Source organism: Komagataeibacter sp. NFXK3 (genome assembly GCF_054182245.1).
In genome coordinates this window covers 55,931-113,601 of record NZ_JAPIVJ010000004.1, presented here as the reverse complement: position 1 = coordinate 113,601, position 57,671 = coordinate 55,931, and the positions used below count along the sequence as shown (strand labels likewise).

General features: G+C 64.8%; 45 protein-coding genes and 2 tRNA genes (2 of these 47 running past the window's edge). 38 read left to right on the top strand and 9 right to left on the bottom strand.

Translation table 11 applies throughout. The annotated features are described in order from the left end of the window. Positions 1 to 909 carry the 3' portion of a type I pantothenate kinase gene (coaA, locus tag OQZ28_RS06085; protein WP_130730255.1) on the top strand. The gene continues 69 nt to the left of window position 1, outside the view, so 909 of the gene's 978 nt are visible here — the last part of the coding sequence; its start codon lies off the left edge, out of view; it ends in the stop codon at positions 907 to 909. Between the two features lie 177 nt (positions 910 to 1,086). On the opposite strand, the gene aldA is transcribed toward coaA, so the two are convergent. Beyond that, the gene (gene aldA / locus OQZ28_RS06080) at positions 1,087 to 2,547 is read right to left on the bottom strand and encodes an aldehyde dehydrogenase (protein ID WP_458135485.1); all 1,461 of its coding nucleotides are present in this window, start codon (positions 2,545 to 2,547) and stop codon (positions 1,087 to 1,089) included. A gap of 111 nt (positions 2,548 to 2,658) precedes the next feature. Next, positions 2,659 to 3,225: a ferritin-like domain-containing protein gene (locus OQZ28_RS06075; RefSeq protein WP_078526450.1), complete on the bottom strand. Its 567-nt coding sequence runs from the start codon at positions 3,223 to 3,225 to the stop codon at positions 2,659 to 2,661. 247 nt (positions 3,226 to 3,472) lie between these two features. Here OQZ28_RS06075 and OQZ28_RS06070 point away from each other — a divergent pair, with 247 nt between their 5' ends. Further along, the gene (locus tag OQZ28_RS06070; RefSeq protein WP_458135484.1) at positions 3,473 to 4,147 is read left to right on the top strand and encodes a GntR family transcriptional regulator; all 675 of its coding nucleotides are present in this window, start codon (positions 3,473 to 3,475) and stop codon (positions 4,145 to 4,147) included. Between the two features lie 24 nt (positions 4,148 to 4,171). Here OQZ28_RS06070 and minE read toward each other — a convergent pair whose 3' ends face one another. The 3 genes from minE to minC all read right to left on the bottom strand — a co-directional run bounded on the left by minE (position 4,172) and on the right by minC (position 6,106). Continuing rightward, positions 4,172 to 4,447 carry a cell division topological specificity factor MinE gene (gene minE / locus OQZ28_RS06065; protein ID WP_130730166.1) on the bottom strand — a complete coding sequence of 92 codons (276 nt, stop codon included), beginning with the start codon at positions 4,445 to 4,447 and terminating at the stop codon, positions 4,172 to 4,174. After that, positions 4,447 to 5,259 carry a septum site-determining protein MinD gene (minD, locus tag OQZ28_RS06060; RefSeq protein ID WP_172155997.1) on the bottom strand — a complete coding sequence of 271 codons (813 nt, stop codon included), beginning with the start codon at positions 5,257 to 5,259 and terminating at the stop codon, positions 4,447 to 4,449. Before minD ends, minE begins: the two co-directional genes overlap by 1 nt. A 112-nt stretch (positions 5,260 to 5,371) precedes the next feature. Next, the gene (gene minC, locus OQZ28_RS06055) at positions 5,372 to 6,106 is read right to left on the bottom strand and encodes a septum site-determining protein MinC (RefSeq protein ID WP_458135483.1); all 735 of its coding nucleotides are present in this window, start codon (positions 6,104 to 6,106) and stop codon (positions 5,372 to 5,374) included. Positions 6,107 to 6,285: 179 nt separating this feature from the next. Here minC and fzlA point away from each other — a divergent pair, with 179 nt between their 5' ends. From fzlA to OQZ28_RS06020, 7 genes are all read left to right on the top strand, one after another. After that, positions 6,286 to 6,954, top strand: a complete 669-nt coding sequence (fzlA, locus tag OQZ28_RS06050) for an FtsZ-binding protein FzlA (RefSeq protein ID WP_130730163.1) — start codon at positions 6,286 to 6,288, stop codon at positions 6,952 to 6,954. 3 nt (positions 6,955 to 6,957) lie between these two features. Then, a complete protein-coding gene (locus OQZ28_RS06045) occupies positions 6,958 to 8,190 on the top strand; it encodes an NAD(P)/FAD-dependent oxidoreductase (protein ID WP_458135482.1) in 1,233 nt (410 codons plus the stop codon). Further along, positions 8,191 to 9,567, top strand: a complete 1,377-nt coding sequence (locus tag OQZ28_RS06040) for an MBOAT family O-acyltransferase (protein ID WP_458135481.1) — start codon at positions 8,191 to 8,193, stop codon at positions 9,565 to 9,567. It begins immediately after the preceding gene. A gap of 312 nt (positions 9,568 to 9,879) precedes the next feature. Then, complete coding sequence (locus OQZ28_RS06035) at positions 9,880 to 11,268, top strand: replication-associated recombination protein A (RefSeq protein WP_458135480.1); 1,389 nt, start codon at positions 9,880 to 9,882, stop codon at positions 11,266 to 11,268. Further along, the gene (locus OQZ28_RS06030) at positions 11,265 to 12,242 is read left to right on the top strand and encodes an RluA family pseudouridine synthase (protein WP_458135479.1); all 978 of its coding nucleotides are present in this window, start codon (positions 11,265 to 11,267) and stop codon (positions 12,240 to 12,242) included. Before OQZ28_RS06035 ends, OQZ28_RS06030 begins: the two co-directional genes overlap by 4 nt. A gap of 31 nt (positions 12,243 to 12,273) precedes the next feature. Then, the gene (locus OQZ28_RS06025; protein ID WP_458135478.1) at positions 12,274 to 14,760 is read left to right on the top strand and encodes an AsmA family protein; all 2,487 of its coding nucleotides are present in this window, start codon (positions 12,274 to 12,276) and stop codon (positions 14,758 to 14,760) included. After that, on the top strand, positions 14,757 to 15,518 hold the full coding sequence (locus OQZ28_RS06020; RefSeq protein WP_458135477.1) for an ATP12 family chaperone protein: 762 nt from the start codon (positions 14,757 to 14,759) through the stop codon (positions 15,516 to 15,518). Before OQZ28_RS06025 ends, OQZ28_RS06020 begins: the two co-directional genes overlap by 4 nt. A 286-nt stretch (positions 15,519 to 15,804) precedes the next feature. Here OQZ28_RS06020 and ispF read toward each other — a convergent pair whose 3' ends face one another. After that, positions 15,805 to 16,974 carry a 2-C-methyl-D-erythritol 2,4-cyclodiphosphate synthase gene (gene ispF, locus OQZ28_RS06015; protein WP_458135573.1) on the bottom strand — a complete coding sequence of 390 codons (1,170 nt, stop codon included), beginning with the start codon at positions 16,972 to 16,974 and terminating at the stop codon, positions 15,805 to 15,807. 257 nt (positions 16,975 to 17,231) lie between these two features. Here ispF and dusB point away from each other — a divergent pair, with 257 nt between their 5' ends. From dusB to OQZ28_RS05975, 8 genes are all read left to right on the top strand, one after another. Next, positions 17,232 to 18,293, top strand: coding sequence for a tRNA dihydrouridine synthase DusB (gene dusB / locus OQZ28_RS06010; RefSeq protein ID WP_130730156.1), 1,062 nt, complete (start codon positions 17,232 to 17,234; stop codon positions 18,291 to 18,293). Next, entirely contained in the window at positions 18,290 to 19,435 is a 1,146-nt protein-coding gene (locus tag OQZ28_RS06005) for a two-component system sensor histidine kinase NtrB (RefSeq protein WP_130730155.1), read from the top strand. Before dusB ends, OQZ28_RS06005 begins: the two co-directional genes overlap by 4 nt. Before the next feature lie 31 nt (positions 19,436 to 19,466). Next, a complete protein-coding gene (ntrC, locus tag OQZ28_RS06000) occupies positions 19,467 to 20,921 on the top strand; it encodes a nitrogen regulation protein NR(I) (RefSeq protein WP_130730154.1) in 1,455 nt (484 codons plus the stop codon). Between the two features lie 50 nt (positions 20,922 to 20,971). Then, positions 20,972 to 23,185 (top strand): sensor histidine kinase NtrY-like, encoded by a 2,214-nt coding sequence (locus tag OQZ28_RS05995; RefSeq protein WP_242621690.1) that lies wholly within the window; start codon positions 20,972 to 20,974, stop codon positions 23,183 to 23,185. Next, complete coding sequence (ntrX, locus tag OQZ28_RS05990) at positions 23,175 to 24,566, top strand: nitrogen assimilation response regulator NtrX (RefSeq protein ID WP_110566806.1); 1,392 nt, start codon at positions 23,175 to 23,177, stop codon at positions 24,564 to 24,566. The genes OQZ28_RS05995 and ntrX overlap by 11 nt, the downstream gene beginning before the upstream one ends. A gap of 127 nt (positions 24,567 to 24,693) precedes the next feature. Further along, a complete protein-coding gene (gene hfq / locus OQZ28_RS05985) occupies positions 24,694 to 24,972 on the top strand; it encodes an RNA chaperone Hfq (protein ID WP_078526480.1) in 279 nt (92 codons plus the stop codon). After that, the gene (gene hflX, locus OQZ28_RS05980) at positions 24,969 to 26,279 is read left to right on the top strand and encodes a GTPase HflX (protein WP_458135476.1); all 1,311 of its coding nucleotides are present in this window, start codon (positions 24,969 to 24,971) and stop codon (positions 26,277 to 26,279) included. The genes hfq and hflX overlap by 4 nt, the downstream gene beginning before the upstream one ends. 238 nt (positions 26,280 to 26,517) lie before the next feature. After that, positions 26,518 to 27,354 (top strand): inositol monophosphatase family protein, encoded by an 837-nt coding sequence (locus OQZ28_RS05975; RefSeq protein WP_458135475.1) that lies wholly within the window; start codon positions 26,518 to 26,520, stop codon positions 27,352 to 27,354. A gap of 91 nt (positions 27,355 to 27,445) precedes the next feature. Here the strand turns inward: OQZ28_RS05975 and mazG are convergent, their stop codons facing one another. Then, positions 27,446 to 28,240: a nucleoside triphosphate pyrophosphohydrolase gene (gene mazG / locus OQZ28_RS05970; protein ID WP_130730150.1), complete on the bottom strand. Its 795-nt coding sequence runs from the start codon at positions 28,238 to 28,240 to the stop codon at positions 27,446 to 27,448. A 95-nt stretch (positions 28,241 to 28,335) separates the two neighbouring features. Here mazG and argC point away from each other — a divergent pair, with 95 nt between their 5' ends. The 5 genes from argC to OQZ28_RS05945 all read left to right on the top strand — a co-directional run bounded on the left by argC (position 28,336) and on the right by OQZ28_RS05945 (position 33,291). Further along, entirely contained in the window at positions 28,336 to 29,271 is a 936-nt protein-coding gene (argC, locus tag OQZ28_RS05965) for an N-acetyl-gamma-glutamyl-phosphate reductase (RefSeq protein WP_458135474.1), read from the top strand. 76 nt (positions 29,272 to 29,347) lie between these two features. Then, positions 29,348 to 29,431 (top strand) — tRNA-Leu (locus tag OQZ28_RS05960). 66 nt (positions 29,432 to 29,497) lie between these two features. Further along, positions 29,498 to 30,670, top strand: coding sequence for a phosphoserine transaminase (locus OQZ28_RS05955; protein ID WP_458135473.1), 1,173 nt, complete (start codon positions 29,498 to 29,500; stop codon positions 30,668 to 30,670). Between the two features lie 84 nt (positions 30,671 to 30,754). Continuing rightward, on the top strand, positions 30,755 to 31,912 hold the full coding sequence (locus tag OQZ28_RS05950) for an ATP phosphoribosyltransferase regulatory subunit (RefSeq protein ID WP_458135472.1): 1,158 nt from the start codon (positions 30,755 to 30,757) through the stop codon (positions 31,910 to 31,912). 89 nt (positions 31,913 to 32,001) lie between these two features. Beyond that, positions 32,002 to 33,291, top strand: coding sequence for an adenylosuccinate synthase (locus OQZ28_RS05945; protein ID WP_130730146.1), 1,290 nt, complete (start codon positions 32,002 to 32,004; stop codon positions 33,289 to 33,291). Positions 33,292 to 33,506: 215 nt separating this feature from the next. Here the strand turns inward: OQZ28_RS05945 and rpoH are convergent, their stop codons facing one another. Continuing rightward, complete coding sequence (gene rpoH / locus OQZ28_RS05940) at positions 33,507 to 34,403, bottom strand: RNA polymerase sigma factor RpoH (RefSeq protein ID WP_458135471.1); 897 nt, start codon at positions 34,401 to 34,403, stop codon at positions 33,507 to 33,509. 243 nt (positions 34,404 to 34,646) lie between these two features. Continuing rightward, positions 34,647 to 35,618, bottom strand: coding sequence for an RluA family pseudouridine synthase (locus OQZ28_RS05935; RefSeq protein WP_458135470.1), 972 nt, complete (start codon positions 35,616 to 35,618; stop codon positions 34,647 to 34,649). Positions 35,619 to 35,666: 48 nt separating this feature from the next. Here OQZ28_RS05935 and OQZ28_RS05930 point away from each other — a divergent pair, with 48 nt between their 5' ends. The 16 genes from OQZ28_RS05930 to aspS all read left to right on the top strand — a co-directional run. Further along, positions 35,667 to 36,020 carry a hypothetical protein gene (locus tag OQZ28_RS05930; protein ID WP_130730143.1) on the top strand — a complete coding sequence of 118 codons (354 nt, stop codon included), beginning with the start codon at positions 35,667 to 35,669 and terminating at the stop codon, positions 36,018 to 36,020. Between the two features lie 76 nt (positions 36,021 to 36,096). Next, positions 36,097 to 36,172: transfer RNA gene (locus OQZ28_RS05925), tRNA-Glu, on the top strand. A gap of 27 nt (positions 36,173 to 36,199) precedes the next feature. Further along, on the top strand, positions 36,200 to 36,409 hold the full coding sequence (locus tag OQZ28_RS05920) for a hypothetical protein (protein WP_130730142.1): 210 nt from the start codon (positions 36,200 to 36,202) through the stop codon (positions 36,407 to 36,409). A gap of 446 nt (positions 36,410 to 36,855) precedes the next feature. Then, the gene (locus OQZ28_RS05915; RefSeq protein ID WP_242621678.1) at positions 36,856 to 37,854 is read left to right on the top strand and encodes a glycosyl hydrolase family 8; all 999 of its coding nucleotides are present in this window, start codon (positions 36,856 to 36,858) and stop codon (positions 37,852 to 37,854) included. Continuing rightward, positions 37,851 to 38,846, top strand: coding sequence for an endoglucanase (locus OQZ28_RS05910; protein ID WP_458135469.1), 996 nt, complete (start codon positions 37,851 to 37,853; stop codon positions 38,844 to 38,846). Before OQZ28_RS05915 ends, OQZ28_RS05910 begins: the two co-directional genes overlap by 4 nt. Before the next feature lie 178 nt (positions 38,847 to 39,024). Continuing rightward, complete coding sequence (bcsA, locus tag OQZ28_RS05905) at positions 39,025 to 41,289, top strand: UDP-forming cellulose synthase catalytic subunit (RefSeq protein WP_458135468.1); 2,265 nt, start codon at positions 39,025 to 39,027, stop codon at positions 41,287 to 41,289. A gap of 7 nt (positions 41,290 to 41,296) precedes the next feature. Then, the gene (locus OQZ28_RS05900; RefSeq protein WP_458135467.1) at positions 41,297 to 43,702 is read left to right on the top strand and encodes a cellulose biosynthesis cyclic di-GMP-binding regulatory protein BcsB; all 2,406 of its coding nucleotides are present in this window, start codon (positions 41,297 to 41,299) and stop codon (positions 43,700 to 43,702) included. A gap of 2 nt (positions 43,703 to 43,704) precedes the next feature. Continuing rightward, the gene (locus OQZ28_RS05895; protein WP_458135466.1) at positions 43,705 to 47,667 is read left to right on the top strand and encodes a cellulose synthase subunit BcsC-related outer membrane protein; all 3,963 of its coding nucleotides are present in this window, start codon (positions 43,705 to 43,707) and stop codon (positions 47,665 to 47,667) included. Then, positions 47,667 to 48,137: a cellulose biosynthesis protein BcsD gene (bcsD, locus tag OQZ28_RS05890; RefSeq protein ID WP_130730137.1), complete on the top strand. Its 471-nt coding sequence runs from the start codon at positions 47,667 to 47,669 to the stop codon at positions 48,135 to 48,137. The genes OQZ28_RS05895 and bcsD overlap by 1 nt, the downstream gene beginning before the upstream one ends. 217 nt (positions 48,138 to 48,354) lie before the next feature. After that, positions 48,355 to 50,562, top strand: a complete 2,208-nt coding sequence (locus OQZ28_RS05885) for a beta-glucosidase (RefSeq protein ID WP_458135465.1) — start codon at positions 48,355 to 48,357, stop codon at positions 50,560 to 50,562. A gap of 11 nt (positions 50,563 to 50,573) precedes the next feature. Further along, a complete protein-coding gene (locus OQZ28_RS05880; RefSeq protein WP_458135572.1) occupies positions 50,574 to 51,245 on the top strand; it encodes a hypothetical protein in 672 nt (223 codons plus the stop codon). Positions 51,246 to 51,450: 205 nt separating this feature from the next. Beyond that, the gene (locus OQZ28_RS05875) at positions 51,451 to 51,909 is read left to right on the top strand and encodes a cupin domain-containing protein (protein ID WP_458135464.1); all 459 of its coding nucleotides are present in this window, start codon (positions 51,451 to 51,453) and stop codon (positions 51,907 to 51,909) included. Next, the gene (locus tag OQZ28_RS05870; RefSeq protein ID WP_458135463.1) at positions 51,906 to 52,535 is read left to right on the top strand and encodes an NUDIX hydrolase; all 630 of its coding nucleotides are present in this window, start codon (positions 51,906 to 51,908) and stop codon (positions 52,533 to 52,535) included. The genes OQZ28_RS05875 and OQZ28_RS05870 overlap by 4 nt, the downstream gene beginning before the upstream one ends. A 195-nt stretch (positions 52,536 to 52,730) precedes the next feature. Further along, positions 52,731 to 54,617, top strand: a complete 1,887-nt coding sequence (htpG, locus tag OQZ28_RS05865) for a molecular chaperone HtpG (protein WP_458135462.1) — start codon at positions 52,731 to 52,733, stop codon at positions 54,615 to 54,617. A gap of 281 nt (positions 54,618 to 54,898) precedes the next feature. Beyond that, entirely contained in the window at positions 54,899 to 55,990 is a 1,092-nt protein-coding gene (mtnA, locus tag OQZ28_RS05860) for an S-methyl-5-thioribose-1-phosphate isomerase (protein ID WP_458135461.1), read from the top strand. Between the two features lie 134 nt (positions 55,991 to 56,124). Beyond that, positions 56,125 to 57,671, top strand: partial view of an aspartate--tRNA ligase gene (gene aspS, locus OQZ28_RS05855; protein ID WP_130730130.1) — the 5' portion only. The gene runs 250 nt beyond the window's last position; only the first 1,547 of its 1,797 coding nucleotides appear in the window; it begins with the start codon at positions 56,125 to 56,127; its stop codon lies off the right edge, out of view.

Sequence of the window (57,671 nt, the reverse complement as noted above, 5' to 3'; positions counted from 1 at the left end):
TACCTGATCTTTCCCCGCCCGGAATGGGCAGCACTCCGCGCCAATGTGCCGCAATCGCTGGGCGAGGCCGATATTGCAACACTGCGCGGGCATAACGAGCCGGTCTCGCTGGAAGACATAACCGAGATCTACCTGCCGCTGTCGCGCCTGCTCAACCTGCATGTCATGGCCACCCGCAGCCTGAACAGCATGGTCAAGAGCGCGTTCATGGGCAGGCCGGGCGTGACCATGCCGTTCGTGATCGGCATCGCGGGCAGCGTGGGGGTGGGCAAGAGCACGTTTGCCCGCCTGCTGCAGGCCGTGCTGTCGCGCTGGCCCGACCATCCGAATGTGGCGCTGGTCACGACCGATGGCTTCCTGCTGCCCACGCGCGAGCTGGAAAAGCGAAACCTCATGCACCGCAAGGGCTTCCCCGAAAGTTATGACCTGCGGCAGATGATCGGCTTCCTCTCGGCGCTGAAGGCTGGCGGGCGCAACCTCAGGGTGCCGGTCTATTCGCACGAGGCCTATGACATCGTGCCCGACCGCTATCAGGTGATCGACCAGCCCGATATCCTGATCTTCGAGGGGCTGAACGTGCTCCAGACCGTGTCCGAGCAGCCGTTCATGGCGTCTGATTTCTTTGATTTCTCGATCTATCTCGATGCCGATACGAAGGTGATCGAGGACTGGTACGTCAAACGCTTCCTGCTGCTGCAGAAAACCGCCTTCCGCAAGCCCGGCTCCTATTTCCACCATTACGCCGACCTGCCCGAACGTGAGGCCGGGCAGCTTGCGCGTGACATCTGGCGGCGCATCAACCTGCCCAACCTGCAGCAGAACATCCTGCCCACGCGCGAGCGCGCCCGCGTGGTCATGCACAAGAGCCCGAGCCATGCGATCGATACGGTGTGGATGCGCCAGATTTAAGGATCGGGTTTTAAAAGAGTAAAAGTTTTCGGGTGCCGTCTTTTTTTTTAAAGGCGGCGATCTTGCAAAACGTTTCACCAGAAACCTTTGCCGGTTGTGCGTCTGAACTTCCCTTTGGCATAAAAACGGCCCGGATTGCCCCGGGCCGCTCTGACTGCGCGAAGAGGTGCGAGCCGCTTATGCGTTGAGATAGACGGTCTTGGTATCGACATAGGCTTCAAGCCCGTACTGGCCGTCCTCGCCGCCAATGCCGCTATCGCCATAACCGTGGTGGAAGCCCTGCGCGGCCTCGCCACCTTCACGGTTGACGTAGATCTCGCCAAAGTTCAGCTCGTTGGTCATGCGCATGATGTTTTTAAGGTTCTGCGTGAACATGTAGGCCGACAGGCCATAGCGCGAGTTGTTGGCCTGGGCGATGGCATCATCAAAGTCTTTCACGCGGATCAGCGACAGCACGGGGCCGAACACCTCGTCCTGTGCAATATCCATCTCCGCCGTGACCCCGGTCAGCAGGGTGGGGGCGTAGAAATTGCCCTGGTCATACGCGCCGCCGGTCAGCCGCTTGCCGCCGTGCTCGACCTTCGCCCCCTGGCTGATGGCTTTCTGCACGATCGCATCGACCTTCTCGAGTTCGGCGGCGCTGATCTTGGGGCCCATGTCGGTGGCTTCATCAAGCGGGTTGCCGGTTTTCAGCGCGGCCACCTTCTTGCGCAGGCGTTTGAGGAATTCGTCATATACGGCGGTGTGCACATATGTGCGCTCGTTGGCCGTGCAGACCTGCCCGCAATTCATGAAGCGCGCGGCAACAGCCGCATCCACCGCCTTTTCAATATCGGCATCCTCCATCACGATGAACGGGGCCTTGCCGCCGAGTTCAAGCCGCACTTCCTTCAGCCCTTCGGAGGCGGCGGCCATGATCTTGCGGCCCGCGGGCGTGCTGCCGGTCATGGTGATGAGCTTGGTGATGGGATTGGTCACGAGCGCGTTGCCCACCGTGGCGCCGCCGCCGGTCACGACATTGAACACGCCCTTGGGGAAGCCCGCCTCGACCGAGAGTTCGGCCAGCGCGAAGGTCGAAAGCGGGGTGAGTTCATGCGGCTTGATGACGAAGGTGTTGCCTGCGGCCAGGGCCGGGCCGAGCTTGCGCGCGGTCAGTGCCAGCGGGAAGTTCCATGCCGAGATGCCCGCCACCACACCGTGGGGGATCTTCTCGATCAGGATTTTCTCGCCGGGGCGGCTGCCGGGAATGATGTTGCCCTCAAGGCGGCGCACATTCTCGGCGGCGAAGCGGATCAGTTCGATGGCGAACCCCACCTCGATGCGCGCTTCCTTCAGTGGCTTGCCGTTCTCCAGGGTGATGATGCGGGCCAGCTTTTCGCTATCGCGCCGGATCAGTTCAATCAGGCGGTAGAGGTAATCCGCCCGCTCGGTCGCAACCAGCCTGCTCCATGATCGAAAAGCCGCCTGTGCCGCCTCGAGTGCGGTGTTGACATCGTCTTCGCTCGCCACGGCCACCGTGGCCAGAACAGCACCCGTGGCGGGATTGTGGATGGTGTCGTGCGCGGAGTTGCCGGGCTTGTGCCAGTCTCCATTGATGAACAGGTCATAGGTTTTCGGTTTGGACGAGATATGGATCATGATCCGGACTTTCCTTGTGCGGGCAGGGGATGGCGCGCGGCAAGGCCACCCGCGCCCCGTTGAGGGGGCAGGGTGGATGCGCGCGGGCTGTCAGTAAGGCGGGGCGCAGGCTCAGGATTCCAGGAACGGACGCCCCTCATGGGCCACGAGCAGGTCGTGCATGTCGGTTGCGTGTTCTTCCTCTTCCGCCAGGATCTTTTCGAGCATGATGCGCGTTGTGGGGTCATGATCGGCAAAATAGCGGATCAGTTCACGGTAATGCTCGATCACCAGCCGTTCGGCCACCAGGTTCTGGCGCACCATTTCAACGAGGTTGCCGCCATTGCCATATTCGGAGGCGGAACGGGTGGCCAGCCCCTCGGGTGAGAGGTTGGGCACGCCGCCAAGCTGGTCGATGCGCGCGGCCGCCCACATCATGTGGGCGCGTTCTTCCTTGGCGTGGGTGGCGAACTCGGCGGCCACGCTCTCGCTGGTAATGCCCTCGACGGAGATGGAATGCATCGTATAGCGCAGCACGCACACAAGCTCGGTTGCCACCACCGTCTGCAACAGGTCGATGGCGGTCTGGACATTGCCCTGATAGGCGGGGGTGAGCGCGCCTTTTTCAATTGCTTTCTTCGCGCGTTCGCGCAGGGTCTTCACGTCGGTCAGGAACGTATTTTCAGCAACATCAGCCATGATGGGTTTCCCTGTATGTGGCGGCCCGCACATGGTGCAGGCCAGTTGAAAGGGGTTGCTGGCGTAACGGGCCGAAAGAGTGCGTGGTTCCCCCAAAATGGGCTGCCTTTCATGACAAAACGCCCATAAACCCGAGAAAATGGGGGTTGAGGCAGGTTTTTCGCCTGCACAGGCGTTGCCATTCACGTCCAGATCATTATTGATCTGAATTAATAAGACCTATTTGCATTAAGGATTACTCAAGCGCATGGTAGCATTCACCGCAGGCCAGCCCGAAAAGCTTCCCCGCCGCGCCTTGAGCGAGGAAGCCTATGATCATGTGCGTCGTGGGCTGATCCGTAGCCGGTATCGCTCGGGCGAACGGCTGGTCCTGCGCCCGCTTGCCGCTGAGCTCGGGCTGAGCCCCACGCCGGTGCGCGAGGCGCTGCTGCGGCTTGTGTCCGAGCATGCGCTGGAACTCAACGACCGCAATACCGCTGTCGTGCCCGCCATGACCCAGCGCAGCTTTGCCGAGATCCATGATTTGCGGATGGATCTTGAAATGCGCCTTGCCGCCGCCGCCGCCCAGCGCGCCTCTTCCAACGGCATCGAGGCGCTGGTCATCCTGCAGCACCAGTTCATGGATGCCTCGCGCGCGCGTGATGACGGGGGCATGGCGGCTTTCAACGCCGATTTTCACACCACGGTGGCCACCCTGGCCGAACTGCCACTTACGGCCAACATCCTGCGCAACCTGTGGATGCGGATCGGGCCGATCTATGCCCTGTCACGCCCGATGATCCAGGTCGAGCACGAAGGTCGCACCCACCCGCATGAAGAACTGATCATGGCCCTGCGCCAGCGCGACGTGACCGCCGCCCAGGCGGCGGTCACGCGTGATTTCGAGCATGCGCGGCGCTGGATCGAGCCCCGCCTGTCGTAACCGGCGGGGCTGGCTGGGGCCGCCTTAAGGCTGGCCCGAGGGGCGCATCTGCGGCACTTCGATGTCGATTTCCAGCATCGAGACGGAATTGCCGCGGTCCAGTTTCACCTGGACCTTGTCCTGATCAACGGCGATATGCCGCTTGATCACTTCAAGAATTTCGGCCTGGAGCTTGTTCAGCAGGTCGGATTCATTGCCATTGCCGGTGCGCTCATGGGCCAGCAGGATCTGCAGGCGGTCACGCGCGACGGGGGCCGAGGTCTTGGAACCGCGGCCAAAGAAGGAACCGAACAGGCTCATCAGCTTTTCCCCTTGAACAGGCGTGCCAGCAGGCCCTTGCGTTCAACCGGTACGGTTACTTCCAGCTTCTCGCCTTCCAGCCGGCGCGCGGCTTCGGCATAGGCGCGGGCGGGCGGGCTGTCGGGGCTGCTCAGGGTGACCGGCGCGCCCAGGTTGGAGGCGCGCAGCACTTCCTCGCTTTCGGGGATGATGCCGAGCAGCGGGATGGACAGGATCTCGAGAACATCCTCGATGCGCAGCATCTCGCCACGGGCGGCGCGGGCGGGGTCATAGCGGGTGAGCAGCAGGTGCTTCTCGATCTTGCCGCCGCCCTTGGCCTTCTCGGTCGTGCTGTCGAGCATGCCGATGATGCGGTCGCTGTCACGCACCGAGGAGACCTCGGGGTTGGTGACCACGATGGCATGGTCGGCATGGTACATGGCCAGCTGCGCGCCGCGCTCGATGCCGGCGGGGCTGTCGCAGATCACCCAGTCGAACTTTTCACGCAGCTGCGCCATCACGCTGGCCACGCCCTCGGCGGTCAGCGCATCCTTGTCGCGTGTCTGCGAGGCGGGGAGGATGGAAAGCGTCTCGATCCGCTTGTCGCGGATCAGCGCCTGCGAGAGCTTGGCATCACCCTGGATGACATTGATCAGGTCGAACACCACGCGCCGCTCGGCCCCCATGACCAGGTCGAGGTTGCGCAGCCCGACATCGAAATCGACCACCACCACATTCTGGCCGGTCTGTGCCAGCGCAGCCCCGAGTGCTGCCGTGGACGTTGTCTTTCCGACGCCGCCCTTGCCGGATGTGACAACCAGCACTTTTGCCATGGGGGTAGTTCCTTGAGCGCTTTTGGGGGGTGTTTTCTTGTTCATGACCTGATGGATACGGTTGTAATATGGATGGGCGCGCATGATGCGCAACGGGGGCGGGACTTAAGGCTCAGGGTTTGCGGCCCCTGATTGTGGGCGGAACAAGCGGCTGGACCACAAGTGTGTCATTATTGAGAATGATCTGCGCCGGTTTTTCAACATAGCGGGGGTCGATTTCCTCGGCGGTGATGTAATAACCGTCGATCGCCAGCAGTTCGGCCTGCATGGAATGGGCGAAGATGCGGGCATCGGGCTGGCCGTTCATGCCTGCTATGGCGCGCCCGCGCAGCGGGCCATAGACATGGATCGACCCGCCTGCCGTCACCTCCGCTCCCGAGCCGACCGAGCCGAGGATGATGATGTCGCCATCAGGGTTCATGATCACCTGGCCGGAACGGATCGGCTGTTCGATGAGCATCGAGCCCCCGCGGGGCGGCTCGATGGGGGCAGGGGTCGTGTCATCGGGTATGTCCACGGCCCCCGAGGCGCGTCCGCCCTGAAAGCCTGCGGGCCAGTCCCACCCCGCGCAGGCGGGCCAGGTGGCGTCGCCGCCTTCGATTCCGATGATGCGGATGCCGCGCGCGCGCAGCGCGGGGTACAGTTCGGCCAGCCCTTCGGTCCCGGCCTCGAGCAGCGAGAGGTCGAGAATGACCGGCTTGCCCGCGAAAAAGGCGCTCGATCGCGCGATCTGGGCATCAAGGCCCGCCAGCCAGTCGGCCAGCAGGGGTTCGGGTGAAAGGACCAGGGCCAGGAAGGACCGGCCACGGGCGCGGATCTTGGGTGTGGGACGCAGTTCGTCTGGCAACGTGTTCCTGTCCTGCTCTGGGTCAATGGGGCCTGTCTGTTTCAGCTACCGCGCCGGGCTGCGACTGTCGAGGAAATCCTGCCTGTTTAAGGGCATTTACGGCCCGTTCCGCATCGATATGGGCACGCGTGCGCACTCGGGGCTTGGCGAAGGGCGTGGCAATGCAATAAAGCGGGAACATGCGCATCCTCTACCACCTTCCCCTTTCGCCCTATTGCCGCAAGGTTCGCCTCGTGATGGGTGAAAAACGGCTGCCGTTTGAACTCAAGATCGAGCGTGTGTGGGAACAGCGCCCCGACTACCTTGATCGCAACCCCGCCGGCACCGTGCCCATGCTGCAGGAGGATACCGGGCTGTGCATTCCGGATTCGTGGGTGATCTGCGAATACCTTGAGGAAGCCTATCCCGACACCCCGCTGCTGGGCCGCACGCTGGCCGAGCGGGTGGAGGTGCGCAGGCTGGTGGTGTGGTTTGACGAGAAATTCGGCCGCGAGGTCTCGCGCAACCTGCTGACCGAGAAGGTGTACAAGCGCATATCCGGCAGCGGCAACCCCGATGGGGCAGCACTGCGGGCGGGGTATGCCAACATCCGCACCCATCTGTCCTATATCGACTGGCTGGCCGAAACGCGGCGGTGGCTGGCGGGCAACCAGCTCTCGCTGGCCGATTTCGCGGCGGCTTCCCATCTGTCATGCCTCGACTTCCTTGATGATGTGGACTGGTCGCGCGCGCCTGCCGCCAAGGACTGGTATGCCCGCGTCAAGAGCAGGCCGTGCTTCCGCTCCGTGCTGCAGGACCGGATTTCCGGCTTTACGCCGCCCGCCCATTACGCGGACCTGGATTTCTAGCGCATGGCAGTGCAGGGCCCCGGTCATGATGCCATCGTGCTGGGCGCGGGGGCCGCGGGCCTCATGGCCGCCGCCACGGCAGGGCAGGGCGGCGTGCGCGTTGTGGTGCTTGACCACGCGCAGCACGCGGGGCGCAAGATTCTCATATCCGGCGGTGGGCGGTGCAACTTCACCAACATGGATGCAGGCGCGGGGCAGTTCCTGTCCGCCAACCCGCACTTCGCCAAATCGGCGCTGGCGCGGTACACCCCCGCCGATTTCCTGGCCCTTGTGCAGCGTCACCGCATTCCCTGGCACGAGAAGGCGGCGGGCCAGCTCTTCTGTGACCGTTCGGCGCGTGACATCGTGGACATGCTCATGCGCGAATGTGCTGCAGGCCATGTGGAGATGCGCCTGTCGCACCGCATCATCGATGTTGCGCGTGATGGGGCCGGGCAGTACCGCGTCGAGACCGACCACGGCGTGTTCCATGCGCCGAGCCTGATCGTGGCTACTGGCGGGCTGTCGATTCCCAAGCTTGGCGCCACGGGGCTGGCGCATGACCTGGCGCGCCGCTTCGGGCTGGGCATGGTGGCTCCGGCGCCCGCCCTCGTGCCGCTGACCTTTGGCGCGCGCGACATGGCGTGGATGGAACCGCTGGCCGGGCTTTCGGTCAATGTGGGCATTGCCTGCCATGAGGGCACGGGGCGGCAGGCGCGGCATGTCACCTTCCGCGATGGCATGGTGTTCACCCATCGGGGGCTGTCGGGGCCTGCCATCTTGCAGGCATCATCGTACTGGCAGCCGGGTGAAGCACTCGAGATCGACCTGCTGCCCGGCATCAATGCGGCGGCGCGGCTGCTCGAGATCAAGCGCGACCGCCCGCGCGCGGGCGGGGTGGCCATGCTGTCCATGCTGCTGCCGCAGCGCCTGGCGCAGCTTTTCGCGCAGTCCTGCCTGCCCGAAGGCCAGCTTGCGGGCCTGCCCGATTCGGTGCTGACCGATACGGCCGACATGCTCGGGGCATGGCGGCTCAACCCGCATGGCACGGAAGGCTACGTGAAGGCGGAGGTCACGCGCGGCGGCGTGGATACGGGCTGCCTCTCCTCGCGTGATATGGAAGCGCGTGACGTGCCGGGGCTGTTCATGGTGGGCGAGGCGGTGGACGTGACCGGCTGGCTGGGGGGCTACAACTTCCAGTGGGCGTGGGCCAGCGGGCATGCGGCGGGGCAGGCCGTGGCCGAACGTCGCGGCTGAATGCTGTTTGCGGGCCAGCCTTTCCTGCTCGTTTTCCTGCCGCTGGTGCTGGGGCTGTATTATGCCGTAGCCGCCAGCAGGGCCGCGCGGCAGGGTGTGCTCATTGCCGCCTCGCTGGTCTTTTACGGGGTGTGGGACTGGCGGTTCGTGCCCTTCCTGCTGGGCATGACAGGCTTCAGCCAGGGTGTTGCCGTGCTGTGGGGGCGCACCCGGTGGCGGGGCTGGCTGTGGCTGGGCATTGCGGGCAACCTCGCGGTGCTGTTCGGCTTCAAATACGCATTCTGGCTGGCAGGCTGCGTGCTGGCCGCCATGGGCCATGCCCCTGCGCCATGGCCGGTGATCCTGCCGCTGGGGCTGTCGTTTTTCGTGTTCCAGAAAATATCCTACCTCGTTGACCTCGGGCGCGGGCAGGCGCGGGTTTATCGGCTGGCGGATTTTGTGGAGTTCGTGACCTTCTTCCCGCAACTCGTGGCAGGCCCCATCGTGCGGCATAACGAACTGATCCCGCAATTCGATGCCAGCCCGCGCGGACCTGCCATGTGGGAGAACCTCGGGCGCGGCTTCCTGCTGCTGCTGGTGGGGCTGGGCAAGAAGGTGGGGCTGGCCGATACGCTGGGCAGCATCTGCACGCCGGTGTTCGAGGCCGCCCATATGGGCCATGCTCCCGCACTGGGGGCGGCATGGTTGGCGGCCGTGAGCTTCATGCTCCAGATCTATTTCGATTTTTCCGGCTATTCTGACATGGCGATCGGCATGGCGCTGATGATGGGCATCCGCCTGCCATTCAATTTCAATGCGCCTTACCGCGCCGTATCGGTGCGTGACTTCTGGCGGCGGTGGCACATGACGCTGTCACGCTTTTTGCGGGATTACGTCTATATCCCGCTGGGTGGCAACCGCTGCGCGCCCGCGCGGCAGGCGGTGAACGTGATGGCCACCATGGGGCTGGCGGGGCTGTGGCACGGGGCGGGGTGGAATTTTGTGGCCTGGGGCCTGCTGCATGGCGGAGCCCTCGCCACAGCCCATGCGTGGGATCGCACCGGGCGCGCCCTGCCACGGGCCGTGGGCTACGTGCTGACCATGCTGTTCGTGCTGTTGACATGGGTGGTGTTCCGCGCCGCCGACCTGCCCGCGGCAGGGCGCATGCTGGCGGGGATGACGGGCATGCATGGCGGCGGCAGCGTAACGGTAGCCCACCCCGTGGTGCTGGGCCTTGCGCTGGCCATTGCGGTGATCAGCCCCGCCTCGCAGCAGGTGGTGCTGGAGCGCGTGCGGCCCGCGCCGTGGCTTGCGGTGGCGGCCGGGATCGCCTTCGTGCTGCTGGTGTTTCTGGTGGGTGGCAGGCCACCGGAGGCGTTCATCTATTTCCAGTTCTGAAAAAACCGTGCAGCCAACGTCGCTTTTTTGAAAGAAGGCAGCGCCCGGAAACTTTCATTCTGTGGATATATTGCGATATTCACGCTGCCTGTTGCGCAATCCATGAAATTTAAAAACCAGCCTGTAAACCAGCCCAAAACCGGAAGGAAGTTTCTGGTGAAGCTTTTTTCAAAAAGCTTCAAAAGCCCCCGTTTTTCAAGATAACATCGCCAGTATCATGCAGCCGGGACTGGTATTGGCCATGATGCTTCCCAATTTATGCAGATACAGCCCATAATGGGGTACGATTGCACCACCTACAGGCAGGAGCACATGGCAGGCAGGCGAGACAGCATGGATGATAGCCCGGCAGACCTGTTTGGCAATGCGGCTCCGCAGCCCTCCGCGCGTGGCCCGGTCGCATTTCCGCAGGCGCCTTCCGCCCAGCCCGCCCGCAACCAGCCCCTGGCCGACCGCCTGCGCCCCACCACGCTTGATGAGGTGGTGGGTCAGGACCACCTGCTCGGCCCCGATGGCAGCCTGCGCCAGATGCTGGCCCGTGGCTCGCTTGCCAGCCTGATTTTGTGGGGCGGGCCGGGCGTGGGCAAGACCACCATCGCCCGCCTGCTGGCCGCCGCCGCGGGCCTGCGCTTCGTGCAGCTTTCGGCCGTGTTCTCAGGTGTTGCCGACCTCAAGCGCGCGTTCGAGGAAGCCCGGCGCACGGCGGCCTCGGGCGGTGGCACGCTTTTATTCGTTGATGAGATCCACCGCTTCAACCGCGCCCAGCAGGATGGCTTCCTGCCGGTGGTGGAGGATGGCACCGTGGTGCTGGTGGGGGCCACGACCGAGAACCCCTCTTTTGCGCTCAACAGCGCATTGCTCTCACGCTGCCAGGTGCTGGTGCTGCACCGGCTGGATGATGCGGCGATGGAGCAGCTGCTCGACCGCGCCGAGGCTACCACCGGCAGGCCCCTGCCGCTCACGCCCGAGGCCCGCGCCACCCTGCGCGCCATGGCCGATGGGGATGGGCGCTACCTGCTCAACATGGTCGAGCAGCTTCTTGCCCTGCCGCCGCAGCGCGAGGCGCTTGACCCCGCCGCCCTGTCACGCCTGCTCGCCCGCCGCGCGGCGCTGTACGACAAGGACCGCGAGGAGCATTACAACCTCATCTCGGCGCTGCACAAATCCCTGCGCGGTTCCGACCCCGATGCCGCACTCTACTGGTTTGCCCGCATGCTCGAAGGCGGCGAGGACCCGCGCTACATCGCCCGCAGGCTCACCCGCTTCGCCGCCGAGGACGTGGGCATGGCCGACCCCCACGCCCTGCCGCTGGCGGTTGCAGCATGGGAGACCTTCGAGCGCCTTGGCTCGCCGGAGGGCGAACTGGCACTGGCGCAGCTTGTGGTGCATCTGGCCACGGCGCCCAAGTCGAATGCGGTATACAAGGGCTACAACATGGCCCGCCGGGCCGCGCGTGCTACCGGCAGCCTCATGCCGCCAGCCCATATTCTCAACGCGCCCACCACGCTGATGAAGGATATCGGCTACGGCAAGGGCTACGAATACGACCATGATTCGGAGGGCGGCATATCGGGGCAGAACTACTTCCCCGATGGCATGCGCAGGCCGAAACTGTACCAGCCGACCGACCGGGGATATGAACGCGAAGTCGCGCGACGGCTGGACAGTTGGAACAGAGTGCGCGAAAGCCGTGGGTCATGAGTGTCGTTACCCTTACCGTCAGCGATGACGAAGCCGATATCCGCCTCGACCGCTGGTTCCGCAGGCATTACCCGCACCTGACGCAGGGCGCGTTGCAAAAGCTGTGCCGCACGGGGCAGGTGCGCGTGGATGGCAGGCGCGCCACCGCCGCCACCCGGCTCGCACCCGGGCAGGCCGTGCGCGTGCCGCCCATACCCAATGCCAACCGGCCGCCGCCGCTCGCGGTCAGGCCGCTTGATGAGCGGCAGGTACGCGAGATCAACGAGATGGTCATCTACCGCGATGACCATCTGATCGTGCTCAACAAGCCCGCAGGCATTGCCGTGCAGGGTGGCCCCGGCATCACCCACCATATCGACGCGCTGCTCGAAGGCCTGCGTGAAAACGCCGATGACCCGCGTCCCCGCCTTGTCCACCGCATTGACCGTGATACGTCGGGCCTGCTGCTGGTCGCCCGCACGCCGGGTGTGGCCGCCAAGCTGGCCGCCGCCTTTCGCGGGCGTGACGTGCACAAGGTTTACTGGGCCGTGGTGGTGGGGCGGCCGTCGCCTGCCACCGGCATCATCGACCAGCCTTTGACCAAGCTGGGCGCGGGAGCAGGGGCCATCAGCGTGGTGGCCGAGCGGGGTGATGCGGATGCGGTGCATGCCCTGTCGGAATACGAGGTGCTTGATGCAGCGGCGCGCAAGATGTCGTGGCTCGCACTCTCGCCGCTGACAGGCCGCACCCACCAGCTGCGCGTGCATTGCGAGGCGCTGGGCAACCCCATACTGGGCGACCCGAAATATGGTGGTGACAAGGCGCATGTCACCGGATTTGCCGACAGGCTGCACCTGCATGCCCGCAGGCTGGAACTGCCGCACCCCGCAGGCGGCACGCTGGTGGTCGAGGCGGAGCTTTCGCCCCACATGCGCGAGACATTCAGGCAGATCGGGTTTGTTGCCCCGGCCGCCGCACCGGCCCGGCGCAAATAACGCCGCCCGGCACCACAGGACAGGAAGTAAAATGGCACAGAACGGAAATGCAAAACGGATCCTGATCGGGGGCGCGGTCGCCCTTGTGGTGATAGCGGGCGGCGGGGGGCTGGTGCTCAAATCCATGCTCGACCCCGATGCCGTGCGCGCCAAGGCCATTGCCGCGATTGAAAAACAGACCGGCCGCCAGGTGCGCATGGGCGCGCTGGAGTTCAGCGTTTTCCCCACCCTTTCGCTTTCCGTGAAGGATGTGGGCCTGTCTGACATGGCGGGCGGGGCCTATACCGACATGGTCACGGCGGACAGCCTGCAGGCCAGCGTGGGCCTGATGGCGCTGCTGCACCACGAGATCCAGCTTGATGGCCTGAAGCTCGACCATCCGGTCATCCACCTCGAGCGCACCGAACAGGGCATGGCCAACTGGCGCCTCACCCCCACCGGCGCGCAGGCCACCGCAAAGCCGGATGCCACGACCCAGCAGGCGGCATCGGACTGGAAGGTGCAGATCGGCAGTATCCGCATCAGCAATGCCGATGTGGACTGGGATGACCGCCTTTCAGGCAGCAAGGGCAAGGTCGTGCTCGACCACATCAACCTGACCGATGTGGATGGCAGCAAGCCCGAGATCGACGTGGCGGGCCATAATGATACCGGCAGCTTCACGCTGGCGGGGCATACGGGGTCGATCAACCTCACCTCCACCGCGCGCTCCGGCTGGCCGGTGGCGCTCAAGGCGGCCTTCAAGGCAGGCGGCGAGCAGGTGGGCCAGCTTGCGCTCGATGGCACCGTGGCCGATCCCGACCACATGAAGGGCTACAACGTCACGGTTGATGGCAACATCGCCAGCCTCAAGGCGATCGACGCCTTTGTGCCGGGGCTGAGCCTGCCCGACGTCCGCCGCCTCACCCTCAAGGCCAATGTGGTTGACGGGAGTGCCGCCGACAAGGAAGGCAGCGTGCCGCTGCTCAACTCCCTGCACCTCGACACGGGCGCGGTCGATGCGGGGCAGTACCTGTCGGGCCTGACCCTGCAGGGCCTGTCGATCGATGCGCCGGGGCCCAAGGATGCGGTCACCATCAACAGCCAGGGCCAGTGGCAGGGCAAGGGGCTGAAGCTGACCGGAACCCTCGGCTCGCTCCAGCAACTTGACGCGGCGGTGATGTCGCACCTTGCCGAGGCGCTGCCGCTGTCGCTCGACCTGTCGGGCGATCCGGGTTCGCTGCGGGTGGCGGGCACGCTGGGCGGCTCGCGCGCGGTGGTCAATGTCACGGCCACGGCAGGCCAGCTGCCGCTGCCCAATGGCGCGGTGCTCGATCATCTTGATGCCTCGACCCATCTGGTGAGCGAGGATAACGGCGCGCATTTCCAGCTTTCCGATCTGGTGGTCAAGAGCACGCAGCTTGCGCTCAAGGGCGGGCTTGACCTGTCCGTGCATGGTGGCGCGGGCGGGGTGCCGCTGGTCAGTGGCACGATCGATGCAAGCTGGCTCAATGCCGATGCCCTGATGGGCCCGCCCGCGCAGGCGGATGCGAAAAAGGTGACGGCGGCGCCCGCGCAGACCAAGGCGAATGATGACGCCCTGCCGTTTGATGAACTGCGCAAGCTGGACATGGACCTGCGCCTGACGGTTGCGCAGATGGAATTCGAGGGCGATACGTACCGCAATGCCCTGACCCATATCAACCTGCGCAGCGGCGTGCTGAAGGTTGACCCCCTGCAGGCCGAGGGCACGGGCCGCCACCTGTCGGGGCAGTTCGAGGTGGATGCCACTGCGGGCAAGACCCCCACCGTTTCGGGCACCATCGGCACGCTGGTGCTGCCCGCCGCCTGGCTGGAGAGCAAGGCCGGGCTTTCGAACATGGTGCAGGGTGCGTTGCAGGTGGTCGGTTCGGTCAGGACGCAGGGCAACACCCGCACCGAACTGCGTAACGGCATGAACGGGCACCTGGGCGTGTCGATGGTCAATGGCACGGTCAGCGGCAGCGCGCTGGGCGAGATGCTTGGTGATGCCGCGCGGGGCGCGCTGGGCTCCGGCCCGATCGCGCTGCGCTGCTTCGGCCTGCACATGGCCATGGCCGATGGCACGGCCAATGTCGATACCATCGGCGTGCAGACCAATGCGCTGACCGTGACCGGCAAGGGCACGGTGGGCATGGTGTCGCAGGCGCTTGACCTGCACCTGGTGCCGCAGCTCATGATCAGCGGCACCGGGGCCTCCGTGCCGCTGCGCGTGGGCGGCACGCTCGGTGCGCCGCGCCCCAAGATGGATGCGGGCTCCGACGGGCGTTATGCCATCGGCCTGCTGCTTGGTGGCTCAAACAGCAATGCCGTGGCCGATCCCTGCCCGGCCACCCTCAAGGCCGCGCGTGAGGGCGCAACCGGCCCCGAACCCACCACGGCAGCGCCCAAGGCGGAAGGCGGCGCCAATGGCGCGGCTGGCCTGATTGGCAACTCCAAGGCCTCGCCCGACGTGAAAAAGGTGGGCGGCCTGCTCAAGGGGCTGGGCATCCTGAAATGATGAAGGATGGCGTACGCCCCCCCACGCCCCAGACCGCGGGCCTGCGTCGGCGGTTCTGGGTCACGGCTGCGATCAGCCCGGTTGCCGGGGGCGGCTTTACGGTGGAGCTCGACGGGCGGGGCATCCGCCTGCCCGGCGGCACGGCGCTGTGCGTGCCATCGCGCGCGCTGGCACAGGCCATTGCCGATGAATGGATGAAGGCAGGCGGGGAAAAGGGCGGCCATTTCACGCCCGATGACCTGCCCATGACCCGCATCGCGGGCACCATGATCGAGCGCGTGGCCCCCGACCCGGCAGCGCAGGTTGCGGCCCTGCTGCATTATGTGGATGGCGAGTTGCTATGCTACCGCGCCGATTATCCGGCCCCCCTGTGCCGGCAGCAGCAGGCACAGTGGGACCCGCCGCTTGCATGGCTGCGCGCGCGCCATGGCATCGACATGGCGGTCACGACGGGCATCATGCCGCTCGTGCAGTCACCCGCCGTGCATCACGCATGGCGGGCGCTGCTGACGCCGATGGATAACGCCACTCTGGCAGCTCTTGGCGTGATGGTGCCCGCGATGAAAAGCATCGTACTGGGGCTTATGGTCGTGACCGGTGCGCTGCCTGCGGCAAAGGCCGCCGGGATTGCCAGTGTGGACGAGCGCAGCCAGATGGAAACATGGGGCGAGGACGCGAAACTGCTCGAAGCCCTGCGCGGGCAGGCTGTGGAGGTGGAGGATGCGGCGCGCTTCCTCCAGCTCTGCCGGGGCGTGTGAAAACGCCTACTGTTACAGGACTGCCCGCCGACCCACATGGTTGGGTAGTGAGACAACACCCATCTCCTCCCCCGAAAGTCTCGGCAATCAGGTGGATGGCGGCAGGGCCAGGGGGCGCTTCTCCATATGCAAGGGCCAGGACCTGTTTGCCAGCGACGGTGACGATCCTGACATTGACCGTGACGGATCACTCAAGCCATCGAGAAAATCAAAAGCTTCAAAAAAAATGCTGCCTTCCTGAATAAAGGCAGCATCCAAAAACTTTTATTTCTGTTTTATCCCCGCCTCAGGGCACCAGCACCGTGGCGCTGGCCAGGCAGGCAATGCCTTCCTCGCGGCCTGTAAAGCCGAGGCGCTCGGAGGTGGTGGCCTTGACCGAGATGCGGTCGACATCAACCTTGAGCAGCTCGGCAAGGCGGGCGCGCATTGCCTCGGAATGCGGGCCGATCTTGGGGCGCTCGCAGATCAGCGTGACATCGGCGTTGACCAGCATGCCCCCGCGCTGGCGGATGCGCTCGCCTGCATGCACCAGAAAGCGCGCGCTGTCGGCATCCTTCCATTCATTCTGGCTGGGCGGGAAGTGGCGGCCAATGTCACCCTCGGCCAGGGCGCCGTAAATGGCGTCGCACAGCGCATGGATGCCCACATCCGCATCGGAGTGGCCCGCAAGGCCGCGCGTGTGCGGCACGTTGATGCCACACATGATGAGCGGGCGGTTCTCGGCAAAGGCATGCACGTCGTAGCCCGTGCCGGTGCGCGGCAGCAGGGTCGGGCCGATCAGGCGTTCCAGTCGCACCAGATCCTCCTTGTAGGTCAGTTTGATGTTGTCTTCCGCACCCGGCACGATGGCTACGGGGTGGCCCGCCTTTTCCAGCAGGGCGGCGTCATCGGTGGCATCGGCGGCTTCGGCCGCGCGGTGCAGGTCGCGCAGCAGCCCGAAGCGGAAGCCCTGTGGCGTCTGGGCGCGGAACAGGTCGGTGCGCGGCACGGTATCGGTAATGATGCCATCCTTCGCGCGCTTGATGGTGTCGGCCACGGGCACTGCGGGGATCACGCCCGCATGCCCGGCCAGCGCCGCGATCACGCCCTCGGTCACGCTGGCGGGCACGTAGGGCCGCGCGCCGTCATGGATCAGTACCAGGTCGGGGCGCTCGCCCCCGGGCAGGCGGTCAAGCGCCTCAAGGCCTGCGCGCACGCTGGCCTGGCGCGTCTCGCCACCGGGCACCACGGGCAGGACCGCGCAGCCCTCGGGCGCAAAGCCTTCAAGCGCACGGGCCAGCAGGGCTGGATCGCCCACCGGCTGGATGAGGCCGACATGAGGGGCAAGGGCATCCGCCGCGTGGCGGATGACGGGCCAGCCGCCGAGCGTGACATACTGCTTGGCGACTGGGGTCGCGGTCTGGGCGCTGTACCGGCTGCCCTGGCCCGCGGCGAGAAGAATGGCTGCAACACGCATGATGCGGAGCAATGCGGCCATGTGGGCCGCGCGTCAAGCATTGTGCGCGGGCAGGGGCAATGTCGGGGCTGTTCCGGCCGCCCTTTCGGGGTGTCACAATCGGGCAAAAATGTTCGTTGCGTGCCCCGAAGCTGATTGCACGGGGCGGCGGGAGCAGGTATTCTGCCTAAATCATAAGCATTCTTGATGGATAATGTAGCTGGCCCGTTTCCACATTGCCGCATGCGGCTGGAAAGCCAGCGGGGAAGTAGGGTTTCATGTCGTCTCAACTGCTCTCGCCCATTGATCTGGGTGGCGGGGTCATTCTCAGGGCGCCGGTCATTCTCGCACCCATGGCGGGGGTGACCGACCTGCCGTTCCGCAGGCTGGCGCGCAGCCTCGGCGCGGGGCTGGTCGTGTCGGAGATGATCGCGTCATGGGCTATGATCCGCGAGAACGAGACCACGCTGCGCATGGCCGAAGTGGCCGATGATGGCCCCAATTCGGTCCAGCTTGCTGGGTGCGACCCCGAGGCGATGGGTCAGGCGGCACGGATCGCGGTTGATCGCGGGGCGGACATCATCGACATCAATTTCGGCTGCCCGGTCAAGAAGGTGGCCGTGGGCCAGCTTGCAGGCTCCGCCCTGATGCGTGACGAGGCCCATGCCGGCCGCCTGCTTGAGGGCGTGGTGCGCGCGGTCAATGTGCCCGTAACACTCAAGATGCGCATGGGCTGGGACCATAACAGCCTCAACGCCCCCACACTGGCCCGGATTGCACAGGAATCGGGCATTCGCATGGTAACCGTGCATGGCCGCACCCGCCAGCAGTTCTATAACGGCACGGCGGACTGGCATTTCGTGCGCAACGTGGTCGATGCGGTTGACCTGCCGGTCATCGTCAATGGCGATATCCTGAGCGTGGAGGATGCCCGCGTGGCGCTGGAGCGCTCGGGCGCGCAGGGTGTCATGATCGGGCGCGGCTGCTATGGCCGCCCGTGGTTCCTGGCCCAGGTGGCGCGCGCGCTCATGCATGGCGAGGATATTCCCGAGCCGGACCTGGTGGCGGAAAAGGCCATCGTGCTCAGGCATTACGGCATGATGATCGACCATTTTGGCGCCCATCCCGGCCTGCGGCTGGCGCGCAAGCATGTGTCATGGTACTCGGCGGGCCTGCCGGGCTCGGCGGGGTTCCGCGCTGCCGTGAACAAGATGGACACGGTCGATGGCGTGGTCGGCATGATCCATGAATTCTATGACGGGCAGATTGCGGCAGGCCATGTGCGCGGGCCGCGCCCCTCCACCGTGGAGGCGGAAAGGGCCGCAGCGCGCGCGGCATGAACCAGACCCCGCCCGCACCTTCCGGCCATGTACCCTGCGCGCCCGATAACGTAACGGGCAACGGGCGGGTCATACTCGATTCGCTGGCCCTGCCGGTGGTGGTGGTGCGCGCCGATAACGCCATCGGCTACGTCAACAGCGCCGCCGAGCCGTTTTTTGGCATGTCGCGCGCGCATCTGGTGCAGATGCGCCTGACCGATATCCTGCCCGGTGACAGCCCGCTCTTTTTGCTGATGGAACAGGTGCGCGCCCAGGACCATACCGTGGTCGAGCACGAGGTCACGCTTGAAAGCCCGCGCCTGCGCCACGAGGGCGTGACCGTGCAGGGCGCGCCCGTGATGGAGGAGCCCGGCTCGGTCGCGCTGACATTCCATGATTTCTCGGCCGTGAAGGTGCTGGACCGCCAGCTCACCTTCCGCTCGGCCGCGCGCAGCGTTGCGGGCATGGCGGCCATTCTGGCGCATGAGGTCAAGAACCCGCTCTCGGGCATAAGGGGGGCGGCGCAACTGCTCGAAACCTCGGTGGGCGAGTCAGACCGCGAACTGGCCGTGCTGATCCAGGACGAGGTCAACCGCATCCGCGACCTTGTGGACCGGATGGACATGTTCAGCGACCGGCCGCTCGAGCGCAGGCCGGTCAACATCCATCGCGTGCTCGAGCATGTGCGCAGGCTGGCCCAGCAGGGCTTTGCCGCCGATATCCGCTTCGAGGAAGTCTATGACCCCTCGCTGCCGCCGGTATGGGGCAACCGCGACCAGCTGGTGCAGGTGCTGCTCAACCTGGTGAAAAACGCCGCCGAGGCCCTGCACGACCACCCCGAGGGCGACGCCCCGCCACAGATCACGCTCACCACCAGCTACCGCCCCGGCATCTGGGTTTCCACCGGGGCGGGCAGTCAGCGCGTGCAACTGCCGCTGCTGGTTTCGGTGCGCGATAACGGGCCGGGCATTCCCGAGAACATCCGCCCGCACCTGTTCGAGCCGTTCCTCACCACCAAGACCACGGGCAGCGGGCTGGGGCTGGCGCTGGCGGGCAAGATCGTGGGCGACCATGGCGGCGTGATCGAGGTGGAAAGCCGCCCCGGCCGCACCGAGGTCCTGCTGCACCTGCCTGTCGTGACCGAAGACCGTGGCACGCCCTGAAGCCCTGCCAGAGTTGAGAGATTTATAGCGTATGTCGCTGCCGACCATTCTTGTTGCCGATGATGACCGCTCCATCCGCACGGTGCTGAGCCAGGCGCTTGGCCGCGCGGGCTATCAGGTCCGCGCCACGGCCCAGGCCTCCACCCTGTGGCAGTGGGTGGAGGAAGGCGAGGGCGACCTCGTGATTACCGACGTGGTCATGCCCGACGAGAACGGGCTCGACCTCATTCCGCGTATCCGCCGCATCCGCCCCGACCTGCGCGTGGTGGTGATGAGTGCCCAGTCCACGCTCATGACGGCGGTCAAGGCCACCCAGCGCGGCGCGTTCGAATACCTGCCCAAGCCCTTTGACCTCAAGGAAGTGCTGGCCGTTGTCGCCCGCGCGCTGGCCACCCCCGCCATGCCGGTGCAGCCTGCGGTGGTGGCCCCCCGGCCTGAGGAGCAGATGTCGCTCATCGGGCGCTCGGTGGTGATGCAGGACATCTACCGCATCATCGCCCGGCTCACGACATCGGACCTGACCGTGATGATTACGGGCGAGAGCGGCACCGGCAAGGAACTCGTCGCCCGCGCCCTGCATGATTACGGGCCGCGCCGGGCGGGGCCGTTCGTGGCCATCAACATGGCCGCCATTCCGCGCAACCTGATCGAGAGCGAACTGTTCGGCCATGAGCGCGGGGCCTTTACGGGGGCGACGAGCCGGGTGGCGGGCCGCTTCGAGCAGGCGGCGGGCGGCACGCTGTTCCTCGATGAGATTGGCGACATGCCGCCCGAGGCCCAGACAAGGCTGTTGCGCGTGCTGCAGGATGGCGCGTTCACCACCGTGGGCGGCACCGTGCCCATCCGCGCCAACGTGCGCATCATCGCCGCCACCCACCGCGACCTGCGCCAGGCGATCCGTGAAGGCAACTTCCGCGAGGACCTGTACTACCGCCTGAACGTGGTGCCCATGCGCCTGCCGCCCCTGCGCGAGCGGGTGGAGGACATTCCGCTGCTCGCGCGCCACTTCCTTAATGAGAACGCCGATGGCGCGGGCAACGTGCGCGTGCTCGATGAGGCGGCGATGGCCCGCCTGCAGGCCTATCGCTGGCCGGGCAACGTGCGCGAGCTTGAAAACCTGATGCGCCGCATCACCGCACTCCACCCGCAGGAAAGCATCGGGGCCGACATCATCGATGCCGAACTGGCTGAAGTCAGCAGCAGCGGCGCGCCGGGCGAGGGGGGCGGCAGCACCGAAACCCTGGCCGAGGCGGTCGAGCGCCACCTCAAGCGCTTCCTCGCCGCGGGCGCGGGGCAGGATGACATGCCCATGAGCGATATCTATGACAAGGTGATTGCCGAGGTGGAGCGCCCGCTCATTGCCATGATGCTCTCGGCCACGCGCGGCAACCAGATCCGCGCCGCCGCCATGCTGGGGCTGAACCGCAATACGCTGCGCAAGAAGATCCGCGATCTCGACATTCCCGTGGTGCGCGGGGGGGCATGACCACGCCTGCCCCGTCGCGCCCCGGCGTTGCCTACCGCCTGGCGCGGCGCATGCTCGACATGCTCGTGCGCCGCAACGTGGCGCTGGTGCTGGTGCTGCTCGCCCTCGTGCTGGGGGTGGCGACCTTCGTGGTGCTGTCGGGCGGCAATTCGCTGGCCCATCACCCGCAGATACAGGCGCTGGTGTTCATCCTCAACTTTCTGGTGCTGCTGCTGCTGGCCACCTCCCTGACCGAAAAGGTGGGCCGCGTGCTGGCCGAGCGGCGCAACGGGCTGGCGGGCGCGCGGCTGCATGTGCGGCTGGTCACGCTGTTCGGCATCGTGGCGGTGGCGCCCACCATCGTGGTGGGCACGTTTGCCGCCGTGTTCTTCCATTACGGCATCCAGATCTGGTTCAGCGACCGGGTGAACACCGCGCTGAACGAGGCGCTTGAAACCTCGCGCGGCTACCTGCAGGAGCATAACGCCAATATCCGCACGGAGGCCTTCTCGCTGGCCAACTACCTGGTCAGCGCCCAGAACGCGCTGGCCGGCTCGGGCGATGACCTGCTGCACAACCCTGACGCGCTCTCGCAGGTGCTGGATTCGCAGGCCACCCTGCGCGGGCTGGACGTGGCGGTGGTGTACGATCCGTTCACCAACACGGTCGTGGCCTCGGGCGGGCTGATGGGGCGCACGGCCAACATGAAGGACCTGCCGCCGCCCGCCGCCACCCTCATGGCCCGCACCAACGAGATCGCAATCCTGGATTCGGCGGATGAAAAGACCGTCCGCGCGGTGGTGACGCTGGGCGATACGCCGCCGCTCATGCTCATGATCGCCCGCCCCGTCGACCCCGACATCCTCGAGCACATGCACCGCACCGAGCAGGTGGTGGCCGACTACCAGCGCCTCAATGGCAATCGCGGCAAGATCCAGTTCACCTTCGTGCTCATCTTCGCGCTCGTGGCGGTGCTGGTGCTGGGTGCCGCCATCCTGATCGGGCTGATGCTGGCCAACCAGATCGTGCGCCCGCTCGGCCTGCTCATCCTGGCGTCCGAGCGGGTGAGCAAGGGCGATCTCGACAGCAACGTGCCCGAGGGCGACCGCGATGACGAGGTGGCCAGCCTGTCACGCGCCTTCAACCGCATGACCACGCAGCTTGCCACCCAGCGCGCCGAGCTGATCCAGGCCAACAACCAGATCAATGAACGCCGCCGCTTTACCGAGGCCGTGCTGTCAGGTGTTTCGGCAGGCGTGATCGGCCTGGATTCGCAGCGCATGATCGAGCTGCCCAACCGGGCGGCCAGCGTGCTGCTGCACCGCGACATGGCCGAGTGCGTGGGCCATCCGCTGATCGAGGTGGTGCCCGAACTGGCCGACATGCTCGACCGCATCGCGCATGATGGCGCGCGCGAACTGACGGGCGAGGTGCAGGTGCTGGCAGGTGGCCGGGCCTGCACGCTGCTGGTGCGAATCGGTGCGGAAATGCAGGGCAGCGTGGCCGGTGTCTCGGCCGAGGGCTATGTGGTTACGTTTGATGACATAACAGCCCTGCAGGTGGCGCAGCGCAAGGCGGCCTGGGCGGACGTGGCGCGCCGCATCGCCCATGAGATCAAGAACCCGCTCACCCCCATCCAGCTTGCCGCCGAGCGGCTCAAGCGCCGCTTCCTGCGCGAGATTTCATCCGACCCCGATACGTTCGTGCAATGCGTGGACACCATTATCCGCCATGTGGGCGATATCGGGCGCATGGTGGATGAATTTTCCGCCTTCGCCCGCATGCCCCAGCCGGTGATGCGCAACGAGGACCTCTCGCGCATCGTGCGCGAGGCGCTGATCCTGCAACGCAACGCCCACCCCGAGCTGGTCTATGATGTCGACCTGCCCGACCGGGGGCCGATCGTGCGCTGCGATCGCAGGCTGGTGGGCCAGGCGCTGACCAACCTGTTGCAGAACGCGGCCGACGCCATCGCCATGCGCGTGCCCGATGCGGTGCCGGGCGGGGATGGCGTCATTGGCCACATCCGTATTACATTGGAAAATGACGGCGCGCATGTTCGCCTGCGCGTCGAGGATGACGGGATCGGGCTGCCGGTCGAGGATCGCGCCCGGCTGACCGAGCCCTATGTGACGCACAAGCCCAAGGGAACCGGCCTGGGCCTTGCGATCGTCAAGAAGATTCTTGAAGATCATGGCGGCAGCATCGGGCTTGAGGACAATGCCGGGGGCAGGGGAGCTGTGTCGACGTTGATTTTGCCGATAAAGGACGACCATGGGGCATGAAATCCTGATCGTCGATGATGAGCCGGATATACGGCTCCTTATCGAAGGCATTCTGGCCGATGAAGGATACGAAACGCGGCTGGCGGGCGATTCCGATTCCGCCATCGCCGCCTTCAGGGAGCGCCGGCCCGCGCTGGTGGTGCTTGATGTCTGGCTGCAGGGTTCACGGCTCGATGGGCTGGGCATCCTCAATGTGCTGCACAAGGAGGAGCCGTCCGTCCCGGTCATCATGATCTCGGGGCACGGCACCATCGAGACCGCCGTTGCCGCCCTGCAGCATGGCGCGTACGACTTTATTGAAAAGCCCTTCCAGGCCGACCGGCTGCTCGTGGTGGTGCGCCGCGCGCTCGAGGCCTCGCGCCTTGCGCGCGAGAATGCCGAGCTGCGCCTGCGCGCGGGCTCGGGCACCGTGCTCGAGGGGCGCAGCGCCGCCATTGCCGCCGTGCGCAACCAGATCGACCGTGTGGCACCGACGGGCTCGCGCGTGCTGATCTCGGGGGCGGCGGGCACCGGCAAGGAAGTGGCGGCAAGGATGATCCATGCCAGCTCCCGGCGCGCGGAGGGTCCGTTCATTGCGCTGAACTGCGCCACGCTCGCCCCCGGCCGGTTTGAGGAAGAACTGTTCGGCATCGAAGGCAGCGACGATGGCACGGGGCGGCGCACCGGCGTGCTCGAGCGCGCCCATGGCGGCACGCTGCTGCTTGATGAAGTGTCCGACATGCCGCTGGAGACGCAGGGCAAGATCGTGCGCGCGCTGCAGGACCAGACCTTCGAGCGGCTGGGCGGCTCGCGGCGGGTCAAGGTGGATGTGCGCGTGCTTGCCACCACCAATCGCGACCTGCAGGCCGAGATCGGGCTCGGGCGCTTCCGCGAGGATCTGTACTACCGCCTCGCCGTCGTGCCGCTGCGCATTCCCAGCCTGCGCGAGCGGCGCGAGGACATTCCCGAGCTTGCCCGCATGTTCCTTGACCGTGCGGCTGAAAACGCGGGCCTGCCGCTGCGCGAGCTTTCAGGCGATGCCATCGCGGCCCTTCAGAGCTACGAATGGCCGGGCAACGTGCGCGAGCTGCGCAACCTGATGGAGCGCCTGCTCATCATGATGCCGGGCAACAGCACCGACCCCATCCGGGCCGACATGCTGCCTTCCTCGGTGGGGGACGGGGCGCCCGCGCTGCTCAAGTTCGATTCTGACGAGGATGTGATGAGCCTGCCGCTGCGCGAGGCGCGTGACCTGTTCGAGACCCAGTACCTTCAGGCGCAGCTTTTGCGTTTTGGCGGGAACATCAGCCGTACCGCAGGCTTTGTGGGCATGGAGCGCAGCGCGCTGCACCGCAAGCTCAAGCAGCTTGGCGTAACATCGGAGGACCGCAACGCAGGATGAGCTTTTGCCCACCTGACGCATGCCTGCTAGACAACGAACCGTGATACGGATGGTGGCAACGCCGTAGCATGACACGTGACTGTGCCGTGTTGATTTTCGCCCAACAAACAACAAGTAAGGCCCTGCCGTGGCAAAAGAACCTTCACAGAATGTACAGGACGTGTTTCTCAACCACGTCCGCCGGTCGAAAACGCCGGTCACCATTTTCCTCGTCAATGGCGTCAAGCTTCAGGGCATCATCACCTGGTTTGACAATTTCTCCGTCCTGCTGCGGCGCGACGGGCATACGCAGCTTGTCTACAAGCACGCGATCAGCACCGTCATGCCCGCCACCCCCGTCAGCCTGTTCGATCCCCCGGCTGAGGACACGGAAGAACCGGCAGCCACGGATGGCAGCCCGTCGTGACGGTGGCGGCGCCTTCATCCGCCACGCGCGCCGCTGTCATCCTGCCATGGGAGCGGCCCGACCGGCACGATGATGCCCGCGCGGCCGAAGCCCGGCTGGAGGAAGCGGTAGGCCTTGCCGCCTCCATCGGGCTGGTGGTGGTGTGCCAGGCGGTGCTGCTGCTGCGTGCCCGCAGGCCCGCCACCCTGCTTGGCGGGGGCCAGGTCGATTCGCTCAAGGAGACGGTCAAGGCCGACAACATCACCGTTGTCATCATCGATTCCCGCCTGACCCCCGTGCAGCAGCGCAACCTTGAGCGCGCGCTGGGCTGCAAGGTGATCGACCGCACCGCCCTGATCCTTGATATCTTTGGCGAGCGCGCGGCCACGCGTGAAGGCACGCTGCAGGTCGAACTCGCCCATCTGGAATACCAGCGCAGCCGCCTGGTGCGTACCTGGACCCACCTTGAGCGCCAGCGCGGTGGCTTCGGCTTCCTCGGCGGCCCTGGCGAGACGCAGATCGAGGCCGACCGCCGCATGATCGGCGACCGGATCGTGCGCCTCAAGCGCGAGCTCGAGCAGGTGCGCCGCACGCGCGGCCTGCACCGGCAGGCGCGCAGGCGGGTGCCGTTCCCCATCGTGGCGCTGGTGGGCTACACCAATGCGGGCAAGTCCACCCTGTTCAATGCCCTGACCGGGGCCAGCGTGTATGCGCAGGACCAGCTTTTCGCGACCCTCGACCCCACCATGCGCGGCATCCAGCTGCCATCGGGGCGGCGGGTGATCCTGTCGGATACGGTGGGCTTCATCAGCGACCTGCCCACCGAACTCATCGCCGCCTTCCGCGCCACGCTTGAAGAGGTGGCCGAGGCCGACATCATCCTGCATGTGCGCGATGTCTCGCACCCCGATAGCGCATCGCAGCGCAATGACGTGATCGAGGTGCTCGAGGGCATGGCGCGCAACGGCACGATCGAGGCCGACTGGCAGGGCCGCGTGATCGAGGTGCTGAACAAGGCCGACCTCGTGGGCGGGCGCGAGGCCGTGGGCGCGCGACCGGGCAATGTGGTCATTTCCGCCATTACAGGCGATGGCCTGCCCGACCTGCTTGCCGCGATTGACGAGCGCATGACCCGCGCGATGGAAGTGGCGCGGTACCGTATCCCCCTGGCCGAGGGGGCGGCCATGGCCTGGCTGCATGAGCATGGCGAGGTGACCAAGCGCAGTGATGGGGAGGACGGGGCCGAAATGACCGTGCGCCTTTCCCCCGCCAACCGCGCGCGTTTCGAGATGCAGTTCGGTCGCGTCGTGACCTGCCTGGTCGATTAGGGCCTGCGCGGTCAATAAGAGTTCCGGGTGCCGCCTTCTTTTCAAAAAGGCGGCATTTTCTGAAGCTTCGTGAGAAAAGCTTTATCAGGAACGGCCTTGTGGTTGCAGGATTCTTTCCAGGCAGGCCTCCCATGCAGGCTGTTTGCGCAGTCTGGCCATGACGGTGCGCGGGGTGGAAAAATGGCGCCCGGCAGCGCAGGAATGACGGGTTGAACAACGGACAGGGGCGGAGGCAGCAATGACGCAACGGATCACACTGGCGGATATGCGCAATGTGGTGGCGATGATGCGTGAAGCGGCCCGGCGCCATGTCATGCCGTCCTTCCGTTGCCTCGACCGTGCCGATATTCGCAGCAAGAGCGGGCCGATGGATATCGTGACCGTGGCGGATGAAGCCACCGAGCGCGACCTGACCGCAGCCCTGCAGGCTGCATGGCCCAAAGCCCTCGTGGTGGGTGAGGAGGCAGTGGCCGCCAGCCCCGACCTGCTCGATGGCCTGGCCACGGCTGAACTGGCCTTTGTGATCGACCCGATTGATGGCACCGCCAATTACGCGGCGGGTGTGCCGCTGTTTGGCGTGATGGTCTCTGCCGTATCGGGTGGCGAAGTGGTGGGCGGGGCGATTGTGGACCCTATCTGCAATGTCGCGGCCGTGGCTGCGCGCGGCCACGGCGCATGGCTCGATGATGGCAAGGGGGGCGAGCGCCGCCTGCAGGTCGCCCCCGCCGTGCCCGCGCGCGAAATGGCGGGCAATGCCTCATGGCGCTACCTGCCTGCCCCGGTGCGGGATGTCGTGACCCATAACCTGCCCAAGGTGGCGGGATCGTGGGATTTCCGCTGTGCGGCGCATGAATACCTGATGCTGGTCGATGGGCGCTGCCATTTCCTGCTGTTCAACCGCACCCTGCCGTGGGACCATCTGGCGGGCTGGCTGATCCATCAGGAAGCAGGCGGCTACAGCGCCCATTTTGATGGCACGCCCTACCGCGTGACGGATCGCAGCGGCGGGCTGCTTTATGCGCCTGACCGGGCAAGCTGGCAGGCGCTGCATGCCCTGCTGCTGACGGCGGCATAAAAGATAAAAGTTTTTGGATGCCGCCTTTTTTCAAAAAGGCGGCGTTCTTTCGAAGCTTTTTGAAAAAAGCTTCACCAAAAACTTTTGATTTTTAAGTCTTTTTTGTTGCTGCACGCTCGCGGCGTTTCACCGCCTGCCAGCCTTCCTCCATGGTTTTTACATCCACATCGGCCAGTGCCAGCCCCCGGTCAGCCAGATCGTGCTCGACGGCGGTAAAGCGGCGGGTGAACTTGGCATTGGCCTGGCGCAGGCAGGCCTCGGGGTCCATGTCGAGCTTGCGGGCCAGGGTTGCGAGCGTGAACAGCACGTCGCCGAGTTCATCGAAGATCTTGTCGCGGTCACCGCTTTCAAGCTCGACCTTCAGTTCATCGAGTTCCTCATCCACCTTGGCGGCGACCTCGCCCACCGTATCCCAGTCAAACCCCACGCGGGCGGCGCGGGCCGAGAGCTTGCGCGCGCGCATGAGGGCCGGCAGGCCCACGGGCACGTCATCGAGCGTGCCGCGCCGGTTGCGGGCGAGGCGTTCGAGCGCCTTGCCGCTTTCCCACTGGCCGGGTGCGGCTTCGGCCTCGCCAAAGACATGGGGGTGGCGGCGGACCATCTTGTCGCCGATCAGGGTGGCCACGGTGGCGAAGTCGAACAGGCCTTTCTCATCGGCCATCTGCGCGTGATAGACGACCTGGAGCAGCAGGTCGCCCAGTTCATCGGGCAGGCCCTCCCAGTCCTCGCGCGCAATGGTGTCGGCCACTTCATAGGCTTCTTCAATGCTGTAGGGCGCGATTGAGGCAAAATCCTGCGCCCTGTCCCACGGGCAGCCACTCTCGGGGTCACGCAGGCGGGCCATGATGCCCAGCAGGCGTTGGAGGGGGGCTGTGGCGTCTTGCATGGGGTGGTTCCTGCCTGTTTGTGTTGCGGTCGGGCGCAGGTTTTGTATAGATCGCGCACCGCAGGGCGGGAAGTTCTTATCAGGATGGATGGCACATGAGCAGCGACGGACAGGCAACGGTCTTTATCGATGGCGAGGCAGGCACCACGGGGCTGGGCATCCGCGAGCGGCTGCGGCACCTGCCAGTCACGCTGCGCTCCATCGACCCCGCCCGCCGCAAGGACGCCGATGCAAGGCGCGAGATGATGGCCGCCGCCGATGTGGTGGTGCTGTGCCTGCCCGATGCTGCCGCGAAGGAAGCCGTGGCCATGGCCGATGTCATGGGCGCGGAGGCCCCCCGCATTCTCGACGCCAGCACCGCGTTCCGCACCGACCCGGCCTGGGTTTACGGTTTCCCCGAAATGGATGCGGCCCAGCCGGAGCGCATCCGCAAGGCGGCGCGCGTGTCCAACCCCGGCTGCTACCCCACCGGGCTGGTGGGTCTGCTGCGCCCGCTGGTCAAGGCCGGGCTGGTGCCTGATGACTATCCCGTCACGGTCAATGCCGTCAGCGGCTACAGCGGCGGTGGCCGCAGCATGATCGAGGCGCATGAACGCGATGGCGGCCCCGCCTTCGAGCTGTACGGGCTGGGGCTTGGCCACAAGCACATACCGGAAATGAAGCTGTATGCGGGCCTTGCGCAGCTGCCTTTGTTCGTGCCTTCGGTCGGGCATTTTCCGCAGGGCATGATCGTGTCCGTGCCGCTGCATCTCGACCTGCTGCCCGGCACTGTCGGCCTGGCCGACCTGCACGGGGTGCTGGCCGCGCATTACGCAGGCTCCGACCGCATTACGGTGGCCGAGCCCTGCACCAAGCTGGTGGCCGATACGCTGGCGGGCACCGACCGGATGGAGCTGCGCGTGCATGGCAATGAAGAGCTGGGCCACGCCGTGCTGACCGCGCGGCTGGACAATCTGGGCAAGGGGGCCTCGGGGGCCGCGATCCAGAATCTGGCGTTGATGCTGGGACTGGAGCCGCCGCCGCCGGTGTGATATAGCGGGTCCGCAAGACGTCCATGGACTGATTGCCGTGGTATCATCCGTCCCGCTCCGGGCGGGGTGCCTGTATGCGAGAGTGACGGAACGGTAGACGTAGTCGACTCAAAATCGACCGCCGCAAGGCATGGGGGTTCGAATCCCCCCTCTCGCACCAGTCTGGCGCACCGGTTGGCGGTGTTGCCGTGCCAATGCCCGTGTCGCGAACAGGACGTTATCTCCCTTGCCTGAAGCCCTTACTGCAAAGCCGTCCGTGCGGCCTGCCAATCCGCGTTTTTCCTCCGGTCCGTGTGCCAAGCGCCCGGGCTGGTCGCTCGATGCCCTGTCGGGTGCGCTGGTGGGGCGCTCGCACCGCTCGGCCGAGGGGCGCGCCCGGCTCAACGAGGTCATTACCCGCTCCAGGGCCATGCTGGGCATGCCGGAGGACTGGGTGCTGGGCATCGTGCCCGCATCCGATACCGGCGCGGTCGAGATGGTGCTGTGGTCCATCCTCGGCACGCGCCCGGTGGACGTGCTGGCGTTCGAGAGCTTCTCCGCCACATGGGCCAATGACATCATCGCCCAGCTCAGGCTGCCCGAGGCCCGCGTGCTCAAGGCCGAGTATGGCGAGATCCCGGACCTGGCCCAGGTGGACTGGTCGCGCGACGTGGTTCTGACCTGGAACGGCACCACATCGGGCGCGCGCCTGCCCTATGATGCCGCCATTCCCGCCACGCGTGACGGGCTGGTGATCTGTGATGCCACATCCGCCGCCTTCGCCATGGACCTGCCGTGGGAGAAGCTCGATGTGGTGACATGGTCGTGGCAGAAGGTGCTCGGCGGTGAGGCGGCACACGGCATGCTGGCCCTTTCCCCGCGCGCGGTGGAGCGGCTGGTCTCCACGCCAGCCCCCCGTGCGCTGCCCAAGATATTCCGCCTGACCAACGCCAAGGGCCTGATAGACGGCATCTTCAGGGGCGACACCATCAACACGCCCTCCATGCTGTGCGTGGAAGATGCGCTCGATGGCCTGAAATGGGCTGAGGGCATTGGCGGGCTGAAAGGGCTGATCGCGCGCAGCGAAGCCAATCTGGCCGCGATTGCGGCATGGGAGGCGAAATCCGACTGGGCGCAGTTCCTTGCCCCCAACCCGGCGCACCGCTCAAGCACGGCCATCTGCCTGCGTATTGTCGCCCCCTGGTTTGCAGCACGCGATCATGCGGCCCAGACGGCGGTGGCCAAGAAGATTGTCTCCCTGCTGGGCAGCGAAGGCGTTGCCATGGATGTGGGCAGCTACCGCGATGCCCCGCCGGGCCTGCGGCTGTGGGGTGGCGCCACGGTCGAGACGGCGGACCTCGTGGCCGTGCTGCCGTGGCTTGACTGGGCTTATGAGCAGGTGCGGCGCGAACACGCCTGATCTCTCCCATTCTCCTTCCATGTCCGATCCATCATGCCCTGAGCCACGTGCGCTGGGCCATGATGCAGCACGATAGGCCCTGCCATGACTGATGACCCGCCGTTCAACCCAGCCCTTCTGCCCGCAGGGTTCGTGGACCGGCTCCCCCCCGAAGCCGAGGCCGAGGCTGTGGGCGTCGAGACCCTGATGCGCGTGTTCGCGGCCCATGGTTATGACCGCGTGACCCCGCCGCTGCTGGAATTCGAGACCACCCTGCTATCGGGCGCAGGCGCGGCGGTGGCGGCGCAGACCTTCCGCCTGATGGACCCCGATACGCGGCGCATGATGGCCCTGCGGCCCGACATGACACCCCAGATCGCCCGCATTGCCGCAACGCGCCTGCCTGACGTGCCGCGCCCGCTGCGCCTGTCCTATGCGGGGCCGTGCATTCTCATGGCCAGCAACCGGGGCGAGGGGGATCGGCAGATCTCGCAGGCGGGCGTGGAGCTGATCGGCCCCGACGGCCCGCACGCGGATGCGGAAATCGTGGCCCTTGCCGCCGAGTGCCTGGCTACCCTGCAGGTGCGCGGCGTCTCCTTTGACCTGACCATGCCAGCACTCACCACCGCCCTGCTTGATGCAGGCGGGTTCGAGAGCACCGTGCGTGGCATGCTCATGCGCGCGCTTGACCGCAAGGATGCGGCCGCCGTGGCGCGGCATGGCGGCGACCTGGCGGATGTGCTGATCCGCCTCCTGCACGCGGCGGGCCCGGCGCAGGGCGCGCTGGCGGAGCTTGCGGCGGTTGACCTGCCGCCTGCCGTGCGCGCCTTGAGCGAGCGGCTGGCGGCCACCGTTGCGGCCATCGAGGCCCGCGTGCCCGGCATCCGCCTGACGGTGGACCCGGTGGAGTTCCGGGGCTGGCAGTATCATACCGGCGTGTGCGTGAGCATTTATGCCGCGGGCCAGCGCGAGGAGCTGGGCCGTGGCGGGCGCTACCTGTCCAATAATGATGAACCGGCCTGCGGCATCACCCTGCGGCCCGACATCATCCTGCGCGCGGCACCGCCCCTGCCCAGCCGCACGCGCATCTTCGTGCCGTGGGGCACGCCGGCGGAAAAGGCGGCCGCCCTGCGGGCGGCGGGCTATGCCACGGTCAGCGCCCTCGGGCCGGATGAAGACCCGCTGGCGCAGGCGGCCCTGCTGGCCTGCACGCTGGTGGTGGTGGATGGCCAGCTTGTGCCCGTGACGGTGAATGACGCCTGAAGTTTCGACTGATTTCTTTTTTCTGAACCGACCCCGTTTTTCCGGCTGGCCGCATAGTGGCCGCCGGGCAGCATATCAAGGAGCATGAAATGTCCAACGTCACCGTGATCGGCACCCAGTGGGGTGACGAGGGCAAGGGAAAGATCGTGGACTGGCTGGCCAGCCGCGCCGATGTGGTCGTGCGCTTTCAGGGTGGCCACAATGCGGGCCATACGCTGGTTGTGGGCGAGCAGACCTACAAGCTCTCCCTGCTGCCCTCGGGCCTGGTGCGCGGCAAGATGGGCGTGATCGGCAATGGCGTGGTGGTTGACCCCGAGGCGCTGCTCAAGGAAATCGACCGCGTGACCGCCCAGGGCCTGAAGGTTACGCCAGAGACGCTGAAGATTGCGGAAAACGCCCCCCTGATCCTGCCCGTGCATGGCGCGCTTGACCGTGCGCGCGAGGCCGCGCGCGGCGAGCGCAAGATCGGCACGACCGGGCGCGGCATCGGTCCCGCCTATGAGGACAAGGTCGCCCGCCGCGCCATCCGCCTGTGTGACCTGGCCGAGCCCGAAACGCTGGACTGGAAGCTCGACGAGCTGCTGCTGCACCACAACACCCTGCTCAAGGGGCTGGGTGCCGAGACCTTCACCAAGCAGGAACTGCTCGATTTCCTCAACACCGTGGCCCCGCGCGTGCTGCCCTTCATGGCGCCGGTGTGGGATCTGCTCGATGACAGCCGCCGCAGCGGATCGCGCATCCTGTTTGAAGGCGCGCAGGCGGTTATGCTCGATGTGGACCACGGCACCTACCCGTATGTGACCTCATCGAACACCGTTGCCGCCAATGCGGGCACGGGTGCGGGCGTGGGGCCGACGAGCATCGGATTCGTGCTGGGCATTGCCAAGGCCTACACCACCCGTGTGGGCGAGGGGCCTTTCCCCAGCGAACTGCATGATGAGATGGGCCGCACGCTGGGCGAGCGCGGGCATGAATTCGGCACCGTGACGGGTCGCCCCCGCCGCTGTGGCTGGTTTGATGCCGTGCTGGTGCGCCGCGCGGTGCGCGTGGGTGGCGTGAACGGCCTGGCCCTGACCAAGCTGGACGTGCTGGACGGGCTGGACGAGATCAGCATCTGCGTGGGCTACGAACTCGACGGCAAGATCACGAAGCACTTTCCCTCGGCGCCTGGTGCGCAGCAGCGCATCCGCCCCGTGTTCGAGACGATGGAAGGCTGGAAGGACAGCACGAAGGGCGCGCGCTCCTGGGCCGAACTGCCCGCGCAGGCCATCAAGTATGTCCGCCGCATCGAGGAACTGGTGGAGGCGCCGGTGACCCTGCTCTCCACCAGCCCCGAGCGTGATGACACCATCCTGATGCGTGACCCGTTCGAGGACTGATCGGGGCCGGATGGACGTTTCTGGAGGCCGCCTTTTTTCTGGAAAGGCGGCATTTCCTTGAAGATTTTGGGAAAAGCTTCGCCAAAAACGTCTTGTTGTTTAAAAACTGATGGTATCTCAAAGAAAAAGCCCCGCAGCCATTGGCTTGCGGGGCTTTTTTTTAAAGTTCCTGGTCAAGCTTTTTTCAAAAAGCTTTAAAGAGTGCCGCCTTTATTTCAGGCTTCCGCCTCTTCGGCATGCCGGGCGCGACGGGAGGCGACTTCGGCCTTCATCGCGGCCTGCACCTTTTCAAAGGCGCGGACCTCGATCTGGCGCACCCGCTCGCGCGAGATGTTGTAGACGTGCGAGAGTTCCTCCAGCGTGGCGGGTTCATCCTTGAGCCTGCGCTCGGTCAGGATGTGGCGCTCGCGCTCGTTGAGCGACTTCATGGCATTGGTCAGAAGCGCCTGGCGGCCGGAATATTCCTCGCTCTCGGCCAGGGTCTGTTCCTGGTTGTCGTTGTCATCCACCAGCCAGTCCTGCCACTCGCCCTCGCCATCCATGCGCAGGGGCGCGTTCAAGCTGTGGTCGGGGGCGGCGAGGCGGCGGTTCATGTTCACCACGTCCTGCTCGGGCACGCCGAGGGACTGGGCAATCTTGTTGACCTGCTCGGGCTGGAGGTCGCCATCGTCAATGGCCTGCATCTGGCCCTTGAGGCGACGCAGGTTGAAGAAAAGTTTTTTCTGGGCGGCGGTTGTGCCGATCTTCACCAGTGACCAGCTATGCAGGATGTATTCCTGTATCGCGGCACGGATCCACCACATGGCATATGTGGCCAGGCGGAAGCCCCGATCGGGGTCGAAGCGGCGCACGGCCTGCATCATCCCGATATTGCCTTCGCTGATCAGCTCGCCCACCGGCAGGCCATAGCCACGATAGCCCATGGCGATCTTGGCCACGAGGCGCAGATGGGAGGTGACAAGCTTGTGGGCGGCTTCGGTGTCGCCCTTGTCCTTCCAGCGATGGGAAAGGCGGAGCTCCTCCTCGGGGGAGAGCATGGGGAATTTGCGGATATCCCGAAGGTATTTGGAGAGGTTATTTTCGGGACCGGAAATAAGAGCAGAAGAGGCCATTGCAACGGACTCCTGTACCAGAGGGGTGGATGCAGCTGTAATCCGGCTCAACGTCATTGTGACCGGGCGGGTTGCATCATCACTCTGCTAGACGCACGACTGGACTTCTCACGTCCCCGCATGCAACCCCCATCCTGGGCAGTTCCATGCAGGACGTCCAGTTAGCCTGGGGGCGTCGGCCCCGGCGAACAATCACCGAACATAGGCATTGTTCGTGCTCCTGTCAATGAATATGCCTGTTAATCAGGCAATATCGGCCAGTAGCTGGCGGAAGTCTTCCGGCGGCGCGCTTTCAAACAGCATCTCCTCGCCACTGCGCGGGTGGATGAAGCCCAGCCTGCGCGCATGCAGCGCCTGGCGGCCAAAGTCCAGCGCCGCGGTTTTTGGCGCGGGCGGCAGGGCGCGGGCGGCAGCGGGAATGCGGCGCAGATAGACCGGGTCGCCCACCAGCGCATGCCCGGCATGGGCAAAATGCACCCGGATCTGGTGCGTGCGCCCGGTGGCGAGCTTGCACTGCACATGCGCAAGGCCGCCGTGGAAGGTGTTCAGCACCCGGTAATGGGTGAGCGCGTGCTTGCCGCTGGTGCCGGTCACCACCGCCATGCGCTTGCGGTCGCGTTTGTCGCGCCCGATCGCACCATCAAACGACCCGCTGCCCGGTGTGGGGATGCCCCAGCACAGGGCCTCGTAAGCGCGGTCGATCCGCCGCTCGGCAAAGGCGAGGGACAGGGCCTGGTGTGCCATCTCGGTCTTGGCGGCAACCATGAGGCCCGATGTGTCCTTGTCCAGCCGGTGCACGATTCCGGGGCGCCTCTCGCCGCCAATGCCGGTCAGGCTCTCGCCGCAATGGGCGAGCAGGGCATTGACCAGCGTGCCATCCTCGTTGCCCGGTGCGGGGTGCACCACCATGCCGGCGGGCTTGTCGAGCACGATCAGGTCGCGGTCCTCATATAGTATGGTGAGTGCAATGTCCTGCCCCTGTGGCGTTGCGGGGATTGCGGGGGGGGGGTGAATTTCATAACACATGCCTGCCCGCACGGGTTCGGCCGGGTCGCGCAGCGGTTCGCCATTGCGCAGCAGGTGCCCGCTTTCCATGAGGGACTTGACGCGCGAGCGCGAAAGGCTTTCGACCGCGTTGGCAAGAAAGCGGTCGGTGCGCTGGCCTGCATCATCGGCAGTGGCGATGATCGGGGCAGGGGGGGCAGTGTCGTTCATGGCATGTGTCTATCGGAAAAAACGGTATTCGGGAACGGAAAGCACGGAATGGAAAAACAGGGATCGCGCGCGCTGCTCGCCGCAGTGATCGGCATGGGGGTTCTGCTGTTCCTCGGGTCGCTGGCACTGGTGGGCGTGCTGGTGCATCGCATGATGCATCCGGCCCCCCCGGCAAAGCCCGCGCTGGCCGTGGCGGCGCCCATGGCGCCTGCGCCGGACATGGCGGCACAGCCGGCGCTTGTGGTTGACGAGCCGCCCGGCACGACCGTGCGTTCGGTCACGGCACGGGCGGACGGATTGCTGGCGGTGGCGCTGACGGGCGGCGGCGTGGCCGAGCGCATTATCGTGTGGGACCCGGCCACGCGCCGCATCACGGCGCGGCTTGTGCTGGGGCAGCCGTAAACAGAAATGCGTGGCGGCGTGATTCTTTGCTTGCATGCCGCCGCGACATCGCCTAGAACGCGGCTACCGGCCTTTTGTCCCGTTCGTCTAGAGGCCTAGGACACTGCCCTCTCACGGCGGCAACAGGGGTTCGAATCCCCTACGGGACGCCAGCCTGCCATGGCTGGATAAAAGACTGATTGAATGAAAACCCGCCGCAAGGCGGGTTTTTCGTATGTACTGCATTTTTGCAAATATCTTTGCGTGAAATGCTGACGGGCTATGGCAAGGCAACTTTTTTTATATTAATATATAATAAAGGCATCTTATATACTGCCGCCACCCATCCTCCAAAAAGCATTGATTCAGATCAAGCGGGTCTGAAATTTAAAATATTTTCCGTCTTTTAATTTTACGAAAGATGGCACCATAGTGAACGGCGATCATTTGCCATATTTCTCTTCTTTAATTTCTCTAGGAATTATCAACGGTTTTTGTAGGAGGGGCATCTGCCCCCGCGTGACAAAAATGCAACTTCTCTCTGCCTGTAACCAGTTGTGGCGCTGGTGGCGGTTTCGCCGCCGGGGGGAGAGACGTTATGGTCCTTTTCAGTAATAAAGTCTGTCCCGGAATGGTCACCTTCGACTTGCAGGATGGAGGAGTTTCCGATTAAGGCGTCATGGCACGGCAGGGTATCGAGGGCGTGGCAAGCGTTTCGCCAGGCGGTTGCATGGGTTTAGACTTCTTGAGGGTGTGGTGGTAGATGCTGTTGGATTTTATGAAGCTGCAAAAACATGTATCGGGAATGGGGCGTCGCTCCTTTCTGTCCGTCATGGCTGTGGCTGGCAGCTTTCCCATGATTTCTGGCGCCCAGGCCGATGACGCCATCGGCATGAACCCGCAGATCGCCCAGCAGTGGGCCATTTTCCGCAACAAGTATTTCCATCCTGACGGGCGCATCGTCGATACGGGCAACAGCGGTGAATCCCACAGCGAGGGGCAGGGCTACGGCATGCTCTTCTCCGCCGCGGCGGGTGACCGGGCGGCGTTCGAGGCGATCTGGGCCTGGGCGCACACCAACCTGCAGCACAAGGACGACGCCCTGTTCTCCTGGCGTTACCTTGACGGGCACAACCCACCCGTGGCCGACAAGAACAACGCAACGGATGGCGACCTGCTGATCGCCCTTGGCCTGGCCTGGGCCGGCAAGCGCTGGAAGCGTGCCGACTATATCCAGGACGCCATGGCCATCTACAGAGATGTGCTGAAACTCATGACCAAGACTGTCGGCCCCTATACGGTGCTGCTGCCGGGCGCAGTCGGGTTCATGACCAAGGATACGGTCACCCTCAACCTGTCCTATTACGTCATGCCCTCGCTCATGCAGGCATTCCAGCTGACAGGTGACGCGCAGTGGACAAAGGTGATGGGCGACGGGCTGCTCATCATCGCCAAGGGGCGATTCGGTGAGTGGAAGCTGCCGCCGGACTGGCTGTCGATCAACCTGCACACCAATGCCTTCTCCATCGCCAAGGGCTGGCCGCCGCGTTTCTCGTATGATGCGATTCGCGTGCCGCTCTACCTTGCCTGGGCGCATATGCTGACTCCGGAGCTGCAGGCGGATTTCAGCCGGTTCTGGAACCATTATGGCGCATCCGCCCTGCCGGGCTGGGTTGATCTGAACACTGGCGCGCGTTCGCCCTATAATGCACCGCCGGGCTATCTGGCCGTGGCATCATGCTCGGGCCTGGCCTCGGCGGGTGAACTGCCCACGCTCGATCATGCGCCCGATTATTATTCGGCCGCGTTGACGATGCTGGCCTATATCGCCCGAAACCAGGGAGATGGAATGTGAGCACACCTGAAAAGGAAGCGGGAACGCAGGTGAATATCGACAGCCAGCAGGATGTCGATCGTATGCTGACGGATGGCTACGGTATCAGCAGCGCAGGTTTTCATTACCGCCCTTTCAAGCAGAAGCGTCCACCCAAGCCTGAGGTCAGGCATGACGAGTCCGGCGCAGCGCAGGCTACGGCGACAGGGCATGCGGCTGAAGAAGCCTCCCAGCATCCGGTTTCGTCCTATGACGAGACCTATTCCATACACTCCGCGCCTGAGGCCGCATCCGCCGAGGTTGCGCAGCAGACGCATGACTACGCGGAAACGACATATACGCCCGCTGCGCATGATGCCTATGCAGCGCAGCCGGAGCCTGAACAGGCCGCGCCCGAGGCTGATGTCACGCATGATGATACGCCCGCAGCCGAACCCGAGACATATGTGGCCACCCACGCCGAAACCGTAGCAGTTCCGAGCTACACGCCTGCGCCACAGCCCGCCGCGGCTCCCGTTGCGCAGGCTGCGCCGCAGCCCGTTAGCCACGAGCCGCCCGCACTATCGCCAGTGTCCCCCAAACCTGCGGTGTCTTCCTTCATGGCGCCCCGTCCTGCCCCGGTTTCCGGCATGGCTCCGGCCACGCCCCCCGTCGCAGCGGAGGACTGGGCCCCCGTGCCCAAGGCCCAGCAGCAGCGCGGGCAGCGTTTGACGGGGCCAGGCTTCTTTTTTGGTGCAGCCAGCGAGCGGGCGCCCGCGGCAAGGCTGTTCCAGTCGGCGCCGGTGTCCCGGTCTGTTTCAAAACCTGTTTCCAAGGTGACCACAATGACCAAAGTTGACAAGATTTCCCCGAATGGCAGTCAGGCTGGCCGCCCTGCGCCGACTGACAATTCTCCTACCCTGACCGAAGTGTTCATGACCCTTGGTGGTCGGGCCACGGACCGGTTGGTGCCCAAGCCCAGCCTGCGCGACGCCCTGTCGCGCAAGCGTGAAGACGCGAACGGCGAATCCTGAAACCGCGCCGGGGGTCACCTGCTCCCGGCCTGCCAAAGGAAAGAAGGGGGAAGGTTTTCCCCCGCCCCGCGCCCGCTGCGGGCCGAAAGGCGACATGACGGACCGAATGCGTCTGACGGTTTTCTTTTGAATATATAACTACCTGTTTTATCAGTATTTATTATCGGACGAGCTATTGATGTCAGAGGTTCAGTCGCCAGTACCCGCGGAGAGTAGGCTAGACCGCTTTTCCAACAAGATACTGTCACTGCGTGGGGCCAGCTACATAGTTGGAGCGCTGGGGCTTTGTGCACTTATCGCCGCAACCACGGTTACGCTGTCCATTAATGAACAGCTTATTGTGGCACTTGTGTGTGTGCTCGTCTTTTTTATTGTCGGGCGTGGCAAGAGCAGGCGCACCCAAATCTTTCTCGAAGTGCTCTCGGCGCTGGTCTCGCTGCGTTACCTGACATGGCGCCTGACCGGGACGCTGGACTTCGACACCTGGATTCAGGGGGGCTTGGGCGTAACCCTGCTCATGGCCGAGCTGTATGCCCTGTACATGCTGTTTCTCAGCTATTTCCAGACCATCCAGCCGCTCCATCGTGCCCCGCTGCCCCTGCCTGACAATGTTGATGACTGGCCGACCGTCGATATCTTCATCCCGACCTATGATGAACAGCTGAGCATCGTGCGCCTGACCGTGCTGGGCGCTCTGGGCATCGACTGGCCGCCCGATAAAGTGAATGTCTATATTCTTGATGACGGCGTGCGTGATGAATTCAAGCAGTTCGCTGAGGAGTGCGGCTGTCTCTACATCGGGCGCGTAGAGAGTGCTCACGCCAAGGCCGGTAACCTCAACCACGCCATTAAGCAAACTTCCAGCGATTACATTCTCATCCTGGATTGTGACCATATTCCGACACGCGCGTTCCTGCAGATCGCCATGGGGTGGATGGTCGCTGACCGCAAGATTGCCCTGATGCAGACGCCGCATCACTTCTATTCCCCCGATCCGTTCCAGCGTAACCTGGCCGTGGGGTATCGCACCCCGCCGGAAGGCAACCTGTTCTACGGCGTCATTCAGGATGGCAACGACTTCTGGGATGCCACCTTCTTCTGCGGTTCGTGCGCCATCCTGCGGCGTGAAGCCATTGAATCGATTGGCGGCTTCGCGGTTGAAACCGTGACGGAAGATGCCCATACCGCCCTGCGCATGCAGCGCCGTGGCTGGTCCACCGCCTACCTGCGCATTCCCGTTGCCAGTGGCCTGGCCACCGAGCGCCTGACTACCCATATCGGCCAGCGCATGCGCTGGGCGCGCGGCATGATCCAGATCTTCCGCGTGGATAACCCGATGCTCGGGCGCGGCCTGAAGATGGGGCAGCGGCTGTGCTACCTCTCGGCCATGACGTCGTTCTTCTTCGCCATTCCGCGCGTCATCTTCCTTGCCTCGCCGCTGGCGTTCCTGTTCTTCGGCCAGAACATCATCGCCGCCTCGGTGACGGCCGTGGCGGCCTACGCCCTTCCGCACATGTTCCACTCCATCGCAACCGCCGCCAAGGTGAACAAGGGCTGGCGCTATTCGTTCTGGAGTGAAGTGTACGAAACCACCATGGCGCTGTTCCTGGTGCGCGTGACCATCATCACCCTGATGTTCCCCTCCAAGGGCAAGTTCAACGTGACGGAAAAGGGTGGCGTGCTGGAGGAGGAAGAATTCGACCTTGGCGCGACCTACCCCAACATCATTTTTGCCGGCATCATGACGTTGGGGCTGCTGATCGGTCTGTTCGAACTGATCGTGCATTACAGCCAGCTCGATGGCATTGCCATGCGTGCTTACATACTCAACTGCATATGGGCGATGATCAGTCTCATCATCGTCCTTGCGGCCATTGCCGTGGGGCGTGAGACGAAACAGGTCCGTTACAGCCATCGTATCGAGGCGCATATCCCGGTCACGGTCTATGAAGCACCGGCCGAGGGGCAGCCCAATACCTACCATAACGCGACGCCGGGCATGACCCAGGATGTTTCCATGGGTGGTGTCGCCGTCCACATGCCCTGGCCCGACATAACCACGGGGCCGATCAAGACACGCCTCCATGCCGTGCTTGATGGCGAGGAGATCGATATCCCCGCCACCATGCTGCGCTGCAAGGGCGGCAAGGCCGTGTTTACATGGGACAATAATGACCTTGATACGGAACGCGATATTGTCCGCTTCGTGTTCGGGCGGGCCGATGCCTGGCTGCAATGGAACAATTACGAGGAAGACCGGCCGCTACGCAGCCTGTGGAGTCTGCTGCTCAGCATCAAGGCGCTGTTCCGCAAAAAAGGCAAAATGATGGCCAATAGTCGTCCAAAAAATAAACCACTTGCACTACCGGTTGAGCGCAGGGAGCCCACAACCATCCAGAGTGGACAGACACAGGAAGGAAAGATCAGCCGTGCGGCCTCGTGATATGAAAATGGTGTCCCTGATCGCGCTGCTGGTCTTTGCAACGGGGGCACAGGCTGCGCCTGTTGCCTTCAAGGCGCCAGCCTCGCAGCCCGCAGGTTCCGACCTGCCGCCTCTCCCCGCCGCCGCACCGCAGGCTGCTGCCACGTCCGCTGCCGCGAGCGCGGGCCAGCCCGCCACAACCGCCCCGGCGGCGGATGCCACGTCAGTCAGTGCGGCTGATGCGGTCGTGGATAATGCCGAGAACGCCATTGCCGCGTCTGACGTTGCAACGGTGCATACATACTCCCTCCAGGAGCTCGGTGCGCAGAGTGCCCTGAAAATGCAGGGCGCCGCCACGCTGCAGGGTCTGCAGTTCGGCATTCCGGCCGACCAGCTGGTCACGTCGGCGCGGCTTGTCGTGTCGGGTGCGATGTCGCCCAGTCTCCAGCCAGATACCAGCGCGGTTACGATCACGCTGAACGAGCAGTTCATCGGCACGCTGCGGCCTGACCCTACCCATCCTACATTTGGGCCGCTTTCGTTTGATATCAACCCCATCTTCTTTATCAGCGGCAACCGGCTGAACTTCAGCTTCGCTTCAAGCTCGAAGGGCTGCACGGACCCCAGCAACGGGTTGCTCTGGGCCAGCGTGTCCGAGCACTCCGAACTGCAGATCACCACCATACCGCTTCCCCCCCATCGCCAGCTGTCACGCCTGCCCCAGCCGTTCTTCGACAAGAACGTAAAGCAGAAGATCGTGATTCCGTTCGTTCTCGCACAGACATTTGATCCCGAAGTGCTGAAGGCGACGGGCATCCTGGCATCGTGGTTCGGTCAGCAGACCGATTTCCGTGGCGTGACCTTCCCAGTCTTCTCCACCATTCCGCAAACGGGCAATGCCGTTGTCGTTGGCGTGGCCGACGAGCTGCCTTCCGCCCTCGGGCGCCAGTCGGTCAATGGCCCCACGCTCATGGAAGTGGCCAACCCGTCCGATCCCAACGGCACGGTGCTGCTCGTGACGGGGCGCGACCGTGATGAGGTCATGACCGCGAGCAAGGGCATCGGTTTCGGCTCGAGCACCCTGCCAACAGCCAACCGCATGGACGTGGCGCCGATTGATGTGGGTGCCCGCGTGGCGAATGACGCGCCTTCCTTCATTCCCACCAATCGTCCGGTCCGCCTGGGTGAGCTGGTGCCAGACAGTTCCCTGCAGGCTGAAGGTTACGCGCCTGGCCCGCTATCGGTGCCGTTCCGTGTCTCGCCTGATCTGTATACGTGGCGCGATCGGCCGTACAAGCTGAACGTCCGTTTCCGCGCGCCGCCGGGGCCGATCGTCGATGTGTCGCGCTCATCGCTCAATATCGGTATCAACGACACCTATCTTGAGGCCTATCCGCTGCGTGAGCCGGATTCAACGCTGGACCAGATCCTGCGGCGCGTGGGCATCGGCCGTCGTAATGATAGCGTGCAGCAGCACACCATGGCCATCCCGCCCTACCGGGTCTTTGGCCAGAACCAGCTGCTGTTCTATTTCGAGATGGCGGCAATGGCCGAGCCGGGCTGCAAACCCGGCCCGAGCACCTTCCATATGGGCGTTGACCCGGATTCGACGATCGACCTGTCCAACTCCTATCACATCACCCAGATGCCCAACCTCGCCTTCATGGCCAGTGCCGGCTATCCGTTCACGACCTATGCCGACCTGTCGCGCTCGGCCGTGGTGCTGCCCGCGCACCCCAATGGCATGATTGTCAGCGCCTATCTCGACCTCATGGGCTTCATGGGGGCGACGACATGGTATCCGGTGTCCGGCGTGGATGTGGTCTCGAGCGACCACGTGAATGACGTGGCGGACCGGAACCTGATTGTCCTGTCCACGCTGGCCAATAGCGGTGACGTTTCGCAGCTGCTGAGCAATTCGGCCTATCAGATTTCGGATGGACGGCTGCACATGGCCCTGCGCTCGACGCTGAGCGGTGTGTGGAACCTGTTCCAGGATCCCATGTCGGCCATCAGCAAGACGGCTCCGACCGAGGTCGAGAGCACGCTGACCGGTGGCGTCGCCGCGATGGTCGAGGCGGAATCGCCGCTGGCATCGGGACGGACGGTGCTCGCGCTGCTTTCGGGTGACGGGCAGGGGCTCAACAACCTTGTGCAGATCCTGGCGCAACGCAAGAACCAGGCCAAGATCCAGGGTGACCTGGTGCTGGCGCATGGTGATGATCTGACATCCTATCGCAGTTCGCCGCTGTATACGGTTGGCACCGTGCCGCTGTGGCTCAAGCCTGACTGGTATATGCACAACCATCCCGGCCGCGTGATCTTGGTTGGCCTGTTCGGGTGCATTCTGGTGGTGGCTGTCCTGGTGCGCGCCCTGGCCAAGCATGCTCTGCGCCGCCGTCGTGAGTTGCAGGAAGAAAGGCAGGGAACGTGATCATGAACAGGCGATACGCCCTTTCGCTTTCAGGTGCCCTGCTGGCCAGCAGTTGCATGACGGTTCTGGTGGCGGTTCCTGTTGCGCGCGCGCAGCAGGCTTCCACTGCCATGACCACCACCGCCGCCAGCCCTTCTGCCGCGGCACCACGGCAGATACTGTTGCAGCAGGCACGCTTCTGGCTTCAGCAGCAGCAATATGAGAATGCCCGCCAGGCCCTGCAGAATGCGGAGGGCATCGCCCCCAATTCCCCTGACGTGCTGGAAGTAAAGGGTGAATACCAGACGGCCATTGGCAACCGCGAAGCGGCCGCCGATACGCTGCGCCACCTGCAGCAGGTGGCACCGGGCAGTGCTGCGGCCAGCAACCTGAGTGACCTGCTCAGCGAGCGGGCCATTTCCCAGGGCGACCTGACACAGATCCGCTCGCTGGCGGGTTCGGGGCAGAACGCGCAGGCGGTAGCGGGGTACCAGAAGCTGTTCCACGGTGGCAAGCCGCCCCGTTCGCTCGCGGTGGAATACTACCAGACCATGGCGGGCGTGCCGGCCCAGTGGGACCAGGCCCGCGCCGGGCTTGCCGGGATCGTTGCATCCAACCCGCAGGACTACCGCGCCCAGCTCGCCTTTGCCCAGACCCTGACCTATAACACCTCGACCCGCATGGAAGGCCTGACCCGGCTCAAGGACCTGCAATCCTTCCGCAGTCAGGCCCCGGTCGAGGCCGCCGCCGCGACGCAATCCTACCGCCAGACCCTGAGCTGGCTGCCGGTCAATGCCGATACGCAGCCCCTCATGGAGCAGTGGCTTTCAGCCCACCCCAATGATACCGCGCTGCGCGAGCATATGCTCCATCCCCCCGGCGGTCCGCCGGACAAGGCGGGCCTTGCGCGCCAGGCCGGTTACCAGCAGCTTAATGCGGGCCGTCTTTCCGCTGCCGAGCAGTCTTTCCAGTCGGCGTTGCAGATCAACTCCCATGATGCTGATTCGCTTGGCGGCATGGGGCTCGTGAGCATGCGGCAGGGCGATACCGCCGAGGCGCACCGCTATTTTGAAGAAGCGATGGCCGCCGACCCCAAGACCGCGGATCGCTGGCGCCCGGCGCTGGCGGGCATGGCGGTGAGCGGGGATTATGCCGCCGTTCGCCAGCTGATCGCAGCCCACCAGTATACCGAGGCCAAGCAGAAGCTCGCCACGCTGGCCCGCGAGCCCGGGCAGTACACCGGCGCGACGCTCATGCTGGCCGACCTGCAGCGCTCGACCGGCCAGGTCGCCGCCGCCGAGCAGGAATATCGTGGCATCCTGTCGCGTGAGCCCAATAACCAGCTGGCCCTGATGGGGCTGGCGCGGGTGGACATGGCGCAGGGCAACACGGCGGAAGCACGCCAGCTCCTGTCGCGTGTCAGCCCGCAATATGCCAGCCAGGTGGGCGAAATCGAGGTTTCCGGCCTGATGGCGGCTGCGTCCCAGACATCGGATTCAGCACGCAAGGTTTCCATCCTGCGCGAAGCGATGGCCCAGGCCCCGCGGGACCCGTGGGTACGAATCAACCTTGCCAATGCGCTGCAGCAGCAGGGTGACGTGGCTGAAGCAGGGCGCGTGATGCAGCCCATCCTGGCCAATCCCGTGACCGCGCAGGACCGTCAGGCTGGCATCCTGTACACCTATGGCAGTGGCAATGATGCGATGACCCGCCGGCTTCTGGCCGGCCTGTCGCCTGCGGACTATTCCCCCGCGATCCGCTCCATTGCCGAGGAAATGGAAATCAAGCAGGATCTGGCCAGCCGCCTGTCCATGGTGTCCAACCCGGTGCCGCTGATCCGCGAGGCCCTTTCCCAGCCTGATCCGACCGGCGCGCGTGGCGTGGCGGTGGCAGACCTGTTCCGCCAGCGTGGCGACATGGTGCATGCCCGCATGGCGCTGCGTATCGCTTCGACGCGCACCATCGATCTTTCGCCCGACCAGCGCCTGTCCTACGCGACCGAATACATGAAGATCAGCAACCCTGTGGCGGCCGCGCGCCTGCTGGCCCCGCTGGGTGATGGCACGGGCTCGGCGGCGGGCAATGCGCTGCTGCCCGAGCAGGTGCAGACGCTGCAGCAGCTGCGCATGGGCATCTCGGTGGCGCAGTCCGACCTGCTCAACCAGCGTGGCGACCAGGCGCAGGCCTATGATCATCTGGCACCCGCCCTGCAGGCCGACCCGGAGGCGACATCGCCCAAGTTGGCGCTCGCGCGGCTGTATAACGGCCACGGCAAGCCGGGCAAGGCGCTCGAGATCGACCTGGCGGTGCTGCGGCACAACCCGCAGGATCTTGATGCGCGGCAGGCTGCGGTGCAGGCCGCGGTCAACAGCGACCACAACAGCCTTGCCACCCGCCTCGCCATGGATGGCGTGCAGGAAAGCCCGATGGATGCGCGTGCCTGGCTGGCCATGGCCGTGGCCGACCAGGCCGATGGCCATGGACAGCGCACCATCGAGGATCTGCGTCGGGCCTATGACCTGCGCCTGCAGCAGGTTGAGGGTACGCGGGCTTCGTCCAGCCCGGCCGTGGCGCAGGAAGAGGCGCTTGCCCCGCCGTCGACCAACCCGTTCCGCCCGCGTGGCTACGGGCACCAGACGGAACTCGGCGCGCCTGTGACCGGTGGCTCCTACAGCGCCGAGGCGGCATCGCCCGATACGTCGGACCAGATGCTCTCCTCCATTGCCGGGCAGATCCGTACGCTGCGTGAGAACCTTGCCCCCTCCATCGATGGTGGCCTCGGGTTCCGGTCACGTTCGGGCGAGCACGGCATGGGCCGCCTGACGGAAGCGAACATCCCCATCGTGGGCCGCCTGCCGCTGCAGGCCGGTGCTTCCGCCCTGACCTTCTCGATCACGCCAACCATGATCTGGTCGGGCAACCTCAACGCAGGCTCCGTCTATGATGTGCCGCGTTATGGCACGATGATGGGCGTGGAGGCGTATAACCAGTACGACAGCTATGCCAATGCGGGCAAGAACCAGCAGCGCATCGCCGCTGGCACGGCCGAGGCCGGGTTTGCGCCGGATGTGCAGTTTGGCAATAGCTGGGTGCGGGCCGATGTGGGTGCGTCGCCCATCGGCTTCCCCATCACCAACGTGCTGGGCGGTGTCGAGTTCTCGCCGCGCGTGGGTCCGGTCACGTTCCGTGTCAGTGCCGAGCGCCGGTCGATCACCAACAGCGTGCTGTCCTATGGCGGCCTGCGTGACACGAACTACAACAGCGCGCTTGGCCGGTATGCCCGCCAGGTCTATGGCCAGGCACTGTCCAAGCAGTGGGGCAGCGAATGGGGTGGCGTCGTGACCAACCACTTCCATGGGCAGGTCGAGGCCACACTGGGCAACACCATCCTGTATGGTGGCGGTGGCTACGCCATCCAGACCGGCAAGAACGTGCAGCGCAACAGCGAGCGTGAAGCGGGCATCGGCGCCAATACGCTGGTGTGGCATAACGCCAACATGCTGGTGCGCATTGGCGTGAGCCTGACCTATTTCGGTTATGCCAAGAACGAGGATTTCTACACCTACGGGCAGGGTGGTTACTTCTCGCCGCAATCCTATTACGCGGCGACCGTGCCGGTGCGCTATGCGGGCCAGCACAAGCGGCTGGACTGGGACGTGACGGGCAGCGTGGGCTACCAGGTGTTCCACGAGCACTCGGCACCCTTCTTCCCCACGTCATCGCTGCTGCAGTCCGGTGCCAATACCATCGCCTCGAATTACTCGGCGAGCGCCACGCCGGCGGAATATCTGTCGGAGGAAACGGTGAACAGCGCCTACTATCCTGGGGATAGTATTGCTGGTCTTACCGGTGGCTTTAATGCTAGGGTGGGCTATCGCTTTACACGCAATGTTCGTCTTGATCTGTCGGGGCGCTATCAGAAGGCCGGTAACTGGACTGAAAGCGGCGCCATGATTTCCGCACACTATCTTATTATGGACCAGTAATGACAACTTTGAACGCAAAACCGGACTTTTCGCTTTTCCTGCAGGCCCTGTCCTGGGAGATCGATGATCAGGCCGGGATCGAGGTCCGCAATGACCTGTTGCGCGAGGTCGGCCGGGGTATGGCTGGTCGTTTCCAGCCGCCGCTGTGCAACACCATCCACCAGCTTCAGATCGAGCTGAACGCCCTGCTGTCCATGATCAACTGGGGCTACGTGAAGCTGGACCTGCTGGCGGAAGAACAGGCCATGCGCATCGTGCATGAAGACCTGCCGCAGGTGGGCAGCGCCGGTGAGCCTGCCGGCACATGGCTCGCCCCGGTGCTGGAAGGGCTTTATGGCCGCTGGATCACGTCGCAGCCCGGCGCATTCGGGGATTATGTCGTGACGCGTGATATCGACGCGGAAGACCTGAACTCGGTCCCGGCCCAGACGGTTATCCTGTACATGCGCACCCGCAGCGCCGCGACCTGATCCCTGTCAGTCGCGCCATTTGCGTCAAAACCCTGCCCACAGGCGTGTTCATGCCCTGTAGGCAGGGTTTTTGCATATATGGCCCCCACTCTTTGCCCTGTTTTTGCGCTAGATCATGCGGCGCGGGGGCAGGGTGCTTCACAACTGGGTTGAGGAAATGACGGGTGCAGGCCGCCCGTGCCGCCACTGTCCAGCCCCTGAAGGAGGAGCCTGCCATATGAGACTGTCCCGCAAGATATTCCTGTTATCCGCCGTGGCGTGTGGCATGGCGCTGGCCCAGGCGCCTGCCTTCGCGCGGCATGCCCATGATAACGGGGGCGACCCGGCAGACACGCGGGCGCGGCAGATGCTCGCCTCGATGAGCCTTGAGGACAAGATGTCCCTGCTGTTCAGCGTTGATGGCGGTGGCTTCAACGGCAGCGTGGCACCGCCGGGGGGCCTGGGTTCGGCGGCTTACCTGCGCGCGCCCAAGGGCTCGGGCCTGCCTGACCTGCAGATTTCGGATGCGGGGCTTGGCGTGCGCAACCCGGCGCATATCCGCAAGAATGGTGCGGCGGTCTCGCTGCCGTCCGGCCTGTCCACGGCCAGCACGTGGGATATGGACATGGCGCGGCAGGCCGGTGTCATGATCGGGCGTGAGGCGTGGCAGAGCGGCTTTAACGTGCTGCTTGGCGGCGGGGCAGACCTGACGCGCGACCCGCGCGGCGGCCGCAACTTTGAATATGCGGGCGAGGATCCGCTGCAGACCGGGCGCATGGTGGGCAGCACCATTGCGGGCGTGCAGTCGCAGCATGTGATCTCCACGCTCAAGCATTATGCGATGAACGACCTCGAAACCTCGCGCATGACCATGAGTGCCGATATCGACCCCGTGGCCATGCGCGAGAGTGACCTGCTGGGCTTCGAGATCGCGCTTGAAACCGGTCATCCCGGTGCGGTCATGTGCTCGTACAACCGCGTCAATGACCTGTATGCCTGTGAAAACCCCTACCTGCTGACCAAGACGCTGAAGCAGGACTGGCATTATCCCGGCTTTGTCATGTCCGACTGGGGGGGCACGCATTCCTCCGCGCGCGCGGCGCTGGCGGGGCTGGACCAGGAATCGGCGGGCGATCATACCGATGCCCGACCCTATTTCCGCACCCTGCTTGCAGCCGATGTGAAGGCAGGCCGCGTGCCCCAGGCGCGCATTGATGACATGGCGCAGCGTATCGTGCGCTCGCTGCTTGCAGTCGGGCTTGTCGACCAGCCGCCGCAGCGCCAGCCGCTTGATGTGGTGACCGACACCCTCGTGGCCCAGAAGGACGAGGAGGAAGGCGCGGTCCTGCTGCGCAACCAGGGCAACATCCTGCCGCTTTCGCCTACCGCGCGCATTGCCGTTATTGGTGGTCATGCCGATGCGGGCGTGATTTCGGGCGGGGGTTCGAGCCAGGTCGAGCCCATCGGTGGCGAGGCGGTGAAGGGACCGGGCAAGAAGGAATGGCCGGGCGATCCGGTCTATTTCCCGTCCTCGCCGCTCAGGGCCATGAAGGCCGAGGCGCCGAACGCCCAGATCACCTATGATTCCGGCACCAATATCGCCTCTGCCGTGCGGGCGGCGCGGGCGGCCGACGTGGTGGTGGTGTACGCCACGCAGTTCACCTTCGAGGGGATGGACGCGCCGAGCATGCACCTTGATGACAATGCCGATGCGCTGATTACGGCGGTGGCTGCCGCCAACCCGCGCACGGTGGTGGTGATGGAAACCGGCGATCCGGTGCTGATGCCGTGGAACAACAGTGTTGCGGGCGTGCTCGAGGCGTGGTTCCCCGGTTCTGGCGGTGGCCCGGCCATTGCCCGGCTGCTGTTTGGCAAGGTGGCCCCTTCAGGCCATCTGACCATGACCTTCCCGCAGGCGGAATCGCAGCTTGCCCACCCCGATATTGCAGGGGTGACGGCGGATAACGTGTTCGAGATGCAGTTCCACACCGATCAGGAACTGGTTTACGATGAAGGCAGCGATGTCGGTTACCGCTGGTTCGACCGCAACCACTTCAAGCCGCTCTATCCGTTCGGTTATGGCCTGACCTACACCACGTTCAGCACCGATGGGCTGAAGGTGGCCGAACGCCACGGGCAGGTGACGGCCACGTTCAACGTGCACAATACTGGCACGCGGCCGGGCGTGGATGTGCCGCAAATCTATGTCGGCCTGCCCGATGGCGGTGCGCGCCGCCTTGCGGGCTGGCAGCGCATCAGCCTGGCACCTGGCGAGAGCCGCCAGGTTTCGGTGCAGATTGACCCGCGCCTGCTGGCGCATTTCGATGGCAGGCATAACCGGTGGAGCGTACCCTCAGGCAGCTTCCGCGTGTGGCTTGCATCATGCGCTACTGATGACAGCCAGCAGGCCACCATGCACCTGCATGGCCGGACCATGGCGCCCTGAGGCGGAACGTGATGGGCAGGGGGCTGCTGGTAGCTGCGACCATGGGAGCTGGCCTGCTGGCTGCCAGCCCTGTACAGGCAGCCGGCCTTTCATGGCCCGATACGCCAGATCACCGCGCGCGCCTGATGATGAGCGTGCAGGAGTTGGAAATAACCCTGCTCACCCACCCCAGCGCCACGCTGGCGCTGGAGGACTGGTGTGCAACCCATCATATGGCTGCCCGCCCCGTGGTGGTGGCGCGCAAGGCAGCCCTGCCGCAGCCTGACCCCGTGCCCGCGCGGGTGCGGGCCGATCTGGGCGTGAGTGCCACGCAACCCGTGCGGCACCGGCAGGTGCAGCTGGCCTGCGGCCCGTATGTGCTTTCGGTGGCGGATAACTGGTATGTGCCCGGCCTGCTGACCCCGCAGATGAATGCCACGCTCGAGCAGACCGATACATCCTTCGGCCATGTGGTGGCGCCCCTGCATTTTACCCGCGAGCGGCTGGAATTTACGCGGCTGTGGTCACCGTGGCCGGGAGGGGCCGCGGGGGCAATGATCGTGGCCCCGGCCGAGATCGTGCGCCAGCGCGCCGTGCTGCGCGACGTGCAGGGGCGTGCCTTTAGCGAGGTGGTGGAAACCTATACCGACCAGACTCTCGCTTTTGCGCCAGAAGGGCAGGCAAGAGGGCCAGCCCGCCCTTAGAGACTGTTTGAAAAGTCAGCTCAGCAAACATCCAGGAATCATAAGGAAGTTTTTGGCGAAGCTTTTTTCAAAAAGCTTCGAAGAACACTGCATTCTTGAAAACAGGTGGCACTCAGAAACTTTCATTCTTTATATCCCTGCCGTTTGCAGCCCGGCGGCAGGAGGGCTACGCCGGAGCATGTGATCATGACCGGAGCCACACCCCATGACAGATTTGCGAGACCCCAATATCCCTGCCGAGACCGTGCGGCACCTGCTGGGCCTGCACCCCCACCCTGAAGGGGGAAGCTACCGCGAAATATGGCGTGACACCCCAGCCGATGGCCCGCGCGGCGCGGTCTCGACCATCAGCTTCCTGCTGGCAGCCGGCGAGCGCTCGCACTGGCACCGTGTTGATGCAGCCGAGATCTGGTGCTGGCAGGGTGGCAGCCCATTGCTGCTTGAAATTGCGGACGGGGAGGGGGGCCCGATCGAGCGGATCATGCTCGGCCCGCTGCCCACGCAAGGCCAGGTGCTGCAGGCGGTGGTGCCGCCGGGGGCATGGCAGGCGGCCCAAAGCGCGGGAGCGTGGAGCCTGATGGGCTGCCAGGTGGCGCCTGCCTTTGTTTTCAGCCAGTTTGAACTGGCTCCGCCCGGCTGGTCGCCTCAAGGAGAAAACGCATGACAACCCCGCAATGGCTCATCTGGGCCCGTGACCTGCAGGCACTGGCCCAGAGTGGCCTGGCCTATGCCGAAAGCCCGTTTGATCGCGAGCGTTATGAAAGCATAAGGCAGATCGCAGCCGACATGATGGCCGCGGGCAGCGATGCCGACATGGCGCGCGTGCTCGACCTGTTCAGCGATCAGGACGGCTATGCCACGCCCAAGCTGACGGTGCGCGCCGCCGTGTTCGATGCGCAGGGCCGCATGCTGCTGGTGCGCGAGGTGCTGGACCATGACCGCTGGACCCTGCCGGGGGGCTGGGCGGATGTGAACCTGACCCCGGTGGAAAATACGGTGAAGGAAGTGCGCGAGGAGAGCGGGTTTAGCGTGCGCGTGACCAAGCTCGCCGCCGTGTGGGACCGCGACCGGCAGGGCCACCCGCCCGGACCGTTTTCATGCTGCACGCTGTATTTCATCTGCGAACTGACCGGCGGCAGCGCCGAGACCAGTATCGAAACATCGGAAATCGGCTGGTTTGCGGCAGACCAACTGCCCACCGACCTCTCGCTTGGCCGCGTGCTGCCCAGCCAGTTGACCCGCATGTTCGAGCATGCCGCCAACCCCGACCTGCCTACGGATTTTGACTGAAACCGTTTGAAAACAATAACTTGATAAAATGGAAAAGTTTTTGGGGGCCACCTTTTTTCAAAAAGGCGGCGTTTTGCAGGGCCGCTGGATCAAAAGCGCCAACCTAAAGGCAGGCCATTGAAAAACCGACCGGGCTTTCCATATCCAATACAAATTGTAACCCGACGACAACGCAACAGACAGACTGGATAAGCCATGACGGAACAGACCACCACGACCCCGCCCGAAGCCACGGGCGAACAGCATGAATTCAGCGCCGAGGTCGGCCGCCTGCTCGACCTTGTGGTGCATGCGCTCTATTCCGAGCGTGAAATCTTTTTGCGTGAGCTCGTCGCCAATGCGGCGGATGCGACTGACAAGCGCCGTTTCGAGGCCCTGACCGATGGCGCGCACGCCCTGCCTGAAGATGCCAAGATCCGCATCAACCCCGACAAGAACGCCCGCCTGCTGACCATCAGCGATGATGGCGCGGGCATGAGCAAGGAAGACCTGGGCCGCAACCTCGGCACCATCGCCCGCTCGGGCACCCGCGCCTTTGGCGAGGAACTGGCCAACGCCAAGCCTGAGGACAAGCCGAGCCTGATCGGCCAGTTCGGCGTGGGTTTCTATGCCGCCTTCATGGTGGCGGACCGGGTGGACGTGATCTCGCGCCGCGCAGGCAGTGACGAGGCATGGTGCTGGTCCTCCACCGGCAAGGGCAACTACACCATCAGCCCCGCCACGCGTGAGAAGGCAGGCACCGACATCATCCTGCACATCAAGGAAGATGCGAACGACTTCCTCGATTCGTGGCAGCTTGAAACCATCGTGCGCAAATGGGCCGACCACATTTCGTGGCCGATCACCATCGTCAAGGATGATGGCGAGGAAACTTCGGCCAACAAGGGCACCGCGCTGTGGCGCAAGCCGCGTGGCGGGATCGATGAAGAGCAGCTCAACGAGTTCTACCGCAACATAAGCCACAACTTCGATACGCCCTGGGCCACGCTGCACTGGCATGCCGAAGGCACGATGGCGTTCTCGGCGCTGCTGTTCATTCCCGGCAGCAAGCCCTTCGAGTTTGCCGAGCCGGTGCGCGAGAGCCAGATCCGCCTGCATGTGCGCCGCATGTTCATTACCGATGATGCCGGCCTGCTGCCGCCGTGGCTGCGGTTCGTGACCGGCGTGGTCGATACCGAGGACCTGCCGCTCAACGTCTCGCGCGAGATGCTGCAGGCCACCCCGGTGCTTGCCCGCATCCGCAAGGTCGTGACCAGCCGCGTGATCTCGGAGCTCAAGACCCGCAGCAAGGACGAGGCGGATTTCGAGAAGTTCTGGGACAATTTTGGCCCCACCTTCAAGGAAGGCATCTGGGACGACGCGGTCCACCGCACGGAACTTGCTTCCATCGCCCGTTTCCGCTCCAGCACGCAGGAAGGCTGGACTACGCTTGATGCTTATCTGGAACGCAAGAAGCCCGAGCAGGAAGCCATTTACTACCTGACCGGCGACCGCACGGAAATGCTGCCCTCCTCGCCGCAGCTCGAGGGTTTCCGCGCACGCGGCATCGAGGTGCTGCTGCTGTCCGACCCGGTGGACTCGTTCTGGCCCGAGCGTCTGGGCGTGTACAAGGACGTGCCCATCCGCAATATCAGCCAGTTCCACACCGATCTTGAAAAGTTCGGCGCGCCGGAGGAAACGCAGGCTGAAAAGGACGCGCTGGAAGTCGTGATCCCCGCGCTGAAGGAAGCGCTGGGCGATGCGGTGTCCGACGTGAAGGGCACCAACCGCCTCGTCGACAGCGCCGTGGTGCTGGCCGCCCCCGAATCCGGTCCGGACCTGCAGATGATCCGCCTGATGAAGCGCAGCGGCCAGCAGGTGCCCGACACGGCGCCGGTGCTGCAGGTCAACCCGGCCCATCCGCTGATCGCCGACCTCGCCACCCGCGTGAAGAATGGCGACCCGGTGCAGGATATTGCGCTGACGCTGATGGACATGGCCCGGATCCAGGATGGCGAGAGCCCGAAGGACCCCACCGGCTTCGCCCGGCGCCTGACCACGATCCTGACGCGCCTGCCGCTGACGGACGGCCCGCAGGGCTGAACTGCCCCGCGCTGAATGATGCGTCACGACCATCCCGCCATGCGCCCTGCATGGCGGGATGTTCTTTTTTACAGGCTTGAGGCGCGCGGCTAGCCCTGCGGGCTGACTGCCTGTATGATCCAGCCCATGCGGGCACGGGTTACGCTGCCTTATGGCAGAAAAACCGCAACTGCGGCTTTATTCAAAGTATTCAGGCAACAGGGCCTTGAACGTGGTCCGGCTGGATGCTTCCCTATGCGCCCTTTTGTGTGTTCCGGTTTTTGAATGGCGGCAAATCTTATATGAAAATTGACAACGTCTCCTATCGCAGTGTCTGGGTGGATGCGGATGATGGCTGGTCGGTCCATATCTTTGACCAGACCCGCCTGCCCTGGTCGCTCGACATCCTGCGCCTGACCGAGCGCGATCAGGTGGCCCATGCCATCCGCACCATGCAGGTGCGTGGCGCGCCGCTGATTGGCGCCGTGGCCGCCTACGGGCTGGCGCTGGCCCTGCGCCATGACAACAGCGACGCGGCCATGGAGCGCGATGCCGCAGCCCTTGCCGCCACCCGGCCCACCGCGGTCAACCTGGCGTGGGCGATCAAGCGCATGCTCACGCGCCTGCGCACCACGCCGCAGGCCGACCGCGTGGCCGCCGCCTATGACGAGGCCGGGCGCATCTGCGATGAAGACGTGATCCAGAACGAGGCCATCGGCCGGCAGGGGCTGGAACTGATCGAGGAGATCGCCGCCCGCCGCCCCGGCCCGGTCAACATCCTCACCCACTGCAACGCGGGCTGGATCGCAACCGTGGACTGGGGCACGGCCCTTGCGCCCATCTACATGGCGCATGATCGCGGCATCGAGGTGCATGTGTGGGTGGATGAAACCCGCCCGCGCAACCAGGGGGCCTCGCTCACCGCATGGGAGCTGGGCCGCCACGGCGTGAAGCACACCGTCATTGCCGATAATGCCGGTGGCCACCTGATGCAGCATGGCCAGGTGGACCTCGTGATCGTGGGCACCGACCGCGTGACCCGCACGGGCGATGTGGCCAACAAGATCGGCACCTACCTCAAGGCGCTGGCGGCGCGTGACAATAACGTGCCCTTCTGGGTGGCGCTGCCATCGACTACCATCGACTGGTCGATCAGTGACGGGGTCAGCGAAATCCCCATCGAGGAGCGTAATGGCCGCGAAGTCACCCATATCCAGGGCCGTGACGCGGCAGGCCACGTGAGCAGCGTGCAGCTCGTGCCCGATGGCAGCAAGGCCGCCAACCCGGCCTTTGACGTGACCCCCGCGCGCCTCGTGACCGGCCTGATTACCGAGCGTGGCCGCTGCCCCGCCACGGCGGATGGGCTGTGCGATCTCTTCCCCGAATACGTGTGAGCATGGCCCCGCAGGCCGGGGCTGCTCACCTATGACCTTGACAGGCGCGGGCGGGATTGGCTTTGTCGCGCCTGCAACCGGGTGCGGCCCCTTGTGGCCGTGCCCCCCAAATCTGGTAGAATCAGGACAAGAGCATGCATCCCTATCGTACCCATAGCTGCGCGGCCCTGCGGGCTGCCGATGCCGGGCAGACGGCCCGCCTTTCCGGATGGGTACATTCCAAGCGCGACCATGGCGGCCTGCTGTTCATTGACCTGCGCGACCATTTTGGCATGACGCAGATCGTGATCCCCGCGGGCTCCCCCGTGCTGGAAACCGCCGAGCGCGTGCGCGTGGAAAGCGTGCTGACCGTGACGGGCGAGGTGGTGCTGCGCGATGGCGCCACCAAGAACCCCAACCTGCCCACGGGCGAGATTGAGCTGCGCGCGAAAGAGATCGAGGTCCAGTCCAGCGCCGACGTGCTGCCGCTGCAGGTGGCGGGCAACGAGCACTACCCCGAAGACCTGCGCCTGACCTACCGCTACATCGACCTGCGGCGCGAGAAGGTGCACCGCAACATCATGCTGCGCGCGCAGGTGATCGCGAGCCTGCGCAAGCGCATGACGGACCTTGGCTTTGTCGAGTTCCAGACCCCCATCCTGACCGCCTCCTCGCCCGAGGGCGCGCGCGACTTCCTCGTGCCCGCGCGCATGCATCCGGGCAAGTTCTACGCCCTGCCGCAGGCCCCGCAGCAGTTCAAGCAATTGGCCATGGTGGCGGGGTTTGACCGCTATTTCCAGATCGCGCCCTGCTTCCGTGATGAAGCGGCGCGTGCCGACCGCTCGCCCGGTGAGTTCTACCAGCTCGATTTCGAGATGGCGTTCGCCACACAGGAAGATGTGTTCGCCACCCTCGAGCCGGTGATGGAAGGCGTGTTCCGTGAGTTCGGCGGTGGCCGTATCGTGAGCAAGGGCCCGTTCGAGCGCATTCCCTACGCCACGGCCATGGAAGTCTATGGCAGCGACAAGCCCGACCTGCGCAACCCGCTCAGGCTCTCGGATGTGACCGAGGCGTTTGCCGGTTCCGGCTTTGGCCTGTTTGCCCGCATCGCCGCCGATGGCGGCCAGATCCGCGCCATCCCCGCCCCCGGCGCGGGCGACCGCCCGCGTGCGTTCTTTGACAAGCTCAATAACTGGGCGCGTGAATCGGGTGCTGGCGGGCTGGGCTACATCATCTTCGCTGAAGAGGGCGGCAAGGGCCCGATCGCCAAGAACCTCGAGGCCGAACGCATCGAGGCCATCCGCGCCAAGACGGGGCTGAAGGCAGGCGATGCCGTGTTCTTCGTGGCGGGCAAGGGCGATGAGATGGTCAAGTTCTCGGGCGCCGTGCGCACCCGCGTTGCGACCGAACTCGACCTGATCGAACAGAACGCCTTCCGCTTCTGCTGGATCACGGATTTCCCGATGTACGAGCGCAATGAGGAAACGGGCGAGATCGACTTCTCGCACAACCCGTTCTCCATGCCGCAGGGTGGCATGGACGCGCTGCTCAACCAGGACCCGCTGACCATCAAGGCCTATCAGTACGATATCGTGTGCAACGGCATCGAACTCTCGTCAGGCGCGATCCGTAACCACCAGCCCGATGTGATGATCCGCGCGTTCGAGATCGCGGGCTACCCGGCCAGCGAGGTCGAGGCCCG

What these genes read in the sequence shown, in the direction of transcription:
- aldA (WP_458135485.1), bottom strand. Translation starts at nt 2,547, where the DNA reads ATGATCCATATCTCGTCCAAACCGAAAACCTATGACCTGTTCATCAAT.
- OQZ28_RS06075 (WP_078526450.1), bottom strand. Translation starts at nt 3,225, where the DNA reads ATGGCTGATGTTGCTGAAAATACGTTCCTGACCGACGTGAAGACCCTG.
- OQZ28_RS06070 (WP_458135484.1), top strand. Translation starts at nt 3,473, where the DNA reads ATGGTAGCATTCACCGCAGGCCAGCCCGAAAAGCTTCCCCGCCGCGCC.
- minE (WP_130730166.1), bottom strand. Translation starts at nt 4,447, where the DNA reads ATGAGCCTGTTCGGTTCCTTCTTTGGCCGCGGTTCCAAGACCTCGGCC.
- minD (WP_172155997.1), bottom strand. Translation starts at nt 5,259, where the DNA reads ATGGCAAAAGTGCTGGTTGTCACATCCGGCAAGGGCGGCGTCGGAAAG.
- fzlA (WP_130730163.1), top strand. Translation starts at nt 6,286, where the DNA reads ATGCGCATCCTCTACCACCTTCCCCTTTCGCCCTATTGCCGCAAGGTT.
- OQZ28_RS06045 (WP_458135482.1), top strand. Translation starts at nt 6,958, where the DNA reads ATGGCAGTGCAGGGCCCCGGTCATGATGCCATCGTGCTGGGCGCGGGG.
- OQZ28_RS06040 (WP_458135481.1), top strand. Translation starts at nt 8,191, where the DNA reads ATGCTGTTTGCGGGCCAGCCTTTCCTGCTCGTTTTCCTGCCGCTGGTG.
- OQZ28_RS06035 (WP_458135480.1), top strand. Translation starts at nt 9,880, where the DNA reads ATGGCAGGCAGGCGAGACAGCATGGATGATAGCCCGGCAGACCTGTTT.
- OQZ28_RS06030 (WP_458135479.1), top strand. Translation starts at nt 11,265, where the DNA reads ATGAGTGTCGTTACCCTTACCGTCAGCGATGACGAAGCCGATATCCGC.
- OQZ28_RS06025 (WP_458135478.1), top strand. Translation starts at nt 12,274, where the DNA reads ATGGCACAGAACGGAAATGCAAAACGGATCCTGATCGGGGGCGCGGTC.
- OQZ28_RS06020 (WP_458135477.1), top strand. Translation starts at nt 14,757, where the DNA reads ATGATGAAGGATGGCGTACGCCCCCCCACGCCCCAGACCGCGGGCCTG.
- ispF (WP_458135573.1), bottom strand. Translation starts at nt 16,974, where the DNA reads ATGCGTGTTGCAGCCATTCTTCTCGCCGCGGGCCAGGGCAGCCGGTAC.
- dusB (WP_130730156.1), top strand. Translation starts at nt 17,232, where the DNA reads ATGTCGTCTCAACTGCTCTCGCCCATTGATCTGGGTGGCGGGGTCATT.
- OQZ28_RS06005 (WP_130730155.1), top strand. Translation starts at nt 18,290, where the DNA reads ATGAACCAGACCCCGCCCGCACCTTCCGGCCATGTACCCTGCGCGCCC.
- ntrC (WP_130730154.1), top strand. Translation starts at nt 19,467, where the DNA reads ATGTCGCTGCCGACCATTCTTGTTGCCGATGATGACCGCTCCATCCGC.
- OQZ28_RS05995 (WP_242621690.1), top strand. Translation starts at nt 20,972, where the DNA reads ATGCTCGACATGCTCGTGCGCCGCAACGTGGCGCTGGTGCTGGTGCTG.
- ntrX (WP_110566806.1), top strand. Translation starts at nt 23,175, where the DNA reads ATGGGGCATGAAATCCTGATCGTCGATGATGAGCCGGATATACGGCTC.
- OQZ28_RS05975 (WP_458135475.1), top strand. Translation starts at nt 26,518, where the DNA reads ATGACGCAACGGATCACACTGGCGGATATGCGCAATGTGGTGGCGATG.
- mazG (WP_130730150.1), bottom strand. Translation starts at nt 28,240, where the DNA reads ATGCAAGACGCCACAGCCCCCCTCCAACGCCTGCTGGGCATCATGGCC.
- argC (WP_458135474.1), top strand. Translation starts at nt 28,336, where the DNA reads ATGAGCAGCGACGGACAGGCAACGGTCTTTATCGATGGCGAGGCAGGC.
- OQZ28_RS05950 (WP_458135472.1), top strand. Translation starts at nt 30,755, where the DNA reads ATGACTGATGACCCGCCGTTCAACCCAGCCCTTCTGCCCGCAGGGTTC.
- OQZ28_RS05945 (WP_130730146.1), top strand. Translation starts at nt 32,002, where the DNA reads ATGTCCAACGTCACCGTGATCGGCACCCAGTGGGGTGACGAGGGCAAG.
- rpoH (WP_458135471.1), bottom strand. Translation starts at nt 34,403, where the DNA reads ATGGCCTCTTCTGCTCTTATTTCCGGTCCCGAAAATAACCTCTCCAAA.
- OQZ28_RS05935 (WP_458135470.1), bottom strand. Translation starts at nt 35,618, where the DNA reads ATGAACGACACTGCCCCCCCTGCCCCGATCATCGCCACTGCCGATGAT.
- OQZ28_RS05930 (WP_130730143.1), top strand. Translation starts at nt 35,667, where the DNA reads ATGGAAAAACAGGGATCGCGCGCGCTGCTCGCCGCAGTGATCGGCATG.
- OQZ28_RS05915 (WP_242621678.1), top strand. Translation starts at nt 36,856, where the DNA reads ATGATTTCTGGCGCCCAGGCCGATGACGCCATCGGCATGAACCCGCAG.
- bcsA (WP_458135468.1), top strand. Translation starts at nt 39,025, where the DNA reads ATGTCAGAGGTTCAGTCGCCAGTACCCGCGGAGAGTAGGCTAGACCGC.
- OQZ28_RS05900 (WP_458135467.1), top strand. Translation starts at nt 41,297, where the DNA reads ATGGTGTCCCTGATCGCGCTGCTGGTCTTTGCAACGGGGGCACAGGCT.
- OQZ28_RS05895 (WP_458135466.1), top strand. Translation starts at nt 43,705, where the DNA reads ATGAACAGGCGATACGCCCTTTCGCTTTCAGGTGCCCTGCTGGCCAGC.
- bcsD (WP_130730137.1), top strand. Translation starts at nt 47,667, where the DNA reads ATGACAACTTTGAACGCAAAACCGGACTTTTCGCTTTTCCTGCAGGCC.
- OQZ28_RS05885 (WP_458135465.1), top strand. Translation starts at nt 48,355, where the DNA reads ATGAGACTGTCCCGCAAGATATTCCTGTTATCCGCCGTGGCGTGTGGC.
- OQZ28_RS05880 (WP_458135572.1), top strand. Translation starts at nt 50,574, where the DNA reads ATGGGCAGGGGGCTGCTGGTAGCTGCGACCATGGGAGCTGGCCTGCTG.
- OQZ28_RS05875 (WP_458135464.1), top strand. Translation starts at nt 51,451, where the DNA reads ATGACAGATTTGCGAGACCCCAATATCCCTGCCGAGACCGTGCGGCAC.
- OQZ28_RS05870 (WP_458135463.1), top strand. Translation starts at nt 51,906, where the DNA reads ATGACAACCCCGCAATGGCTCATCTGGGCCCGTGACCTGCAGGCACTG.
- htpG (WP_458135462.1), top strand. Translation starts at nt 52,731, where the DNA reads ATGACGGAACAGACCACCACGACCCCGCCCGAAGCCACGGGCGAACAG.
- mtnA (WP_458135461.1), top strand. Translation starts at nt 54,899, where the DNA reads ATGAAAATTGACAACGTCTCCTATCGCAGTGTCTGGGTGGATGCGGAT.